The sequence below is a fragment of the Sinorhizobium sp. genome (genome assembly GCF_059070375.1).
Genome location: NZ_JCACWC010000003.1, coordinates 2873698 through 2927846, shown reverse-complemented (window position 1 = coordinate 2927846; position 54149 = coordinate 2873698). Strand labels below are relative to the sequence as shown.

Sequence of the window (54149 nt, the reverse complement as noted above, 5' to 3'; positions counted from 1 at the left end):
GCGGATCTATTACTGTGTCGTCCAGGCGGATCTTAAGAAGATGATGGCCGGCAAGCGGGCCGGTGCCGACGATTTCCTGCTGAAGCCCTTCGACCGCAAGATACTGACGAGTGTTTTCGCCGGTCAGTCCATGGCAGCCTGATACAGAGCCCGCAAGCATTCATCTGCGCGGGTCTACCCTTGATCCCTGTCTGTGCCGGAACTTCGGCCAGCCCAAGGCTTTGAGCTGAGTGGCGGCCCGGAGGGCAGCCACACTCAACCGGCTTTCTCTAAGATCTCGACCATCTTTGCCCGCCAATCCGTTTCCTGCTTTCTTTCGCGCACAGTGCGGGGCAGGCGAAGGGTAACAACAAAAAAACCCGCCCAGGCTAGGCGGGTTCGGCTGCTTTTGGGGGCAGGGGGCGGATGCGGGGTTTTCGCGGCCCGGTAATGCCGGAAATCAGGCGGTTTCCAGGTAGTCGCTGCCTTCCGGCTCGCGCAGCACATAGCCGCGGCCCCAGACGGTTTCGATGTAATTGGCGCCGCCGGCGGCATTGGCGAGCTTCTTGCGCAGCTTACAGATGAAGACGTCGATGATCTTCAGCTCCGGCTCGTCCATGCCGCCGTAAAGGTGGTTCAGGAACATTTCCTTGGTGAGCGTCGTGCCCTTGCGCAGCGAGAGCAGCTCCAGCATCTGGTATTCCTTGCCCGTCAGATGCACGCGCTGGCCGCCGACCTCCACGGTCTTGGCGTCCAGGTTGACGATCAGCTCGCCCGTCGAGATGACCGACTGGGCATGGCCCTTGGAGCGGCGCACGATCGCGTGGATACGAGCCACCAGCTCGTCCTTGTGGAAAGGCTTCGTCATATAGTCGTCGGCGCCGAAGCCGAGGCCGCGGACCTTATCCTCGATGCCCGCCATACCCGAAAGGATGAGAATCGGTGTTTTGACTTTCGACAGACGCAGCGTTCGCAGAACTTCGTAACCGGACATGTCCGGCAGGTTCAGGTCGAGGAGAATGATGTCGTAGTCGTAAAGCTTGCCGAGATCGACGCCTTCTTCACCGAGATCGGTGGTGTAGACGTTGAAACTTTCGGACTTGAGCATGAGCTCGATGCTCTGAGCCGTCGCGCTGTCGTCTTCGATCAGTAGAACCCGCATAGTCTTCCCCTTTTCCGCCGCCCAAGGTTGTCGTGGCATCCTTACGCGATACGGATCCAGTCGTTGCCTGATTTGGAGGCTGCCACCAAATGGTTAACAAATTCTGATTCACTCTGGCAAGGTGTATCGAAAATGTTAAATATTTTTAGCAGTCCCCTGATTCAAAACGTAAATCTGAAATTGCGCTCCTCATGTGATATATGAGGGAATGCCGTTAACTGACTCTACCGACTCGTAAATGCTCGAAAGTCCACATTTCATGCATCAGCATTTACGGAGCCTTAAATCATCGCACCTATGATTAACGATGCCCGTAAACGAAAGGTTACCAGCGGTAGGCATTTGTTAAGGCCGCGGTCGATTTTTGTTTCCGGCTCGGTTGGGCCGGCACAACGGGCCGCAGATCGCGACGATTCCGGGAGTCCGGGATCTGAATGTGGTCGGCTAGAAGGAGTTAGAGCGGGATGCGGGCGGAGATCTTCGTCACACCTTTCCCTTATTCCGCTCGGGAACAGTAACCGGGGTCTCGGTATCCACGGGAGTATTGCGTATGAAAGCACGTGAGAGCCTAGTCCGACTGAAGGAATTTCAGGTTCGGGAAAAGCAGCGCCAGCTCAGCCAGCTTCAGATGATGATGGCCGAGTTCGAGCGCATGACCAAGGATCTGGAGAACCAGATCGTCTTCGAGGAGAAGAAGTCGGGAATTTCCGACCCATCGCACTTCGCCTACCCCACCTTCGCCAAGGCTGCCCGCCAGCGGGCCGATAATCTCCAGGTTTCCATTCGCGAACTGAAGATGCAGCAGGATGCGGCCGAGCTCGCGCTCGAGGAGGTGCAGGCGGAATATGCGAGGGCAGCAGCGCTCGAGGAGCGGGATACGGGCGCGCGGCTGCGCGCCTGAGAGAGCAGCTACGGCACCGCGTATCTGATGAGACGCGCGGTGCCTTGGAGCGCCGTGCGTGGAAATGCACGCACAAAGAGCGCTCCAACTATTAAACCGACGCAGCGTGCTTTCGGAAAATCGATTCCGATTTTCGGGCCGATGGGTAGGACAAGGGGGTCCCTTGCACCGTCAGCCCTGGATTACATCCCGCCACTCCGGATGGCGCATGACCTGGGCGCGCATGAACGGGCAGAGCGGGATGATCTTCCAGCTGCCCTTGCGGGCCTCTTCGATCGCGTGGAGGGCCAGCGCCTGGCCGACGCCCTTGCCGCGCAAGGCGTCCGGAACGAAGGTGTGGTCCACGATTATGAGATGCGGCGACGACCTGGAATAGGTCATCTCCCCGGTGTGGCCGTCGAGCGTCGCCGTGTAGCGGCCTTTGGTATCCGTTTCTTCCTGGGCGATGTCCATCGGGCGTCCTTCGTTGCCATGCGTTGGTGGCGATACTGTAGCTGCAGCATGATGTGCTGGATGGTTTTATCGTCAAATCGGCAAAAACGAAACCGGCGGCTCGGGAGCACCCCAGCCGCCGGCTCGAATTATGGCCCTGCAGGGATTGATCAGTGGCGATATTGCTGGATGCGCGTCGTGCGCAGGCCGGCGAGACCATGGTCATTTATCGAGGATTGCCAGGAGAGGAATTCCTCTACGGTCAGCGTGTAACGCTCACATGCCTCTTCGAGGCTCAACAGGCCACCACGCACGGCGGCGACGACTTCAGCCTTCCTGCGGATGACCCAGCGCCGGGTATTGGCCGGCGGCAGGTCCGCGATCGTCAAAGGACTGCCATCGGGGCCGATGACATATTTCACGCGTGGACGCATCATTTCGGTCATGGGACTCTCTACACAAACTCAAGACCATATGGCTGTGACCTTAGCTTGCCACATTTAATAATTGCCTAAACCCTCGATAACCATTTGATCATCATTTGAGCGGCCTCGGCCACGGATGGTTCGCAAGGGCGGCTGTTCGTGAGCAAGGGAACGGCGGGCCTTCCACGACTTTTCGCCATGCAGGCCATGCAATCACCACATTTCACTTCGACTGGAGCGATAGCAGGGCGCCGGATCAAACGGGCGTCCACGTGCACGCTCCCGGAATAAACCCGGGCGTCACGCAGTTTGCGGGCGGCGCGGCTCATGCCCGCGGCGCGGGCAGGGCGGCGCTCTCAGCCCCACCAGGCCAAGACCGCCTTAGTCTCCATAGCGGCGGCAACGCCGGCAGCACGGTGACCGGAATGAAGGATTCGAACGAACCGGCCTCGCGGCGTGAGGCCGAAACGAACATGCCTTTCGAGATCGACCCCGCCTCGGTACGCACGGAGTACGAGCTCCTGCATCTGCTGCGGCGGCTGATCTCGCGCTACGGCTTCGCGCATTTCATGATTGCGCGCCTGCCTCTCGCCGACGAGCAACGCTTTTCCGAGCGTCTCGTGCTGAGCAATTGGCCCGCCGAGTTGGTGCGGCAGTATGATGCCGGCGAGACGTTCCAGACGAGCGAGCTGGTCGAGCGGCTGCGCCAGACGAAGCTGCCCGTCACCGGCGGCCCTGAACTCATGGAGCCCGCGGGCAAGGGCGCGGGCAAGGCCGCAGTTTTCCGCCTCCCGCCCCATACCGGTATGGGTCACTTCGCGGTGCTGCTGCACACGACCTATGGCGAGCCTTTTGTGGCAGTGCTTTCCGGCACGCGCGACGAGCCGGCCGGCGCCGAGCGTGCGACGCTCTATCTGGCGCTATTGCAGCTTTTCGAATGCCTCGAGCGTACCTTCGATGCCGGCAGCGGCGCCCGCGAGAAGCTCTCGAGCCGGGAGGTCGAATGTCTGCGCTGGGCGGCGGCGGGAAAGAGCAGCGACGAGATCGCCATCATTCTCGGAATATCCGCCTATACGGTGAGCAGCTATTTCAAGAGCGCGACCCGCAAGCTCGACGCCGTCAACCGCATGCAGGCGATCGCCCGGGCGATGCGGATGAAGCTGATCTGACGGATCGCGCTTGGCCGACGTTCCGCGTCCGCTCTTGCCGTGACGGGCGCAAGTTTCTATATGTCGCGGCACGAAAAAGTCTGATGCATGCCGCCCGACACCGAGCAGCGGTTTGGGTGACGATATGCACGAAGAAAATACCGCAAGGGGGTAAACCCTTCAGAAATGCCGCGCCGCCCTCATGTGCCGCCGTGCGGCCTCAAGCGTGAAACAGGGTGCCGGCACAGGAGCCGCGCCCGGATGCCGGATTGGATCCCGTGAACAGTCTCGATTTTGACCGCAAGCCCGAAGATACGCGCGTCGTCGTCGCCATGTCCGGCGGCGTCGATTCTTCCGTCGTGGCGGGGCTTCTCAAACGCGAGGGCTACGACGTTCTCGGCATCACCCTGCAGCTTTACGACCATGGCGCGGCGGTGCACAGAGCCGGCTCCTGCTGCGCCGGTCAGGATATCGACGACGCCCGGCGCGTCTGCGAGACGATCGGCATTCCCCATTATGTCCTCGATTACGAGGCGCGTTTCCGCGAGACGGTGATCAATCCCTTCGCCGAAAGCTATATCGCCGGCGAGACGCCGATCCCGTGTGTCGCCTGCAACCAGACGGTCAAGTTCGCCGACCTGCTCGCGACCGCCAAGGAACTCGGCGCCGATGCGCTCGCCACCGGCCATTATATCCGTTCGCGGCCGAGCCCGAAGCCGCGTTATGCCGGCCAGCGCGCGCTCTATCGGCCGGCCGACGCCGAGCGCGACCAGAGCTATTTCCTCTTTGCGACAACGCAGGAGCAGATCGACTATCTGCGCTTCCCGCTCGGCGGTCTTCCGAAGAGCGAGACGCGGGCGCTCGCCGAGGAGATGGGCCTTGTCGTCGCCAAGAAGGCCGACAGCCAGGACATCTGTTTCGTGCCCCAGGGCAAATACAGCGACATCGTCTCGAAGCTGAAGCCGAACGCGGCGCTTGCCGGCGAAATCGTCCATCTCGACGGTCGCGTGCTGGGCGCGCACGAGGGCATCCTGCATTACACGATCGGTCAGCGCCGCGGCATCGGTGTCGCGACCGGCGAGCCGCTCTATGTCGTCTATCTCGACGCCCGTTCGCGCCGCGTGATCGTCGGCCCGAAGGAGGCTCTGGAGACGCGCCGCGTCTACCTGCGCGACGTCAACTGGCTGGGTGACGAGGAACTGGAGGCGGCAGCCGGGCAGGGCTTCGAATGCTTTGCCAAGGTGCGCTCCACCCGCCGCCCCGCCCCGGCGATGCTCAAGAGCGATGCCGAAGGGCTCTATGTCGAGCTCGTCGAAGGCGAGGCGGGTGTCGCGCCCGGCCAGGCCTGCGCGCTCTATTCCGGCACCGGCGAGGATGCGCGCGTCTATGGCGGCGGCTTCATCCGCAGGTCCGAGCGCGAGCCGGCCGCGGAAGCGGCGCTGAAGGCGCTTTTGCAGGCGCCGGCGGCAGCGTAAAGCGGGGGATTCCGGCGTGGCGGGAAAACATCGCTTTTTCCCGAAGACATTGCTTGACACTAGCCGGAACAGCGCCTTATAAGCCGCCCGACCAGCCAAGACGGGCTTCGCTCAGAAGCTTCACGGCACCGGCGGCGGAGTAGCTCAGTAGGTTAGAGCAGAGGAATCATAATCCTTGTGTCGGGGGTTCGAATCCCTCCTCCGCTACCATCTTTATCACCGATAATTCGGAGTCGATGACCCGTTCGCGTTCGACGAGATGGTATGGCTCAACGAGGCAATCTGAGGGAATCCCCCATTCCCTGTGAAGCTTGCGGATCATATCGACAGTGAGAGCACGCCTCTTATTCAAAACCTCAGAGGCACGCGAACGGGAACCAAAAAGCTCAGCGAGATCGGTCTGTGTACGACCGAACATCTCCATGTGGGCCTTTATCAGATCGACTGGCTCTGGTGCTTCAATGGCATAGTGCTCATTCTCGTAAGCCTCAATGAGGGTCGAAAGAATATCGAAGCGGTCTGCTTCCTCGGTCCCGATTTCCGGCTCGTTGTCAAAATACTTTGAGACCTCTGCAATAGCCCATGCAAGGTCATCATCGTTCCTGATGGCGCGAATGTTGTCCATTCACTGTCTCCGGGTCTATGTCGTCGTACTCTTTATGAGTGCCAACAAACTTGATCAGCACTCTTTTGAACGGATATGCGACGTGGACGATAAGGCGATATTTGTTGCCTGAGATGTCGAATATGATGCGGTTGTCGCTCACAAAATCGACATTGGCGCCGAACATCGCCTTCACATCGGCTGGCCCCGTCCATACCGCATTGCTTACCACAGCGTGCCAGATTTTGAGGGGCGTCTCTGCTCGAGGGTGTCGTTCCCAAAACACTCTCAAAGTGGACTTCGCTATGATTTGCATGACTTCTCTTATTCCCAATTTGGGAACAAGTCAAATAAATTGTGTCGTTTAAACGAGAAGTCAAGCCATGTCGCTCGATATGCCCGCGCCTCGCAACCGCGCGATGTCTTGGGCGTCCGCATTAGCACCCTCTCCCAGTCCACCGCATTGCCAAATGCCATTCAAGGGCGGAACCAATCCGCTCCCCTGCCGTTCAGATATGAGTTTAAGCAAACTCTCAAATGAGAGCATGGAGGAGAAGTCATGAACATCGGCAGGCTTTTCGCGGCCGGGTTGATTTTGGGCGGCGCGGCGGCTGCTGTACCTTCTGCTTCGTCAGCCCAGTCATTCGACCTGTATATCGGTCCGGACGGTCCGCAGCTGCGTGATCGCAGATACGACGATGACGACTATGACTATCGTCCGTCTCGCGGCTGCAGCGAGCGTCAGGCCATCCGTCGCGCCTATCGGCTTGGAATCCGCGATCCGGATATCCGGTCGATCACGCGGCGCGAGGTTGCGGTCGACGGCGTCGGCCGGCGCGGTCGGCTTACGACCGTCTATTTCGCAAATCGGCCGGGATGTCCTCGCATAGGTTGAGCCTCTTCTGGTAGTATAGCCGAACGGCCGCCGTCATACGGTGCCGCGCGTTTCCGGACGCACGGCGCCGTTCAGCACGCTGCAACGAACGGCAGCGCTCGGGCAACGCGGCTGCATTGTCTGTATGAATGAGCCGCGACGGAACTCCCCGGCGCCGGCTTTGTTCGCAATTCCGGGAAAGTGCGCAGGCGTTTTTCGTTCGGAGTTGCGGCAACGAAAGGTTAGAGCATTGGCGGAGCGGAAATGCTCCAGATCACGATGTTTTCAGGTGTGGTTGACCCAAAAACACAACCGTGATCGATTCCAAGAAGTTGGAGCGGGATGCGGGCGGAAAATCGCACACACTTTTCCTCATCCCGCTCCGGGTCGGTCAGGAGGATCGCATGCCGGCGCCGAAAGAGATGGATTCCGCATTGACCAGTCTTCCCTTGAGAATCGGGGCCTATATCCCCGACGATCTCCTGGAGGACTGGTTCGCCCCGGGAACGGGAATGAACCCGCCCTCGGAAACGGCTTTAACCGAGGCAGCCGCATACGGGCGGCGATTCGAGTGCGAATTCAAGTATTATCCCGAGCGAAAGGAAGGGGTCTTCTGGAAATGGGTACCAGCCATCTGAACGAAGGCAATCTGGAGGCGAAGGCCATCAATGCCGTTATCGAAGAACTTCAGCGGCAGGCGGCAGAAAACCCTTCGAAGCTTCAGGTCCGCCAGGCGGGTGACAAGCTCGCGGTCAACGGAGAAATCGACGTCGACGCGGTGGTGATGGTGGTCGTGGGGTCGATGGCAGGAGGCCCTTGAGGCCCTTGAGCCGCTTTCGGCCTTTTGGCCCTATGCCCTTGTCCGAGCCGGTCCGTTTGGGCCGCGCGAGCGCGTGCCATTCGAGCCCGCGCGAGGGGAAGGGCTCACGAAGGGTTATCCTTGTCGCCCGTGGCGCTCGGCGGATTTTCGTCGATGGTTTCGATGCCGTCGGCATTGACCTTGGTGTCCTCGATCCTGGTGGAATTGGTCGAGGGGAAGCGGTCGACATAGACGTAGAAAATCGCACTGGCGATTATGATGACGGCGGCGCCGATGAGCGCCAGTCGCTCCCAGGTTCGGGTCATGACATCACCTCCGGTCGGTCATGGTCGAAACCGCAGCCGCGCGCAAAGGTTCCGGCCCCGGGAGCGTCCGCCGGACTTGACGCGACGCGGAACCATTTGTGCCCGTCCGGCGTTAGTACCAACGCAGTTGGGAGGCGCAGGATGAAACACGCAGAAATTGGAAAGCTCGACAAATCCCAGGCCAGGCATGTCTGGGATGTGGCGGAGTATTGCAGGCGCACCGGCATCCACAAGGCCGAGGAACGCCGCCTGATCAGGGTTCTCGGGCGATTTGCATCCAGCCACGAGCTTCAGATGAACATCGTGCGTCCTCAGACGCGAATGCGCTGACATCTCCGCGTTTCCATCGCCGTCTAATCGTTCGCTGTTCCGCCGAAACAGCGATACACGCAGCAGCAGCCGCAGGAGGCGCACGTGTGGGCAACTCTCACCGGTGCAGTTCTTTTTATCAGCGGGCTTCTCTACATGGCATGGGAGGCGCTCGGGCGGCGGCGGCTGAGCCAGCCGCCGCAAGGCAATCCCAAGCAGACGCTTGAGCCGCGCGGGCAAGGGCTGCGCTTTCTGAGCCCGCTGCGCAACTGGCTGGGCGTCGTGCTCATGGTTGTCGGCGGCATTCTGCTGCTCTTCGGCATGCGCTGAAACGGCGTGCCTCCCTGTTTCCGGACGAGACAACAACGGGTGATGGCGCGGCGTTCAGGCCGGGCCGATCTCGATCAGGAAAACTTCCGATGCGATGTCGGCCGAGAGCGTGAGCGTGGCCGGCTGGACGAGAACCGCCGCGTCGAGCCCGTGCAGGGTTGCGGAAACGCCTTCGGTCACGAGCGCAACGCTGCCGCGATGACAGAAGAGAACGAGATCGCGGGCGCTCGTAGCCACCGGCTGCGAGCCCTCGACATGAATCCTGCGCACGCGGTGTTTCAATGCCTGGCGGCGTGTCATCACATTGAGATCGGTGACCGGGCCATCCGCGAGGGTCGCGGATGTCGGCAGATCGGCAGGAAAGGTGAGGGGGGCGTCCGAGGCGGTCAGCAGTTTCGGTTGCCGGCCCTCGATCGCGAGCGTCATCCCGCTGCCCTCCAGGATCGACAGCGTGCGGTCGATCCCGGGAAAGATCGAGAAGGCGCCATTGGTGGCGACGGTCGCCATGCTGATGCGCCAGTCGAAATCGGCAATGGTGGCACGGTCCGGAGCGACGGCGATTTCCACCGTCTCTCCGCCGCCGTTCTTCCACGGCATATGCCTGTACTCGCTCGAGCGCAGAATTCGCATCATCGTCAGCCGAGCCATCCCATCGACGTTCCGATCCAAATGATCGGTGCCGTCACCAGTATGCTCAATACGACGCGAATATACCAGATCACCAGAAGATCGCGAAAGCTGAGCGGGATCGAGGTCGCCAGCATGCAAGGGACCGAGGCAGACAGGAACAGAACCTGGCTGACCGATACCACCGCGGCCAGGAACTTCACCTCGGGCACGGCCTCCTTGAGCAGGATAGCGGGCAGGAACATCTCGGCGAGACCGGAGGCGAGCGCCTTTGCCGCCTGCATCGGCTGGCCGAACTGCGCGAGCCAGGTGAAGGGGTAGAGCGTCAGGCCGAGAATGTCGAAGATCGGCGTGAACTTGGCGGCGAGAAGCCCGATGAGCCCGACTGCCATGATGCTCGGCAGGATCATCGCCGCCATGCGCAGTCCGTCGAAGAAGCTTTCGCGCAGCAGCGTCGGCAGGCTCTTGGCGATTGCCGCCTGCTCAAGGCCGGTCTCCACGGCGACGCTCAGGCGGCTGCGCCCCGGGGGCAACGGCTGGTCCCGATCGCCCTCGTGCGCAAGCCTGGAAAGGGGCCAGATCCGGGCGGTGATCGCAGAAACGATGAACGTGACGACGAGCGTCGTCCAGAAATAGAAATTCCAGATGTCCATGAGTCCCAGCGTCTTCGCCACGATGATCATGAACGTGGCCGACACGGTGGAAAAGCCTGTCGCGATGATCGCCGCTTCGCGCACCGTGTACTTGCCTTCGCGGAACACGCGGTCGGTGATGAGGAGCGCAAGGGAGTAGCTGCCGACGAAGGAAGCGACGGCGTCGATGGCGGACCAGCCCGGCGTACGCCAGATCGGCCGCATCACGGGCTGGACGAGCACGCCGGTGAATTCGAGAAGGCCGTAGCCGATCAGAAAGGCGAGTGCCAGAGCGCCGATGGGTACGATCAGCCCGACCGACAGCACCAGCTTGTCGAAGAGGAAGGGCAGCATGTCGGGCGCGAAGAAGATCGCAGGCCCTATGCCGGCGAGATAAAGGCCGGCAAGGACCAGTCCGAGGACGCGCAGGACCGAAAAGACGGCATCGGTCGTCGTCTTTCGCCAGGTCCCCTTCACGATGGGTCCGAAGGCGCCGTACGCCATCAGCAGCAATACGAAGCCGATCGCCACCGGCCGTGCATGGGTCGATATGGCCGTTGCCGCATGGTCGAGCAGGATCGTCGACTTGCCGGCGATTTCGACCGGCACGAAGAACAGAAATATGCCGATGAGGCTGAAAAGAATGAGCCGCAAGGCTGCGCCGCCGCGCGAGCCCCCTGCCTCGGTGGTGATGTGCGTCATGTCGTCTCCTCCCTTCCCGTTCAGAGCGGGGTTACAGGCTGGCCTTCGCCGGCGCGGCTCGCATCAACAGCCGCATCCGGTCGAAGTCTTCGTTCATCGGGCGATCGTCGCGATAGGCTGGAATCGCCGAGCGTATGCGCCCGTAAAGGGCAGCAGTGCGTTGCGCCTTGCCCGGTCCCTGCGGCTGCAGTTCATAGGCCTGAGCGGACGCAAGCAGTTCGATCGCCAGGATCCGCTCGAGATTGTCGACGATCGAGAGCGCTTTCCAGGCCGCCGGTGTCGCGTGGGTGAGCATGTCTTCCTGAAGCGCGGAGGTGATGCCGCCGTCGAGGCTGGCCGGCGCTGCGAGCCGCCGGTTCTCCGCCACGAGCGCGGCAGCCGTGTACTGCGCGATCATGAACCCCGAGCACACGCCGCTGTCGCCGGCGAGGAAGGCAGGCAAACCGCTCACCAGAGGGTTCACCAGCCGGTCGATGCGGCGCTCGGAAATTGCTGCGACCTCCGCCACCGCGACGGCGAGGCTGTCCATAGCGAGGCCGAGCGCGGCACCGACGGCATGGGCCTGCGAATGCACCTCGGGTGCGTCCGGCGCACCGGCAACGGCCGGGTTGTCGGTAACGCTTGCAAGTTCGCGATCGACGATTTCGGCTACCTGGACGAAGGCGTCGCGGGCGGCACCATGCACCTGCGGCACGGCCCTGAGACTCAGCGGATCCTGGGTGCGGGTGCCGGCCGTACCTGCTAGCATCGGGCTGTCCGCCAGCCAGTCGCGCAGGCTTTCGCCCACTGCGTTCAGGCCAGGGGATCGGCGCAGAGCCAAGGGCAATTCGGCAAAGGCATTGGCCTGGCTGCCGAGGTTTTCGTAAGTCATCGCCGCGGCTGCATCCGCCCAGGCGAAGAGCGTTTCCGTGCGTGCGAGCGCCAGCGCCGCCAGACCGGTGGCGCATGGGGTTCCGTTGACGAGGCTGAGACCTTCTTTCGCTTCGAGCCGCAACGGCGCAAGCCCCAGACGGGCGAGGGCATCGCCGCCGCTCAGTCTTTCAGTCCCGTGCATGGCCGAGCCGTGACCGATCAGTACGAGGCCGATCGCGGCGGCGTGGGTCAGATATCCAACCGAACCACGCGACGGAATGAGAGGGATGATGTCGGCGTTGAGCAGCGCCAAGAGTGTTTCGATCGTCTCGACCCGCGCGCCGGAATAGCCGTGGGCGAAGTTGGCTATCTGTGCAGCGATGACGGCCCGTGCTTCCACTCGACCGAGCGGATCTCCGACGCCGCAAGCGTGGCTCAGGATGATGTTGCGCGAAAGCGCCTGCTGGTTCTCACGGCTGATGACGACATCGCAAAGGGCGCCGACGCCGGTATTGATGCCGTAGCCACGGATGCCGCGGTCCACCAATGCGTCGACGATCCGGCGGGCATGGGCGATCCGCCGGCGCGCGGGCTCCGACAGGTCGAGGCGGGCGCCCTCGGCGATCGAAGCGATCTCGCGCCAGGTAAGCGGCCCATCGATCGAAATCATCTCACCCATGGGTCTCCGGCCTTTCGTGCCTGCGCTGGACGAACCGGGCAACATAATCGTTGGCAGGGTTGTCGAGGATGTCGCCCGGTGTGCCGACCTGAACGACCTGTCCGTCCTTCAGGATCGCGATCTCCGACCCGATGCGCAGGGCCTCGTCGAGATCATGGGTGATGAAGACGATGGTCTTTGCAAGATTCTGCTGGAGTTGCAGCAATTGGTCCTGCATGTCGCCGCGGATCAGCGGGTCGAGGGCACTGAAAGCCTCGTCCATCAGGATCACATCGGTGTCGGCGGCGAGCGCTCGTGCAAGGCCGACGCGCTGCTTCATGCCGCCCGAGAGCTGATGGGGAAATTTAGCGTCGTAGCCGGACAGGCCGACCGTTTCGATCCATTTCATGCCGATTTCGCGGGCATCGTCCTTCGACACGCCGCGCACGCGCTGTCCGTAGACGACATTCTGGAGCACGGTCCGGTGCGGCATCAGGGCAAAGCTCTGAAAGACCATGCTGACGCGCCGCATGCGAAAGGCACGCAGCGCCTTCGCACCCAGGTCGAGGATGTTGTCGCCGTCGAAAAGGACCTCGCCGCTCGTCGGTTCGATCAGCCGGTTGAGGTGGCGCACCAGCGTCGACTTGCCCGATCCGGAAAGCCCCATGATCACGAAGATCTTTCCGGCGCCGACCTTCAGGCTGACATCGTTGAGGCCCACGCTGCAGCCGGACCTCGCCAGGATATCGGCCTTATCGAGACCGTCCTTGAGCATGGCGAGCGCCTTCTTGGCGTCATGCCCGAATATCTTGTAGACGTTCCGGATCTCTATATCAGCCATTGCGGGCGTCCTCCGTCCGGGGCTTGCCAAAGCCTTGCGTGATGCGGTCGAGCACGATCGCGAGAATGACGATGCCGATGCCGGCCTCGAGGCCCTTGCCGACGTCGAGCGTCTGAATGCCGTTCAGCACCTGTTCGCCGAGGCCGCGCGCGCCGATCATCGAGGCGACGACGACCATCGACAGCGCCATCATGATCGTCTGGTTGAGGCCGGCCATGATCGTCGGCGTCGCAAGGGGCAGTTCGACGCCGAAGAGGATCTGTCGCGGACTGCCGCCGAAGGCCGTCGCAGCTTCGACGACTTCCGCGTCGACCTGGCGGATGCCGAGATCTGTCAGCCGGATCAGCGGCGGGACGGCGTAGATGATGGTCGCGAGGATAGCGGGCACCTTGCCGAGCCCGAAGAGCATCAGCGCCGGGATGAGATAGACGAAGCTCGGCATGGTCTGCATGACATCGAGCACCGGCAGAGTGATGTTGCGGACGGTGCGGCTCTTCGCGACGAGAATCCCCATGGGCACGCCGATCACTACCGAGACGATGGTCGCCATCAGCATCAGCGCGAGCGTCTGCATCGTCAGGTCCCAGAGTCCGAGGACGCCGACGGCAACCAGCAACGCGCCGACCGCCAGCGTCAGCGACCAGCGCCGCGAACTCCGCCAGGCAAGCGCCATGAAGGCGAGAATGACGAGCCACCAGGGCAGGCCGCGCAGGATCCATTCAATGAACAGAACGGCTTTCAGGATGACGGCGCTGATCGCCTTGAAAACCCAGCCGTAATTGGTGACGAGCGCCTGGATGAAATCGTTCACCGGCGCGCGGATCGAGAGATTGAGAGAGTCCGGAAACATCGGATATCGTTCCTTGTTCAGGGCGGCGGCGGGAAGCCAAGACCCTCCTGGCCCGGGGAAGCAGCCCTTTCCCTACCATCGCAACGCGCCCCGCCTGGTGGCGGGGCGCTGGCGATTTCCGGCCGGAAAGGCCGCTTTTACTTGAGACCGGCTTCGATCTTGCCGCGCGCCTCTTCCGAGACCCACTTGCTCCAGACGTCGCCCTTGGTTTTCAGGAATTCGGCGGCAGCCGCCGTGGCGTCGACCTTGTTGTCGGCCATATAGGCGAGGCTGGCGTTGACCTCCTCGAGCGGGAATGTTGCCTTTTCCAGAATCTCGACGATTTCCGGCGCTTCCGAAGCGAAGGTGCTATTCACGCCATAGGCCACGTCGACGGAAGGGAAGGCGCAGCCTTCGTCACGTTTGCCGTTGGCGCTGCTCAGTTCTTTCCAGCAGGCTTCGTTATAGGCCGGCTCTTCGAGCTGGATCAGCTTGAATTTCCCCATGATCGCGGTCGGCGACCAGTAATAGAAGAGGATCGGCTCACCCTGGAGATAAGCAGAGGTGATCGCCGCATCCAGCGCCGTTCCCGTCCCCGGCCGGAAGTTCACATAGGCCTCATCGAGCTTGTAGGCCTCGAGCTTGGCGGTGCTCACGCCCTCGCAGGTCCAACCGGAGGGGCAGTTGAGGAACCGGCCTTTGGATGGCTCCTCCGGATCGGCGAAAATCTCGGCGATCTTCGGATCGGTAAGCTGTGATACGCTTTTCAGGTCCGGCGCCTTGGCTTCGATATTGCGAGCGGGATCGCCGTGGACGACATAGTCGGGCACGAACCAGCCTTCGCTGGCACCTACGAAGGTCTTGCCGACGGCCACCACCTTCTTTTCTTCCACCGCCTTGTTCCAGACGTCCGAACGGCCGAGCCATTCCTCGGCGAAAATCTGCACGTCGTTATTGGCGGTTGCCTGTTCGAGAGTCACGGAATTGCCGGGGATCGAGTCGACCTGGCAGTCGTATCCCTTGGCAAGGATCGTCTTCATGACCTCGGTGATGAAGGCGCCGCTTTCCCAGTCGATGCCGGCGAAGGTCACGGTCTTGCCGTCGCCGCAATAGGAAGCATTGGCGCCGCTGGCAGAAGCCGCCAGCATCAGGCCGGCGGCAGCGAAGGTGAGTCTCATTGTGCTGATCGACATGCGCATTCCCCTTTTTTAATCGCGATTCGATTGCTATTTGAGCTTGTTCAGAACGCACGCGAAGGCGCGATCGATGTCTTCCTCCCGGTCATGCCGTCCGTCGCGGATCTTCCATTCGCCAGCGATCATGACGTCGCGAACCGTATCCCCGCCGAGTGCGAAGAGCCAGCGGTCGAGAATCTGGTTGCCGCTTGCCGCGGCGATATAGGGATTGGATCCGTCGAGAACGACGAGGTCGGCCATCGCGCCGGCGCGGATGCCCGGCTCTTCCATTCCGGCCGCTTGGGCGCCGCCCGCAAGCGCCGCATCGAAGATTGTCCTGCCGACAGAGGCGCCGGGCGCGGCGAGCCGGTTGCGCCTGCGGTCGCGCAGGCGCTGCCCGTATTCGAGGAGCCGAAGCTCTTCCGCGACGCTCGTCGCGACATGGCTGTCGGTTCCGACCCCGAAACGTCCGCCTGCCGCAAGAAAATCGACCGCGGGAAAAATTCCGTCGCCGAGATTGGCCTCGGTCGCGGGGCAAAGGCCGGCGACCGCTCCCGACCGGGCGAGCCGGTTCGTCTCGTCGGGCGTCATGTGCGTCGCGTGGATCGCGCACCAGCGCTCGTCCACCGGCATGTTGTCGAGAAGCCATTCGACCGGGCGCCGGCCGCTCCAGGCCAGGCAATCCTCCACTTCGCGGGGCTGCTCGGCGACATGGATGTGGATGGGGCCGGTGAGGGGAGATGATTCCAGGATCGCGCGCATTTCCTCCGGCGTCGCCGCCCGCAACGAATGGATCGCATAGCCAAGCCTCGCGCCTGTCGCATTGCAAGCGGGCGAGAGACGATCGAGCAGCGCGAGGAAGCGGTCGGGATCATTGAGGAAGGGACGCTGCCCCGCGCTCGGCGCAGCTCCGCCGAAATTGGCATGGGCATAGAAGACCGGCAGATGGGTGAGCGCGATGCCGCTCGTCTGCGCGGCCCTTAGTATCCGCAGCGACATTTCCGCCGGGTCCGCGTAAGGCGTGCCGTCGAGCTGATGGTGAAGGTAGTGGAATTCGACGACACGGCCGAAGCCGCCTTTCAGCATTTCCACATAGAGCTTGGCGGCGATTGCCTCGAGATCGTCCGGGTCGACCAGACCGACGGTGCGATACATCTCCTCGCGCCAGGTCCAGAAGCTGTCGTCGCCTGTTCCGGCCACTTCCGCAAGGCCGGCCATCGCACGCTGGAAGGCGTGGGAATGCAGGTTCGTCATCGCCGGCACGACGGGTCCGGACAGATGCTCGTCGCCGGGTGCCTTCGATTGCCCTGCTTCCACCGCGAGAATGCGTCCCGCGGGGTCGACGGAGATCGCGACGTCCTTGGACCAACCGGTCGGCAGCAGCGCCTGTTCGGCAAACAGTCGATGAGCGGACAAAGCTGTCATGAGCGCCGTTCCTGTGCGTGGTTGTATATGGAACTATAGATATTTTCTTGTGGCGCGCAAGCTGGAAATAAAGGAAAACAATCGCTGATTTGCCGGGCCGGCGGCGCCCGGCCGCAACGGAGCATCGCATGGCGGTATCGGGTCGTAAGAGCGACAGGGCGGTTTTCGACGACGGGCCGGTACCGCGCTATGAAGCGGTCAAGCAGTTCATCCGCAGCCGCATCGAAAGCGGCGATTGGCCGCCGCACCATCGCATACCGTCCGAAAACGATATCGTCGCCGATCTCGGAGTCAGCCGGATGACCGCCAATCGCGCACTTCGCGAACTGGCGAGCGAGGGTGCGATCACGCGGGTCCAGGGGGTAGGGTCCTTCGTGGCTGCCCACAAGGGCAGCACGGCCCTTCTCGAGGTGCGCAATATCGCCGACGAGATTCGCGAGCGGGGCCACAGGCATACCTCGCGGATCACGCTCCTCGAGGAGGAGCAGGCAAGCACCGGGGTCGCAGAGGCGCTCGGGCTTGCGACGAACGCGCGGGTCTTTCACTCGATCATCGTCCACGCGGAGGACGACGTTCCGATCCAGATCGAGGACCGTTTCGTCAATCCTGCGATCTGCCCCAATTACCTGGAACAGGATTTCACCAGCATGACCCCGAACGTCTATCTGACGTTGGTGGCGCCGATCACGCGGACGGAGCAGATCGTGGAAGCCGTTCTGCCGAAGCCGTGGGAATGCAAGCTCCTTTCGATCGGCCGCGGCGAACCGTGCCTGATGATCCGTCGCCGGACCTGGTCGGAAGCTGCGAATGTGACGGTCGCGTGGCTCACCTATCCGGGTACGCGCTATCGTCTTGAAGGTGTTTCGCAGTAAGAAGGACACCTTCGCAAAGACGGGAAGGAAATGATGGAAGACGAATTGCTGAAGCGCCGCACGCAGCTTGCGAGACCGGACGTGTCGATCGAAGAGGCGCAGGCGATCCTCGCCCAACATTACGGGCTTTCCGGCGATCTTACGGAACTCGGCAGCCAGCAGGACCGCAACTACCGCGTCGACACAAGCGAGGGACGTTTCGTCCTCAAGATCGCGCGTGCCGAATATGCGCGGGCCGAGATCGAAGCCCAGAATGCCGCTTTGCGGCATGTCGCCACCAGGCCCGATGCTCCCAAAGTGCCCGAAGTGATGTCCGCTTTGAGCGGCGAGGAAATCGTTGCCGCATCCGTCCGCGAGGAAACCTATCAGTTCCGGTTGCTCACCTATCTCGACGGCACGCCTCTGACGCGCCGCAGGCACCTGGCCGTGGAAACCGTGGCGGCACTTGGCGATCTTGCGGGCCGGTTGGCCGTCGCACTCAGGGATTTCGATCACCCGGGGCTCGAGCGGGAGCTGCAATGGGACCTCAGAAGGGCGGGGCCGGTCGCGCTTCACCTGCTTTCGGCCATGAGCGACATCGATCTGCGCCAGCGCATTGCCGAGGCGATGGTCGGCGCCATGCGCAGGGTTCAGCCGCTGATGCCGGAGCTCCGCCTGCAGGCGATCCATCAGGACGTCACCGACGACAATGTCGTGAGCCGCGCGAACAGGAGCGGGCACCTCATCCCCGACGGCGTCATCGATTTCGGCGATGTGCTGAAAGGATGGGTGGTCGCCGATCTTGCCGTTACCTGCGCATCGCTGCTGCATCACTCGGACGGAGACCCCTTCCATATCCTGCCGGCGGTGAAGGCGTTCCATGCCGTCTGCCCTTTGACGGATGCCGAATTGAAGGCGCTCTGGCCGTTGATCGTCGCGCGTGCCTGCGTTCTCGTGGCGAGCACGGCGCAGCAGCTCGAGGTCGATCCGGAAAATGCCTATGTCGAAGGCAATGCCGCGCATGAGCGGGAAATCTTCGACGTTGCCGTTTCCGTGCCTCTCGAACTCATGGAGCATGCGATCGGAGAGGCCGTGGAGAGGGCTCCGCAGCTTCCTCCGCCCGAGATGGGCGGTCGGCTGTTGCCCGAGCTCGACCCTTCGGAAATAGGCATCGTCGATCTTTCCTCGCTCGGCCCGCACCTTCCTGCCGATCGCTGGCATTACGAGGACACCGAAGCCCTGCTCCTGCAATCGGCGGCGCGTGCGGCCGGTGCCGCGGCGACGCGCTATGGCGAGTACCGGCTGACGGAAACGAGGCTCCTGCAGGCAAGCGCCCCCCGGACATTCGCCCTGCACGTGGATTTATGCCTGCATGGGCAGACTGCCGTGCACGCGCCTTTTGCCGGCCGGCTCCACCAGCGCGGCGGCAAGCTGATCTTCTCGGGCGAAGGTCTCCATCTCCATCTTTACGGCGTGGAGGCAGCCGACCTCGCCGAAGACGCGTTCGAGGCGGGCGCACGGATCGGCGTGGTCCCCGGCGATCCGTCGGCCCTGGGGTTCATGCGCGTCCAGCTTTGCACGACGCCGGAGGTGGACCCGCCCGCCTTCGCTGCGTCGCATCAGGCGGAGGCATGGCGCCGGCTGTGCCCGTCGCCCGCACCGATCCTGGGCTTCGATTGCGACGCGGCCTTGCCGGACGCGGCCGGGCTCCTCGAGCGCCGCCGCCGGCACTATGCCCGGCCGCAGAAGAACTATTACCGCACGCCGCCGCAGATCGAGCGCGGCTGGAAGGAGCATCTCTTCGACGTCGAAGGGCGCGCTTACCTCGATATGGTCAACAACGTCACGCTCGTCGGCCACGGGCATCCGCGCCTGTCGGCTGCGGTCGGGCGGCAATGGTCGCTGCTCAACACCAATTCGCGGTTCCACTATGCTGCCGTGACGGAGTTTTCCGAGCGGCTTGCGGCGCTCGCGCCGGAAGGTCTCGACACTGTTTTTCTCGTCAACAGCGGATCCGAGGCGAACGATCTCGCCATCCGGCTCGCCTGGGCCAATTCCGGAGCGCGCAACATGATCTCGCTGCTGGAGGCCTATCACGGCTGGACGGTCGCGAGCGACGCGGTTTCCACCTCGATCGCTGACAATCCGCAGGCGCTGGCGACGCGTCCGGACTGGGTCCATCCCGTCGTCTCGCCGAACACCTATCGAGGCCCGTTCCGCGGGGAGGGTTCGACGGGCGACTATGTCGACGCCGTGTCTCGAAAGCTCGCGGAATTGGACGAGAAAGGCGGGAAGCTCGCCGGCTTCATCTCAGAACCGGTCTACGGCAATGCCGGCGGCATTCCGTTGCCTTCCGGCTATCTGGAAGCGGTCTATGCCATGGTCCGGGAGAGGAGCGGCGTCTGCATCGCCGACGAGGTGCAGGTCGGCTACGGGCGGCTCGGTCATCATTTCTGGGGTTTCGAGCAACAGGGCGTCGTGCCCGATATCATCACCGTCGCCAAGGGCATGGGCAACGGCCATCCGCTGGGCGCGGTCATCACGCGGCGGGAGATTGCCGATGCGCTGGAGAAGGAAGGCTATTTCTTCTCTTCCGCCGGCGGCAGCCCCGTGAGTTCCGTCGTCGGGTTGACCGTCCTCGACATTCTGCACGACGACGCCCTGCAGGAAAATGCCCGCGCGGTGGGCACCCATCTCAAGAGTCGGCTCGAGGCGCTCGGGGACCGGTTTCCTCTCGTCGGCGCCGTTCACGGAATGGGGCTTTACTTGGGCGTCGAATTCGTCCGCGACCGCGAAACGCTCGAACCGGCCACCGAGGAAACCGCGGCGATCTGCGACCGCCTTCTCGATCTCGGCATCGTCATGCAGCCGACCGGAGACCATCTGAACGTCCTGAAGATCAAACCGCCGCTTTGCCTCGCCCGGGAGAGCGCCGATTTCTTCGCCGATATGCTGGCCAGGGTGCTCGAAGAGGGATGGTAGGAGAAAGGCGCCGCCGGAATTCCCTGCGGCGCCTGCTTTGATCCGCTGCATGTCGTTGTCCTTCAATCGGCTGCGATCGAAGGAAACATGCAGTAGGTCAGCGGACCGGCGGCGCGTAGATCAGGCCGCCGTGGTTCCAGAGCCTGTTGAGGCCGCGATCGATCCTGAGTGCGCTCTCCTTGCCGAGGTGACGCTCGAAGATCTCACCGTAATTGCCGACCGCAGCCACCGTCTGATAGGCCCATTTCGGATCGAGCCCGAGCGCCTTTCCGGCTTCGTTGTCGATGCCGAGGAAGCGCTTTTGTGCGGCGGTTCCGCTTTCGAGGAGCGAAGCGGCATTGTCCCGGGTGATGCCCAGCTCCTCTGCCTCGATCATCGCGAAGAGCGTCCAGCGAACGACCTTGAACCATTGATCGTCGCCCTGGCGGACGGCGGGGCCGAGCGGCTCCTTGGAAATGACCTCCGGCAGGACGACGAAGCGGTCAGGATCATTGAGCGTCAGCCGCTGCGAATAGAGCGCGGAGGCATCGGTGGAATAGACGTCGCAGCGGCCGGAATTGAAGGCCTGGATCGTCTGGTCCGCCTTTTCGAAGGCGATCACCTGATACTCGATCCTGTTGGCGCTGAAATAATCCGCCATGTTCTGTTCGGTCGTGGTGCCGGTCTCCGTGCAGACGGAGGCGCCCGAGAGCTCCTTGACGCTCTTCACGCCGATATCGCTGCGCACCATGAAGGCCTGGCCGTCATAATAGTTCACGCCGACGAAGCTCATGCCCAGATCCGTGTCGCGCGAAAGCGTCCAGGTGGTCTGGCGCGAAAGCAGGTCGACCTCGCCGGACTGGAGTGCGGTGAAGCGCTCCTTGGTCGAAAGCGGCACATACTTCACCTTCTCCGGGCTGCCGAGGGTGGCGGCCGCGACCGCGCGGCAGAAATCGATGTCGAAGCCGGACCACTCGCCCTTATCGTCCGGGGCGGAGAAGCCGAGCACGCCCTGGCTCACGCCGCAACGCAGCTCGCCGCGCTGCTTGACGACATCGAGGGTTGCGGCCTGCGCCGTCGTGCCGGCAAGAAACGCCGTCGCAAAGAGTGCCAAAATGCCGGTTTTCATCGTCCTGTTCTCCTCCGTTATAAGACGCAATCATTGAGCTCCAGGACGCGCGTCGCGCCCGGAGTGGTCTGGTTCTTCGGTAATGCCTCTACCTTGTAATTATCCGGCTCGCGCCAGCACGGCCTCGAATGTTTCCTCGAGCACGGCGATCAGGTGATCCGCGTCCCGCCTCGAAAAGATCATAGGCGGTCGCATTTTCAGGACGTTGTCATGTGGGCCCTCAGTGCCCATCAGTACGCCGCGCTGGCGGGCTCCGTTCGCGACGGCCCGGGCGATCTCCGTCGCCGGCGCCCTGGTCCTGCGGTCGCTGACGAGCTCGATGCCGAGGAACAGACCGAGGCCGCGAACGTCGCCGATGACCTCGTAGCGCTCCTGCATGGTCCGGAAGGCGGCGAGAAGATGATTGCCGATATCGAGCGCATTGCGGCGCAGGTCCTCGCCTTCGATGACGTCGAGCACGGCGAGACCGACGGCGCAGGACACCGGGTTGCCGCCGAAGGTGTTGAAATACTCCATGCCGTTGTCGAACGAGGCCGCGATCTCACGCGTCGTGACGACTGCTGCGAGTGGATGACCGTTGCCGATCGGCTTGCCCATGGTGACGATATCAGGAACGACGCCTTGCGTCTCGAAGGCCCACCAATGACTGCCGACCCGGCCGAAGCCGACCTGCACCTCGTCGGCGATGCAGACGCCGCCGGCCTCCCGAATCATGCGGTAGACCTCCTTGAGGTAGCCATCCGGCAGAAACACCTGGCCTGCGACGCTCGGAACGGATTCGGCGAGGAAGAAGCCCGGCGCTTCGCCTCGGGCGCGCATCGCCGCGATCAGCTCGGCCACGTTTTCGGCGAAGCGCCTGCCGTGTTCCTCCAGCGGCCAGGCGGCCGGCGCGTGGTAACTGTCCGGAACGGCCGCCACGTGAACATGCGGCTTCTGGCCCTTTCCGCCCTTGCGGCGGAACTTGTAGGCGCTGAGATCGATCAGCTCCTGCGTCGTACCGTGATAGGCCCAGTCCAACACGACGGCGTTTTCTTTGCCCGTGTGCGCGCGCATCAGGCGCAGGGCGAGATTGTTGGCTTCGGAGCCGCTGTTGGCGAAGGCGGCGACGGCGAGTTCCTTCGGCATCGTGGCCGTCAGCCGCTCGGCATAGGCGACGATGTTGTCGTGCAGGTAGCGCGTGTTGGTGTTGAGCGTCCCTGCCTGCCGGGCCAATGCGTCCACCACGGCCGGATGGGCGTGGCCGATGTGGCAGACATTGTTGAAGCAGTCGAGATAGGCGCGGCCGCGATCGTCGATCAGCCACACGCCTTCGCCGCGCACGAACTTGATCGGTTTCTCGTAGGAAATCGACAGGTTCGGCAGCAGCAGCTCTTTCCGTTGCCTGATGATGTCCTCGTGGGGGCGGCCGCTCCGGTCGTAGAATTCCGGCGCAATGCCGGCAAATGTGCTCGCGTCGGGGAAGAGCTCCGCCCAGACGTCGAGATAGCGCTCCTCGCCGACGCCGAGGATGTCCGTCGCTGCGAGACTTGTGTCGGTGGAGATCTGCAGATGCAGATGCGGCGCCCAGCCGCCGTTTTCTTCCGGAGCGCCCATTTCTCCGACAAGCGCTCCCGCCTCCAGCCTGTCGCCTGCCTTCAGCCGGCTGACGGCCTCATGGGCAAGATGGCCCCATAGCGTCAGGAAAGGCGGGCAGCCGTCCGGTTCATGGCGCAGAGCGATAAGGCAACCGTATCCGAGCGGATCCTTCTCGATCTCGACGCTCGCGACGGTGGCTGCAAGCGGCGTATGGACCTTGGTGCCCGCGGCCATGAAGAGGTCAAAACCCAGATGGCGCGTGCGGCGCGTCTCTTCGACCATGCGGGAGACGAACATCTCGCCCGAATAGACGGTACGGGCTTCACCCCAGGGGCCGATGCCGAGCTCGACGCCGGCCCGGCGGCATTGCTCTTCCCAGACCGACTGCGCGTCATGCGGCCGGCCGGCCGCCGAACTGACGGTCATCGGATGCGCCGGATCGCCGTAGGGGACGAGAGCGGCCGGATAGGCCGCGGCTGGACGATCGAGAAGCGGCAGGAGGCTCTTGCGATTTCCGACGATCCAGGAGGCGACGGCGCGGGCTCCGGCTACTGTCTCGAAACCGCAGGCCTTTCTCAGGATCGCCGTTGAGAAACGCGGGTTCATCGCATCGAGTTTGCGCAGCAGCGCCCAGGCCGGCCTTTCGCTGATCGCGAGATAGGGGTTGTCGGCGGTATGCGCCCGGCGTGATGCGGAGATCGTCACCGAGGTGACCAGCCGCATGGCGATCAGGTCGAAGAGGAGATCGACTTCTTCTTCGAGGAGCGGGTATTCGGCATGGTAGCCGCTGGCGATCGCAGCCGCAGCGCCGATCGGATCGGGGTGGTCGAGGCCGGCATAGGCGGCGGCGATCGCGACTTCGGCGATGACGGGCGCGTAGAGGGCGTCGCCAAAGTCGATGATGCCGGAAATGCGGTCGTGGTCGTCTTCGTCGATGAGGACGTTCCAGTCGTTTGCGTCGTTGTGGATGACGGCGGAGCGCAGCATCGGGAGCCGCGGAGCGACCCGCTCGTCGAAGCGGTCGAGAAAGCGCTGGAGAAGAGCACGATCCTGGAGATCGGCCACATATGCGAGCCGTCCGGCAGAACGTCCGGCATTGCGGATGTCCCAGTCGAGCTCGCGCAGGGCGCCCGCATGCATGAAGCCTTTGAGCGAGGCATCGAAGCGGCCGAGCACCCGGCCGAGGGAGTGAAGTGCTCCATCGCTCCGATCGGACTGTGCGAGCGGAGTTCCCGGAACCCAGGTGACCAGCCGCAATCGATGGACGATCCCGCGTCTCGTGGTCGTCGCGAGGTTCTCGCCGGACAGAGTCGGTTGCAAATGCGGAACCGGCAGGTCTCCTGCATTTTCGCCGGCGTGCTTCAGCAGCGCTGTCTGGAAGTCGCTTTCGATTTCCGGTTCGCCGCCGTTGACGATCTTCAGAATGTAGCAGCGGCCATCACCGGTATTGACCTTGAAGTTCTGGTCCCGCTCGCTGTCCAGCGGCTGAAGTGACCCGTCCAGGCCGAAGTGCTGCGCGAGGAGGGCTTGCGCTTCCTCGATCGTGAAATCCGGCGTCGTTTTCAGCATGTCGTTCATGGAGACCCCCCGCTCTTGTGACGAGAGTTGCACGCCCGTCCGGCAAGTGCATCCGGCATTTCGCCGGTTGCACCGGCACTTTGGTTATAATAACCGTCATCTTGCCGGCGCTACTCGACAGCCGCCCGGCAGTCCCTCTGGCCGGCCGCAGGAGGCAGGAAATCGACGCGACAGACCGAACGATCCTCAGCATATTGAGCCGCGAGGCGCGTATTCCCATGAAGTCGCTGGCCGGGCGTATCGGATTGTCGCGCAGTGCGACGGCCGAGCGTGTCGCGCGGCTGGAGACGGCCGGCGTCATTCGCGGCTATCGCGCCGACATCGGCCAGCTGGAAGAGGGGGAGATCGAGGCTTTCCTTCTGGTGACGCTGAAGCGGACGCCCTCGCTCGGCGTGCTCGACCGACTAGCCGGGTTTTCCTCCGTCAGACGCGTTTTCTCGGTCAGCGGCCAGCTCGATCTCATCGTGGAAGTCAAGGTCGCTTCGATCAACGCGCTGAACGAACTGCGCAACGAAGTCGCGCAACTCGACAATGTCGAGGATCTGACGACCTCGATCGTGCTGCGCCGCGATATCGAACGAAGCTGAGCAGCTACGCTCTTCCGGGCGGAAAACCGTCCGACAGTTTTTCCTGGAAGTGCTCTAACCCTCGCTCAGCATCTCAACCTCGCCCATCGTACGGCCGATGAGGCTTCGGCGGACGCGGCCGACGTCGCGCATCGGCGGCTCGCCGAAATGGCGGGCATATTCGCGGCTGAACTGGGACTGGCTCTCATACCCGACCTTGTGGCCGGCATCGCCGGCATCGAGACGCTCCTCGAGCATCAGCCGCCGGGCCTCCTGCAGACGCAGTTGCTTCTGGTACTGCAGCGGGCTCATCGCCGTGATCGCCTTGAAATGGTGATGAAGCGAGGAGACGCTCATGCTGACGCGGCTTGCGAGGTCGTCGATGCGCAAGGGGCGGGAATAATGTTCCTTCAGCCAGGACACCGCGCGGCCGATCTGGTGCGGCTGGCTCTCCGTGGTCGCCATCTGGCGGAGCCTGGCGCCGTGCGGTCCCAGCAGCAGGCGATAAAGCAGTTCCTGCTCGATCAGCGGCAGCAGCACCGCGATATCATCCGGTCTGTCGAGGAGCCGCAGCAGCCGAAGCGCCGTGTCCTCAAGATCGGGTGTGAGCTTGCTGACCGTCATGCCGCGCGGCGAACCCGGAGCTTTCGCCGCCTCCGGGCCGATTGCGTCGAGGAGCGCCGGAAGCCTCGTCGTATCGATCTGGAAGGCCATGCTGAGATAGGGCTCCTCGGGCGAGGCGAGCGATATCTGAGAGAGAACCGGCAGGTCGATGGAGGTCAAAAGGTAGTCCGAGGCGCCGTAGACGAGGGTTTCCTCACCGAGCACGACACGTTTCGCCCCTTGGACTATGATCGCCAGGCTCGGCTTGTAGGCGGCGCAATTCGGCTTCGCGGAAACGGAATGCCGGTGAACGCTCAGCCCTGGTATAATCGTCGGATGATCGCCGTCCTCTCCGGCGATCCGGGCAATGATGTCGATCATTTCCTGACGCGGCATGCGCTGTGATTCTGTCATCTTCGGTGGACTTTCCAATAGCTTAGATCCGTGCGGAGACAGGGGGTCAGATAGGTTGTCGGTGCTATTCCGCCAGCTGCCTTCGGCGATTCTCGCAGAATCGTGCAAAAGTTTTGCAGGATCGCACTAACGCAATGGCCTTGTGAGGCAGCATAGTCCGCCCTGCCGCCTGCGGTCCATAGGCCGATGGGCGCGCCACTCCCAGACATGCCACTCGCAGACATGCCACTCCCAGACATGAAGGACAGACCCATGGCCATTGCAAGAGGATATGCGGCGACGGACGCGTCGAAGCCGCTCGCACCCTTCACCTTCGAGCGTCGCGAACCGCGCGACGACGACGTGGTGATCGACATCAAATATTGCGGCGTCTGCCATTCCGATATCCACCAGGCGCGCGACGAATGGGGCAATTCGACCTTCCCCATGGTGCCGGGCCACGAAATCGTCGGCGTCGTCAGGGCGGTCGGCTCCAAGGTCACCAGGTTCAAGATCGGCGATCGGGTGGGGGTCGGCTGCTTCGTCGACTCCTGCACGACCTGCGCCAAGCGCGACCACGATCTGGAGCAGTATCTGCCGGGCCTGGTGGTGACCTACAACGGCGTCGAGGCAGATGGAACACCGACCCAAGGCGGCTATTCCGACCATATCGTCGTCAAGGAAGGCTATGTACTCTCCATCCCGGACAACCTTCCGCTCGACGCTGCCGCACCGCTGCTTTGCGCCGGGATCACGCTCTACTCGCCGCTGCGTCACTGGAAGGCCGGCCCCGGCAAGAAGGTGGCGATCGTCGGCTTGGGCGGTCTCGGCCATATGGGCGTGAAGCTCGCCCATGCGATGGGCGCGGAGGTTACGGTGCTCAGCCAGACGCTTTCGAAGAAAGAGGACGGGCTTAAGCTCGGGGCGGATCACTACTTCGCGACGAAGGATCCGGAGACATTCACAAAGCTCGCCGGCAGCTTCGACCTTATCATCTGCACGGTCGCGGCCGAAATCGACTGGAACGCCTATCTCAACCTCCTGAAGGTCGATGGCGATCTGGTGCTCGTCGGCATTCCGGAGAATCCGGTGCCGGTCCATGCCTTCTCGCTGGTGCCGGCACGGCGCAGCATTTCCGGCTCCATGATCGGTTCTATCAAGGAGACGCAGGAAATGCTCGATTTCTGCGGCGAGCACGGAATCGTTTCGGAGATCGAGACGATCCGCATGGAGCAGATCAACGAGGCCTATGAGCGGGTGGTGAGAAGCGACGTGCGCTACCGCTTCGTGATCGACATGGAATCGATCAAGGCGTGATCGATTCCGATAGGTGAGACGCGGGATGCGGGCGGAAACCGCACACTTCTTAATCCCGCTCTGGCGGGCCGCTGCCGCTACTCAAAGCAGCGGCAGCGGCCCGTCATTCTTGATCTCTTCCATCACCGCATAGGTCCGGGTCTCCTTGACGCCCGGGAGCGTCCAAAGCACCTGGCCGAGGAAGTTGCGGTAGGCGGCCATGTCCTCGAAGCGGGTCTTGACGAGATAGTCGAAGCCGCCCGCGACCATGTGGCATTCGAGCACAGCGGGCGCCTGCTTTATGGCGGCCGCGAACTGGTCGAAGACTTCCGGCGTCGTCTTGTCGAGCATCACTTCGATGAAGACCAACAGCCCGAAGCCGAGCTTGTGCGGGTCGAGACGCGCACCGAAGCCGGAGACGTAACCTTCCTTCAGCAGCCGCCTCAGGCGTTCGCTGGTCGCCGTCGGGGAAAGCCCGATCCGGTCCGCCAGCTCCAGATTGGTAATCCGCCCGTCCGCCTGCAGGATATTGAGGATTCTCCGGTCCGTCTTGTCGATCTGGTGCATGGTCGCCTCCCGCTTTCCGTGCCTCAGGCGGCAAGCCGTGTTTCGGCGAGCTTCACCCAGTAGGAAATTCCGTGCGGAATGGCTTCGTCGTTGAAGTCGTAAGCCGGGTGATGCAGTCCCGCCGTATCGCCATTGCCGATGAAGACGAAGGCGCCCGGCCGCGCCAGCAGCATGTAGGAAAAGTCCTCGCCGCCCATCATCGGGTCGAGCGCTGCGTTGACGTTGCCTTCGCCGGCGACCGTGGAGGCGACGGCGAGCGCGTGACCGGTCTCGGCGGCGTGGTTTACGGTGACGGGATAGTTGCGGCCGTACCAGACGTCGACGGTGGCGCCGTAGGCACCGGCGATGTTCTCGGCGATCTGGCGAATCCGGGCTTCGCCGGTGTCGCGCACTTCCGGCGTCAGCGCGCGCACGGTGCCGGCGAGTACGGCCTGTTCGGGGATGACGTTGTGCGCGAAGCCGGCATTGAACTTGGTGACGGAGACGACGACGGAGGCAAGCGGATCGACGGTGCGCGAGGCGATCGTCTGCAGCGCGTTGACGATCTGGGCGCCGATGGCGATGGGGTCGATCGTCTTGTGCGGCTGAGCGGCGTGGCCGCCGCGGCCCTTGACGGTGATGGTGAACTCGTCGGTCGAGGCCATGATCGGGCCGGCGCGGCTGCCGAAGTGGCCGACCGGCATCCCCGGCATGTTGTGCATGCCGTAGACCTCTTCGATCGCGAAGCGCTCCATCATGCCGTCCTTCACCATCTCGTTGCCGCCGCCGCCGCCTTCCTCCGCCGGCTGGAAGATCACCGCGACATTGCCGGCGAAGTTACGCGTTTCGGCAAGATACTTCGCCGCGCCGAGCAGCATGGCCGTATGGCCGTCATGGCCGCAGGCATGCATCTTGCCGGGGGCCGTCGAGGACCAGGACCTGCCGCTTGCTTCGGTGATCGGCAGGGCGTCCATGTCGGCCCTGAGCCCGACGGTGCGGCCCGGGCCGCGATTGCCGCGGATGAGGCCGACGACCCCGGTCCGGCCGAGGCCGGTCACGATTTCGTCAACGCCGAATTCCCTCAGTTTTTTTTCGACGAAGGCTGCCGTATTTTCCACCGCGAACAGGAGCTCCGGGTTCTGGTGCAGATGGCGCCGCCATTCGGTCACTTCGTTCTTGAGCTCGGCGGCACGGTTTAGAATCGGCATTGTTCGTTCCTGTCGTCTGTTCGTTCACTTCGGTTCGACACGCGAGTCCCGACGCTTCAGCGTCGGCTGGAGTCTCGCCGCTGGAGTGTCCGGGCGGTGGATTGGCGCGGCAGCCGATGAATGGGCTTTGCCATCTCCTTGCCATATAGGCTAAATAGCGGGACGATACGAGGCAACTCCGGAATTTCGAGGTTTGGATTGTGGCAATAGCACGATTCCCGTTGGGCGACAGATTGGGCAGGGTAGGCATGCTTGCGGGAGCTTGCGCGGTCGTCCTGGCTGCGGCGCTGCCTGCATCGGCCAATCCGCGGCTGGTGATCGACGTCGATACGCTCAAGGTCTACGAGCATCAGGACATCTTCCAGAAATGGTATCCGGCGTCGCTGACCAAGCTCATGACGGCCTATACCACGTTTCGTGCCATCCAGGCGGGGCAACTGACTTTGGAAAGCCCGGTGGTCATGACGAAGAACGCCGCTTCGGAGCCGCCGAGCAAGATGTTCTACAAGCCCGGCCAGAAGATGACGCTCGACAGCGCGTTGAAGATGATGCTGATCAAGTCGGCGAACGACATCGCCGTTGCGATCGCCGAGACGGTCGGCGGATCCGAACAAGCCTTCATCGAGAAGATGAACGCCGAGGCGCGCCGCATCGGCATGACCTCGTCGCATTTCATCAATCCCAACGGCCTGCCGGGCAAAGGGCAATATACGACGGCCCGGGACCTTGCGGTGCTCGCGCTTACGCTGAAGCGCGAATTCCCGCAATATGCGTCCTATTTCGCGCTGGAAGGCTTCACCACCGGCAAGAAGGACTATCCCAATTACAACATGCTGATAGGCCGCTTCGATGGCGCGGACGGCATGAAGACGGGGTTCATTTGCGCCTCGGGCTTCAACCAGGTCTCCTCGGCGAGCCGCGGCGGCCGCAGGGTGGTTTCGGTCGTGCTCGGCGAAGACAGCCTTGCAGCGCGTGCCGACGAGTCGGCCAGGCTCCTGCAGATGGCTTTTACCACGGTGGGCACGGGCAAGCCCTCGCTTGCGGAGATCGTGCCGTATGGCGAAACCCGCGGGGTGGTTGCCGATATCAGCAAGGAAATCTGCTCGAAGCAGGCGGCGAAGGTGCGCAGCGAGGGGCGTGACGAGGCCGGCCGGCAGAAGCTGCTTTCACCCTATATCCACGAGATCGACCGCCCGCTGAAACTTGCCTTCGCCGGCCTCATACCCGGCAGCGACGACAAGACGGCAAAAGCCGGCAGCGATGCCACGGCACAGGGCGATGCGGTCGAGATCGCCAATGTGCCGATTCCGGTCCCGCGCCCGAGCTTCTGAACGGAGTCTTTTCATGAACGGTCCAATGCCGGTGGTGCCGGTCTCGATCCTCACCGGCTTTCTCGGCGCGGGCAAGACGACCCTTCTGAACCGGGTGCTCAAGGATCCGGCGCTTGCCGACACGGCCGTTATCATCAACGAATTAGGCGATGTCTCCATCGACCACCTCCTGGTCGAGGCGTCGAGTGACGGCGTCATCGAGCTTTCCGACGGCTGCCTGTGCTGCACCGTGCGCGGCGAGCTCGTCGATACGCTGGCCGATCTCATGGACCGGATGCAGACCGGCCGCATCAAGCCGCTGAAGCGCGTCGTCATCGAGACCACCGGTCTTGCCGATCCGGCACCGGTGCTTCAATCCGTCCTCGGCAATCCCGTGATCGCCCAGAATTTCCGGCTGGACGGAGTCGTCACCGTCGTCGATGCGGTCAATGGCGAGCAGACGATCGCCAATCATGTGGAAGCCATGAAGCAGATCGCAGTGGCCGACCGGCTGGTGATCAGCAAGAGCGGGCTCGCCAAAGATGATGGGATCGGCAGGCTCGAGGCGCAGCTCAGGGATCTCAACCCGCGCGCGCCGATCATCGACGGCGACACGGAAAAGGCGGGCCGGGCCGACCTCTTCGCCTGCGGTCTTTACGACGCCTCGACCAAGGTCGCCGATGTCGGGCGCTGGCTTCAGGACGAGGCCCATGCGGACGACCACCGCCACCACCACCATGACCACCACCACGAAGATGGCCACGGCCATGGGAACGACCATCACGACGTCAATCGTCATGGTTCGGACATCCGCTCATTCAGCATCGTGCATGACCGGCCGATCGAACCGATGGCGCTAGAGATGTTCATCGACCTCCTGCGCTCGGCCCATGGAGAAAAGCTGCTGCGCATGAAGGCGATCGTTTCCGTCGCGGACAACCCGGAGAGGCCGGTGGTGCTGCACGGCGTGCAGACGGTCTTTCACGCGCCGGAACGGCTTGCCGCCTGGCCCGACCCGGCCGATCGCCGGACGCGAATGGTGCTGATCACCAAAGGCCTCGAGGAAGCATTCGTGCGCGACCTCTTCGACGCCTTCACCGGCAAGCCGCGCGTCGACCGACCGGATGCGCAGGCGCTCGCGGACAACCCCCTGGCGGTGCCGGGGATGAAGTTCTGACGGCTCCGGCCGGATTTTCTTCATCAGCACCCGCTCGCCGGTGGGCTTGAGAAAGGAATGGGTCTTGGCCAGTTCGACCGTATTCATCAGTAACCGTAGCCAGGCGGTGCGGCTGCCAAAGGCCGTCGCCTTTCCCGAGAGTGTGCATCAGGTCGATATTCTCAAGATCGGCCGCAGCCGCGTGATCGTACCCCAGGGCAAAAGATGGGACGATCTGTTCCCCAGCGGGCCGCGCCTCAGCGAGGATTTCATGAGCGAGCGTAAGCAGCCGGTGGCGGAAACGCGCGGATCGCGCGCAGCGAAGGGCTGATTGTCGTGACCAACAATATACGCGAGATCGTCCGCATGCCGGGTGTAAGGGTCGAGAACTGGCTGTGACACATCCGAAGGCGCGATGCGCCGCCAATTTAGTTAGCACCGCTTGCGAATGACGAAACGATGTCCGTCTGCGAGCGGCTCAGCCTGCTCCAGCCGGTGCCCGTCCTCGTTGCAGAAATGCGGGATGTCTATCACGGCCAGCGGGTCGGTCGTTTCGATCTCGATGAGCGCGCCGGGCGGCAGGTTTTCCATTCGCTTGCGCGTCTTCAAAACGGGAAGGGGACATTTCAGACCCCTCAGATCGTAGCGTAGTCTCGCTTCCTCGGGCATCAATTGCCCCAGAGTTTCCAGAACGGGCGCTTCTTCGGCTGCTCGGCGGGCTGCTGTTCTGGTGCTTGCGCTTGCGCATTCCCGGTGGGAGCGGCGGCCACCTGAGCATTGTCCTGCGCCGGCGGTGCTGCCTGTTGCCCGCCGGCGGCGGCTTGCGGCTGGCCCGGTGCGGGCTGTTGAGCGGTTGGCTGGCCTGCGGCCTGCTGCGCGGGAGTCCCGGCGGCGGGTGCGGCTGGCGCGCCCGCCGGCTCGTTGCGAGAGAACAGGCCCCAGAGCGACTTCCTCGCGGGCTCGGCTTGCACCGCTGCCTGCTCCACGGGGCGCTCGAGCGGGTTGGCCTGCGGCACCGGCGGGCCCTTGCCTTCGCGGGCCGCCTTTTCCAGCGCTTCCTTCTGGATCAAGGTTGCCCGCTTGGCTTCCTCGGCCTCTTTCTGTTCGGCAAGCTTTTTTTCGAGATCGCTTACCTTGAGCAGCTTGCCCGCATCGAGCGAGGTGCCGGTCGGCGCATAGGCAAGCTCGCGGCCCTTGCGCTGATCGGCGACCACCGCCTTGCGTTCGGCCTCGGTCGGCTCGTACCAGACCATGCCCTCTAATTTCTTCAAGGCCTTCTCGTAGTCGCGCCGATAGTCCTTGTCGTAGCTCGCCATCGCCATCTGCAGCGCCGGCGGCGTCGTCATCGCAGGGCACTGGCCGGCCGCATTGAACTGCCCCTCAGCCTGCTGATTGAAGACGTATTTCCTCTCGCAGACATTCACTGCCGGCGGGCGCTTGGTCACTTCGAACTGGTCGTAGCCGGCCTTCAGCATCTTCCAGAATTCGATGTTCGGATTGTCGCGGTGGCGCGCCATGTTTTCCGCCGTCATGCGGAAGGGAAAGGCTTGAAGCTGCACGCTTTCCTGGCCGCCCTTGAACGCGTCGCGCGCGAGCGCGAAGATCTCGATGATCTGCTCGTTCGTCATCGAATAGCAGCCGGCCGAAGAGCAGGCACCGTGGATCATCAGATGGGTGCCGGTGCGGCCGTTAGCCTTGTCATATGTGTTCGGATAGCCCGTATTGATCGCCAGGTAGTAGCTCGAATTCGGGTTCATCTGGTGCGGATAGAGCGGGTAAAATCCCTCCGGCGCCTGCCGGTCTCCCTCCTTCATCTTAGGCCCGAGCTTGCCCGACCATGCGCAGATCTTGTAGCTCTTCAGAAGCTGGAACCGGTTCGCCGTGTTCGCCTTCCAGACTTCGAGCGTCCCTTCTTCCTTGAAGATGCGCAACAGGATCGGGGACGTCTTCTGCATGCCCAGCTCGCGCATCTTGCTGACCATCTTGCCCGAAAGCTGATACTCGGTCTTGTTCTTGACGGACGACAGGTTGACCGAATCGAGCGTCTCGTTGGTGCAGCCCGCAAGAGCGGCTGTGACAGCGGCGGTGAGGACAAGGTTCCTGAAACGCATCGGCAAAAGCCCGTTCTAGCCACATTCTATCCGTGCACGCCTGTTCCACGAAGGGCAGGCGTCAACGAATCAGTACGTCATTATTCTTCACGAAATCTTAACCGTGCAGGCGCCCCCTGCGAATGGCCACCTCTCATGACCTGATGAATATGGCCAAGATTTGGCCACAGTCCGATTTCCGGTTGCCGATCGCCGGGAATAATCGCAATGGTTCGGATTGGAACGGCTCGGACGGAGCCGTAATCAGAGGTTACGGCCGATATTCAGATATTTCTGCCGCCGGTCGGCCCGCAATTCGTCGCCATTGCGTGCGGAAAGCTCCTTGAGAGCGTCGCCGATCACGGTTTCCGTGCGGCTGATGACCGCGTCCGGGTCGCGGTGGGCTCCACCGACAGGCTCCGGGATTATTCCGTCGATGACGCCGAGCGACTTCAGGTCTTCGGCGGTGATCTTCATGTTGCTGGCGGCTTCCTTGGCGCGCGTCGAGTCGCGCCAGAGGATCGAGGCCGCACCTTCCGGGGAGATCACGCTGTAGATCGCGTGCTCCAGCATGTAGACGCGGTTGCCGGTCGCAATCGCGATCGCGCCGCCCGAGCCGCCTTCGCCGATCACCACGGTGACGATCGGCACCTTGACGTTGAGGCACATTTCGGTCGAGCGGGCGATCGCCTCGGCCTGGCCCCGCTCCTCGGCGTTGACGCCCGGATAGGCGCCTGCCGTGTCGACCAGCGTTATCAGCGGCAGGCCGAAACGGTCGGCCATCTCCATTATGCGCGTCGCCTTGCGATAGCCCTCGGGGCGGGGGCTGCCGAAATTGTGCTTGATGCGCGACTTGGTGTCGTTGCCCTTCTCCTGTCCGATGACGGCGACCGGCGTGCCGTGAAAGCGGGCAAGCCCCGCCTGGATCGCGTCGTCATTGGCGAAATTCCGGTCGCCGGCAAGCGGCGTAAACTCGGTGAAGAGGCGCGAGGCATAGTCCAGGAAATGCGGACGCGAGGGGTGGCGAGCGACCTGGGTCTTCTGCCAGGGGGACAATTTGGAATAGATCTCGACCATCGCATCGCGGACGCGCCCTTCCAATCGGGCGATCTCGTCTGATGTGTTAACGCTCTCGTCTTCGCTGGCGAGCTTCTTCAGTTCGAGAATCTTGCCTTCGAGATCAGAGATGGGTTTTTCGAAGTCGAGATAATTGTGCATCAGACGCGTTTCCGATCGTTTTTCGACAAGGGCCGCCCTGCCAAGTCATTCCATCAGGCGGACCTAATCCTGTTTTTTCGCCTGTTTGGCAAGGGGGTGATGGTTCTGCACGAGGTCGTGAAGCCGTTCTTCCAGCACATGCGTATAGATTTGTGTCGTGGAAATGTCTGAATGGCCGAGCAGTTCCTGCACGGCGCGAAGGTCGGCGCCGTTGGCGAGCAGATGACTGGCGAAGGCATGGCGCAGCACGTGCGGCGAAATCGCCGCCACCCGGATGCCTGCCCGCGCCGCGAGGCTCTTGAGGTCGCGGGCAAAGACCTGCCGCGGCAGATGGCCGGTCTTGCCATTGGAGGGGAACAGCCAGGGGCTGTCCGCACCGTCTTCCTGCAGTTGTTCGCCATAGGCGCGCATGGCGCGGATCGCCGCCTGCGACAGCGGTACGAGCCTTTCCTTGTTACCCTTGCCGCGAATTATGAGAAAACGCCCGTTCTGCGCAAGCACGCTTGCCGGAAGCGAAACGAGTTCGCTGACGCGCATGCCTGTCGCATAAAGGAGCTCGATCAGCGCGTGCATGCGCAAATTCGCCATCGCATCGCCCTTGCCGGACTTCGCCTCCGCTTCCGCCTGACCGATCAGCCGGGTGACGTGTTCGATGCTCAGCGTCTTGGGGAGTGTGCGGGCTTTCTTCGGCGCGTCGAGGATGCCCGTCGGGTCGTCCGTGCGCAGCCCCTCAGCATAGAGGAACTTGTAAAATTGCCGGAGCGCCGAGAGCCGCCGCGCTTGCGATGACGATTTGAAGCCCTGGCCTGCGAGATGGGAGAGATAGCTTCTGAGATCGTCGGCCGAGGCGTCGGTGAGCCCGGTGCCGCGCGAGCGCAGGAAGGAACGCGCGTCCTCGAGGTCGCGCTCGTAGGATTGCAGCGTGTTTACCGCCGCTCCACGCTCGGCGCTCATCATTTCCAGAAAGGATTCGACGTAGGCTGCGGACATATCCGTCATTGCGGCTTGTTGACCCGTTCCGAGGGAATGCGCACCGTCACGTCCCGCTCAACCGGGTCGACGAAAGTGACGAGCGCCACCATCGCGCCATAGACCATGCCGGCCCCGACGGCGCAGATGAACAGGAAGCGGAAGAGGGTGGGCATTCAAGTCTCCTCTGCATGGCGCCGGAAAGGAACGGTACGGCATCGGATCATGCCGTCTGTTCGAAGCGTTACCACGATCGCTGCAGTCGAGCAGGGCGTTTCGCTGGCGCGGATGCGTGATCTATATGAACGGGCACGCCCTGAAGTTCAAGAAGCCTGCGCGACACCAAGCGACGGCTTGACGCTCCCCCCCGTTTTGTCGATACCGGAGAGGAATGGGGAATTTGAAGCGCAATGAACGATGTGACCGAACCGGTTTCCGCGACGCTGGCCGAAAGGGCGAAGCGCACTCTCGGTAAGCGTAATCTCGTTTTCATCGGCCTGATGGGGGCGGGTAAATCGGCAATCGGTCGGCTGACCGCCCAGGCGCTTGGCGTTCCTTTCGTCGATTCCGACCACGAGATCGAGCGGGTCTCGCGCATGACGGTCAGCGATCTCTTCGCGACCTACGGCGAGGAAGAGTTCCGGGCGCTGGAAGCGCGCGTGCTGAAGCGCCTGCTCAGGTCCGGCCCGCGGGTGGTGTCGACCGGCGGCGGCGCCTATATCAATGAGCGCTCGCGGCGGCATATCAAGAAGGGCGGCCTCACCATATGGCTCAACGCCGACCTGGACGTGCTATGGGAGCGGGTGAACAAGCGCGACACGCGGCCGCTTCTGAAGACCGAGAATCCGAAGCAGACGCTCGAGAACCTGATGCGCGCGCGCTATCCGATCTATGCCGAGGCGGACCTGACCGTTCTCTCGCGTGATGTGAAAAAGGAAGCGATGGTCGAGGAGGTTCTCGCCGCCATCGCCGATCATCAGAAAGCCTGAAGCCATGACCAGCCATGTGATGCCAACCGCCGAGCGCAAGGTCCGCGTCGATCTCGCAGAGCGTTCCTACGATATTCTCATCGGCCCCGGTCTGATCGCCGCGGCAGGCCGGGAGGTCGCTTCCCGGCTCAAGGGCCGGAAGATGGCGGTCATCACCGACGAGAACGTCGCGCCCCGCTACCTCGAACCGCTTATGGCGAGTCTCGGGGAAAGCGGCATCGAGGCTGTCTCCCTGATCCTGCCGGCAGGCGAGAAGACCAAGAGCTTCGAACACCTGATCCCGGTTTGCGAGGCCATCCTCGGCGCCAGAATCGAGCGCAACGACGCGGTGATCGCGCTCGGCGGCGGCGTGATCGGCGATCTTACCGGCTTTGCCGCCGGTATCGTCCGCCGCGGTTCGCGCTTCATCCAGATTCCGACATCGCTGCTGGCGCAGGTCGATTCCTCGGTCGGGGGGAAGACAGGGATCAATTCGCCGCACGGCAAGAACCTGATCGGCGTCTTCCATCAGCCGGACCTCGTCCTCGCCGATACCGCCGCGCTCGACACGCTGAGCCCGCGCGAGTTCCGCGCAGGCTATGCCGAGGTCGCGAAATACGGCCTGATCGACAAGCCGGAATTCTTCGAATGGCTCGAGAAAAACTGGCAGGCGGTGTTTGCAGGCGGACCGGCCCGGATCGAGGCGATTGCCGTCAGCTGCCAGGCAAAAGCTGACGTCGTTGCCGCGGACGAGCGCGAAAACGGACGTCGCGCGCTCCTCAATCTCGGCCATACCTTCGGCCATGCGCTGGAGGCCGCCACCGATTACGACAGCAAGCGGCTGGTGCATGGGGAGGGCGTTGCGATCGGCATGGTTCTGGCGCATGAGTTCTCAGCCCGGATGAATCTCGCGAGCCCTGACGATGCGCGGCGCGTGGAGGCCCATCTGAAAACCGTCGGCCTGCCGACGAGCCTGGCCGACATTCCCGGGGCATTGCCGCCGGCCGATCGGCTGATGGAGGCGATCGCCCAGGACAAGAAGGTGAAGGGAGGCAAGCTCACCTTCATCCTTACGAGGGGCATCGGCCAGTCCTTCGTGGCGGACGACGTGCCCTCCTCGGAGGTGTTGAGCTTTCTTACGGAAAAGCACCCGCGATGACCGATGTGCTACTGGGCTTTCTGACGGAATATTGGCTGTCGCTGCTTTCCGTTATTTCCCTTCTCGTTATTTCCGCCTTTTTCTCCGGCTCGGAGACGGCGCTGACCGCGGCCTCGCGCTCGCGGATGCATACGCTGGAGAACAACGGCGATGAGCGGGCCGGCATGGTCACCCGGCTGATCGAGCGCCGCGACCGTCTGATCGGGACGCTGCTCATCGGCAACAACCTCGTCAACATTCTGGCCTCGTCGCTGACGACGAGCCTGCTGATCGGCCTCTTCGGCGATTCGGGCGTGGCGATCGCCACCGTCGCCATGACGGTACTGCTCGTCATCTTTTCCGAGGTCCTGCCGAAGAGCTGGGCGATCGCGTCGCCGGACCGGTTTGCGCTGGCGGTTGCGCCTTGGGTCCGCCCCTTCGTTGTCGTCGTGGGTCCGGTATCGTCCCTCGTCAACGCAATCGTCCGGCGCATCCTGCACCTCTTCGGCATCAATCTTTCTTCCGACTTGCCGATGCTCACCGCGCATGAGGAACTGCGCGGCGCGGTCAATCTGCTCCACCGCGAAGGGTCGGTCATCAAGGCGGACCGCGACCGGCTCGGCGGGGTGCTCGATCTCGGCGAACTCGAAGTTTCCGACGTCATGATCCACCGGACAGGCATGCGGGCGATCAATGCCGATGACCCGCCCCAGACCTGTGTGCGCGAGATCCTCGAAAGTCCGTTTACACGCCTGCCGTTGTGGCGCGGCTCGGCCGACAACATCATCGGCGTCGTCCATTCCAAGGACCTGCTCCGGGCGCTCGCCGAGCCGAATGTGGAGCCCGAGACGCTCGATATCGTCAAGATTGCGCAGAAGCCCTGGTTCGTTCCGGATTCGACCAATCTCAAAGACCAGCTCAATGCCTTCCTGCGCCGCAAGCTGCATCTTGCCATCGTGGTCGACGAATACGGCCAGGTGCAGGGGCTCGTCACGCTGGAGGATATTCTCGAAGAGATCGTCGGCGACATTGCCGACGAGCACGACATCGACATCCAGGGCGTACGTCAGGAAGCCGACGGTTCGATCGTCGTCGATGGTTCCGTGCCGATCCGCGACCTCAACCGGGCGCTGGACTGGTCGTTGCCGGACGAGGAGGCGACGACAGTTGCCGGCCTCGTGATCCATGAATCGAAGAGCATTCCGGAGGAACGGCAGGCTTTCACGTTCTATGGGAAGCGTTTCACCGTGATGAAGCGCGTGAAGAACCGGATCACCAAGCTGCGCATCCGCGCGGCCGAGGACGAGGGGCAGGTGGGTTAGGGCACTTCAAAGAGACGTGCGCAACGGCGGCTCAGCGACGCACCCTCTGCCTTTTGCACTTCACCACCGCGTCGGTTCCCCCGGCGCTGCGGGTTCCACCGCCAAAGCATGGAGGCCGGCATCGAGCTCCGGCTTCAGCAGATCGTTTATTGCGCGATGGCGCGCCACACGGCTCATGCCGGTAAAGGCGCTCGAAACGATGCGGACGCGCATATGCGTTTCGCCGCCGCCGTCGAATTCCGGCTGGTGACCGGCATGCTGATCGCTCTCATTGATCACCATCAGCCGCTCGGGATGGAAGGCTTCCACGAGCTTCTCTTCGATGCGGCGTTGCAGCGACATATTTTCAGTCCCATTTCCCTGTTTTGCTGCGGGGGCTGGAGCCAGGCGGCAGCATCATCCGCGCAATGCAAAATGCCCGCACAAAGCCAGCAACATTCCGTTTTGTCAATTCTTGTTGTGGCCCTCTGCAAACCCCATAATGTGCGTCATGAAGCTCGATTCAAAATACTTCGACCGCATCCGAACGCGCCCCCGGGGTCAAGCGCGCGTGGAGCCGTCCGCGCCGGTGTGCCAATGGGATGGCTGCGACAAGACGGCGGTCCATCGGGCTCCCGTCGGGCGCAATGCCGAGGGCGAGTATTTCATGTTCTGCTTCGAGCATGTGAAGGAGTACAACAAGGGCTACAATTATTTTTCCGGCCTCTCCGACACCGAGATCGCCCGCTACCAGAAGGAAGCGGTGACCGGCCATCGTCCGACCTGGACGGTCGGCGTCAACAAGAGCGCCCGCAACGGCCCGACACAGTCGCAGACGCGTTCCGGCTCCGCCGGCGCACAGGCGCGCATGCGAGATCCTTTCGGATTTTTCAACGAAGCGCGCGCCCGACAGGCACGGCACGAGCCGCGCCTGCGCAAGCTGAAGACGCTCGAGGCGAAGGCCTTCGAGACGCTGGGCCTTGCGGCCTCGGCGACGACCGCCGACATCAAGGCGGCATACAAGGAGCTCGTCAAGAAGCACCACCCCGACGCAAATGGCGGAGACAGGGGATCGGAAGACCGCTTCCGGGCGGTTATTCAAGCCTACCAATTGTTAAAACAGGCTGGTTTCTGCTAACAACCCGGATTATGACAGAAGCACTATCTGCAGGCGAATGCGCGGGTGCCGGCGGGCGTCCGCTCTGGAGTTATGATGAGCAAGATTGACCTCGACATTTCCAACCTCCCCGACACGACGGTCTCTGTCCGGGAGGCTTTCGGCATCGACACGGATTTGCGCGTTCCGGCCTATTCGAAGGGCGATGCCTATGTGCCCGAAATCGACCCGGACTACCTCTTCGATCGCGAGACGACGCTCGCCATTCTCGCCGGCTTCGCCCACAACCGGCGCGTGATGGTTTCCGGTTATCACGGCACCGGCAAGTCGACCCATATCGAGCAGGTCGCGGCGCGGCTCAACTGGCCATGCGTGCGCGTCAACCTCGACAGCCATGTCAGCCGCATCGATCTCGTCGGCAAGGACGCGATCGTCGTCAAGGACGGGCTTCAGGTGACCGAGTTCAAGGACGGCATTCTGCCCTGGGCCTATCAGCACAATGTCGCGCTCGTCTTCGACGAATATGATGCCGGCCGGCCGGACGTCATGTTCGTGATCCAGCGCGTGCTGGAGTCCTCCGGCCGCCTGACGCTGCTCGACCAGAGCCGCGTCATCCGCCCGCACCCGGCCTTCCGATTGTTTGCGACGGCAAACACCGTCGGTCTCGGCGACACGACCGGCCTCTATCACGGTACGCAGCAGATCAACCAGGCCCAGATGGACCGCTGGTCGATCGTGACGGCGCTCAATTATCTGCCGCACGACAAGGAAGTCGATATCGTTTCCGCCAAGGTCAAGGGTTTCGTCGCCGACAAGGGCCGCGAAACGGTCTCCAAGATGGTCCGCGTCGCCGACCTGACCCGTGCCGCCTTTATCAACGGCGACCTGTCGACCGTCATGAGCCCGCGTACAGTCATCACCTGGGCCGAGAACGCCTATATCTTCGGCGACATCGCCTTTGCGTTTCGCGTGACTTTCCTCAACAAGTGCGACGAGCTGGAGCGGGCGCTGGTCGCCGAGCATTATCAGCGCGCCTTCGGCGTCGAACTCAAGGAGAGCGCTGCCAACATCGTGCTGGAAGCGACCGCCTGAAAATCGATGTGCTCGCATAACGGCCGATCCGGTTGAAGAAGGAATTGTCGTGAGTTCGAATTCCAAGGCGAAACCGACTACGAGGGAAAACGCCGCCGAACCGTTCAAGCGGGCGCTTTCCGGCTGCATCCGGTCGATCGCCGGCGATGCAGAGCTGGAGGTCGCTTTCGCCAACGAGCGGCCCGGAATGACAGCCGAACGCATCCGGCTGCCGGAGCTTTCCAAGCGCCCGACCCGCCAGGAGCTGGCGGTGGCGCGCGGCCTCGGCGATTCCATGGCGCTGCGCAAGGCCTGCCACGATGCTCGGGTCCATGCGACGATGTCGCCGCAAGGCGCGGACGCGCGGGCGATCTTCGATGCGGTCGAGCAGGCGCGCGTCGAGGCGATCGGCGCACTCAGGATGCCGGGCGTGGCGGGCAACCTCTCCTCCATGCTCGAGGAGAAATACAGCAAGGCGAATTTCGCTGCCATCGACGTTCAAGCGGACGCGCCGCTCGAAGAGGCGGTGGCACTGCTCGTGCGCGAGAAATTGACCGGGGAGAAGCCGCCGGAGTCGGCTGGTCAGGTCCTCGACCTCTGGCGCGACTTCATCGAGCAGAAGGCCGGTCCCGACATGCGCAATCTGGCGGGTACGATCAACGACCAGCAGGCTTTCGCCCGCGTCGTGCGCGACATGCTGTCCTCGATGGATGTTGCCGAGAAATACGGCGAGGACGATAACGAGCCGGACGAGCAGGAGAGCGAGACCGACGAGGACCAGCCGCGCAGCCAGGAGCAGGACGAAAACGCCAGCGACGAGGAAGAAGGCTCCGACGCCGCGCCCGCCGACGAAAACCAGTCTGCCGAGGAGCAGATGGAAGAAGGCGAGATGGACGGCGCGGAAATTTCCGACGACGATCTCCAGGACGAGAGCGACGAGGACAGCGAAACGCCCGGCGAGGTGAAGCGGCCGAACCATCCCTTCGCGGATTTCAACGAGAAGGTCGATTATTCCGTCTATACCCGGGAGTTCGACGAAACCATCGCCTCCGAGGAGCTCTGCGACGAGGCGGAACTCGATCGGTTGCGCGCCTTTCTCGACAAGCAGCTCGCCCATCTCCAGGGCGCGGTCGGACGCCTCGCAAACCGCCTGCAGCGCCGCCTGATGGCACAGCAGAACCGCTCCTGGGAGTTCGATCTCGAAGAGGGCTATCTCGACTCCGCCCGCCTGCAGCGCATCATCATCGATCCGATGCAGCCGCTCTCCTTCAAACGCGAGAAGGACACGAACTTCCGCGACACGGTCGTCACGCTCCTGATCGACAATTCCGGTTCGATGCGCGGCCGCCCGATCACCGTCGCCGCGACCTGCGCCGATATTCTTGCGCGCACGCTGGAGCGCTGCGGCGTGAAGGTCGAAATCCTGGGTTTCACGACCAAGGCGTGGAAGGGCGGACAATCGCGCGAGAAATGGCTTGCCGGCGGCAAGCCTCAATCGCCGGGCCGCCTCAACGACCTGCGTCACATCATCTACAAGTCCGCCGACGCGCCCTGGCGTCGCGCGCGCCGCAATCTCGGCCTGATGATGCGCGAGGGACTGCTCAAGGAAAACATCGACGGCGAGGCGCTGATGTGGGCGCATGATCGTCTTCTGGCGCGGTCCGAGCAGCGACGCATCCTGATGATGATCTCGGACGGAGCGCCGGTCGACGATTCCACCCTTTCGGTCAACCCCGGAAATTACCTCGAGCGGCATCTGCGCGCCGTTATCGAGCAGATCGAGACGCGCTCGCCGGTCGAACTGCTTGCGATCGGCATCGGCCATGACGTCACACGCTACTATCGCCGCGCCGTGACCATCGTCGATGCGGACGAACTGGCAGGGGCGATGACGGATCAGCTTGCGGCGCTCTTCGAGGACGAGAGCATGCGCCGCCGCCCGGGCGGAGCACGTCGCGCCGGTTAACGGATTTCCGGCCGCGGCCACCCGTAAGGTCATTCTTCAGATGTTCTGCCGAAACTTTGCCGTGCTTTTCCTGCTGATTTCGGCTGCTGTCGCGCGCGCGGAGCCGGCGCGCGAGATCGTTCCGGTCAAGAGCCGGCAGATATCCCAGTTCAAGGTCGGCTCCGGTCAAAGGGTCTTCGGCGCGCTCGAGTTCATGGGCGGCATCGAGATGACGTCGGCCAACCCGTTGTTCGGTGCACTGTCGGCCATCCGGTTTCTGCCGGACGGCCAGTCCTTCGTCGCGGTGATGGACACCGGCCATTGGGTCGAGGGGGCCGTCATCCGCGACGATGCCGGCGGGCTCGAGGGGCTCACCGATCTCAAGGTCACGCCGATGACCGACGCGACGGGCGAAGCTCAGCTCGAGAAATGGCGGGTCGATTCCGAAGGGCTGGCGCTACGCGAAGGTCAGGCGATCGTCAGCTTCGAGCAGTCGCCGCGCATCGAAATCTATCCTTATCCCGGCTTCGCCGAGGCGCGTCCCCTGAGGCAGATGACCCTGCCGTTCTCCGTCGAAGAGCTGCGCAGCAATGGCGGCATCGAGACGATCGCGATTGCGCCGAAGAACGGCCCGCTTCGCGGCGCGGCCGTGGTCGTCTCCGAGCGCAGCGTCGACAAGGCGGACAATCTTTTTGCCGGGATATTGGAGGGGCCGATGAGGGGCGCCTTCACGGTCGTGCGCGCGGATCCCTATTCGGTAACCGACGGCGCCTTTCTGCCGGATGGCGACCTGCTTCTCCTCGAGCGGCGATTCAATTTCGCCTCTGGTCTCGGCATGCGTGTTCGCCGTATCGCCGCGGGGGACATCCGACCTGGCGCAGTGGTCGACGGCGACGTCATGCTCGAAGCGGACATGAGCTATCAGATCGACAATATGGAGGCGCTCGACGTAATCTCGCGGCCTGACGGCGAGATCCGGGTGATCCTGGTCTCGGATGACAACCACTCGATCCTCGAGCGAAACCTGATGCTCGAGTTCCGGCTGATCAAGTGACACGGGGCCGAATGCCCCGCCGCGCCAATGCTTTGAACCGCGCACTTCCGCATGTGGAAGCGCTCTGAGGGTTTCAGGCCGTTGCTTTTACCGCCGGCATGGGTTTGACGACGCTCATCAGCGCGCCATAGGGAAGCAGCAGGACGATACCGCAGAGGATCTTGACCGCGAGATCGCCGAGCGCCCAGGAAATCCAGCGCGGGGCGTCGACGCTGAGCAGGCCGAGAACGGGCGCGGTTTCCAGCGCAAAGCCGTCATTGGCACCCAAGAACACGAAGAACGGGGCGAAGGCGAAAGAGAAGAACATCGCCGTATCGAGGGCCGAACCGATCAGCGAGCCCGCGAGCGGCGCCTGCCACCAGGTCTGGCGCCTGAGCCGGTTGAAGACCGAGATATCCAGAAGCTGGCCGACCAGAAAGGCTGAACCGGAGGCGATCGCGATGCGCGGCGTCGCGGCGAGAACGGAGAGCATGACGGCGACCGCAAAGCCGGCAACGACGACGCGGCGCGCGATTCGCGGCCCGAACTGGCGATTGGTCAGGTCTGTGACGAGGAAGGCGAAGGGATAGCTGAAGGCGCCCCAGGTCAGGAGGTCGCCCAGTTGCATCCCGGCGATCGAACCGGGGAGCGGATACTGGACGAGGAAGTTCGACGCCACGACCACGAAGGTCATCAGCGGCACATAAAGGTAGAACGTACGGTTGATCAGCATTTTTTTATCCTGGGTTATGCCACCAGTTGACGGATGCGCAGGCAGATGCTTGCGCGGCGATGGACGACACGAGAAAAAGGCTTGCCGGGTAAACCCGCAAGCCTCTTCAAGATATCGGCAGAAGTACCGGCGCTATCAGGCGGCTTCGGCAGCCTTCTTGACGATCTGACGACGCAGCAGGCGGGCGCGCATGCTGAGCTCATTCTCGTCGGCCTTCAGCAGGAAGGCGTCGAGACCGCCGCGGTGTTCGACCGAGCGGAGAGCCGCAGCGGAAACGCGCAGGCGGAAGCGCTGGCCGAGAGCATCGGAAATCAGCGTGACGTTGCACAGGTTCGGCAGGAACTTGCGCTTGGTCTTGTTGTTGGCATGGCTGACATTGTTGCCCGACTGGACGCCCTTGCCGGTCAATTCGCAACTACGGGACATGGTACACCTATTCTCTTATCGCCGCCGGACAATGCGGTAGCGGGCCCAGAGCCCAGGCCGCGTTCCTGTTGGCCATTATTGGAAAGTCGCGGTTCTATAGTCACAGGTGGCCCGCCAGTCAAGTCAAACCTTTGCATTCCCGAGCGATCGGGGCGATTTCGCCTGTTCCGCACTCATAAGCACGGCCGTTCCGGCGCGCAAGACGCATTCCAAGAGAGCGGCCGATGCGCTATCTTTTCCATGAGGACTGCGCCAGATTTCGAGCGGGCGCATTTATGCCGCAAACCGCCTGCATTCCGGGGGATTGCGACATAAATGGGCCGGCTGTCTTCGGATCGGCAAGTCGCTGAAACACTGTGAACCGCTGCATGGAGTTTTGAGCCGGTCCGGTATCAGGGCCATGCAGCAGAGAATGGGGCTTTCGGGCATGAAGTTGTGCATTGGTTTTCGCGCGCCGGCACTCCTGGCCGCCATGATGTTTTCCACAGCCCCGCTTGCTGCGGAAGTCTCGCATCAGACGGACTACAGCATCGCGCTCGCCGGCCTGCCTTTGGCGCGCGCATCGTTCCACACCGAGGTCGAAAAGAATCGCTACACGATTTCGGGAACCCTGAATTCCGCGGGCCTCGTGGATATCATCAGCCGCACCACGGGGCAGACGCGTGTCTCCGGAGTTATCGACCGCGACCATCTCCGGGCAAGCGAATATTCCATGTCCTACCGCAGCGGCCGGAAGGGCCGGGCCATCAATGTGAGCTTCCGAAACGGCAATGTCGTGCGCGCGAGCATGGTTCCGAAGCGTAATCCACTGCCGAAGAACTGGGTGCCGGTCACGAGCCGGGACATGCGCAATGTGCTGGACCCGCTTTCCGGTCTGCTCATTCCGGCAAAAGCCCGAGTCTGCCCCAACACGCTGCCGATCTTCGACGGGGAATCCCGGCTCGACATAAGACTGTCTCCGAAGGGAACGCGAAACTTCAAAACCAGGGGATTCGAGGGCGAAGTGATCGTCTGCGGCATCCGCTTCGTACCGAAGGCGGGGTACCGGAAGGGCCGCGAGGACGTCGAATATCTGCGCCGCCTGGGAACGATGGAGATCTGGTACGCGAGGGCGAACGGCGTGGACGTCTATGCTCCGGTCTATGCCCGCATACCGACGAAGATCGGAGCGGTCACGGTTTCGGCGACGCGCTTCGGCGATTGAGTCCGCCGTCGGGCTTCCCAGGGCTCTTCCTGACGGGGCCCCGAGAATCGCACTCCCTCTTTCCGGAATCACCTAAGCGCGATAGATCAGTGCGATTCGGTGGGGTGCTGGCCGCGTCCGCCGAAGTCTACATGTTTGATCAGCAGGGCCGCGGAGGGGGGAATGAAGTTCAAGGCAACGCTGATCGGTTTCACCGCGATCCTCATGTGGTCGCTGCTGGCGCTCTTTACTGCCGCATCCGGCAAGATGCCGCCGTTCCAACTCTCCGCCGTCTGCTTTCTCATAGGCAGTCTGCCCGGCATCACCGTCCTGGCGTCGAAGCCCGAGCGCCTCGCACTTCTGAAGCAGCCGGCAAGGGTGTGGATCATCGGCATTGCCGGTCTCTTCGGCTACCACTTTCTTTATTTCACGGCGCTTCGCAATGCGCCGGCCGTGGAGGCGGGGCTCATCGCCTATCTCTGGCCGCTCTTCATCGTTGTCGGCTCGGCGCTGCTGCCGGGCGAGAAGCTTCGCTGGCACCATGTTGCAGGCGCCCTTGCGGGGCTCGTCGGAACGATCCTGATCGTTGCGCGCAACGGCATCGCCTTCGATGACGCCTATGCACTCGGTTACGGCGCAGCATTCCTCTGCGCCTTTACCTGGTCCGGCTATTCGCTGATCACGCGCCGCTTCGACGCGGTATCCACAGATGTCGTGACCGGTTTCTGCCTTGCGACGTCCGCTCTGTCCTTCCTCTGCCATCTCGGACTCGAAACGACGGTCTGGCCTGAAACCACCTTCGAGTGGCTCGCCGTGGCGGGGCTCGGCCTGCTGCCGGTCGGTGCCGCCTTCTATGCCTGGGACTACGGCGTGAAGAACGGTGACATCCAGTTCCTAGGCGTTGCGAGCTATGCGGCGCCGGTGCTTTCGACCCTGATCCTCATTCTGTTCGGCTTTGCCGAGCCGTCCTGGCGGATCGTGGCTGCCTGCCTGCTGGTGACGGGCGGCGCCGTGCTTGCGGCAAAGGATATGATCTTCCGAAAGGGCAGGGCCACGCTGCCTGCGGAGTAGAACTCACTCCTCGGCCGGCCGCCAATCGGGGTGCGCCATTTCGAAGGCGGCGAAGTCGAAGCCGGGTGCGACGGTGCAACCGACGAGCGTCCACTCCCCAAGCGAAGTGGCGGATTGCCACCAGCCGGCGGGAACGACCTGTTGCGGCCTTTCTCCGCCGAGCAGGTCGGGACCGAGCCGGGTCTGCGAAGCGGGCCTGCCCGGCTCGGCGATGCTGAGCTCGAGCGGCGCGCCGGCGTAGTAGTGCCAGACCTCGACGGCATCGTGGACCCGGTGCCAATGCGACCGGTCGCCCCGTTCGAGAAGGTAGTAGATGGCCGTCGAGTGGCCACGCGCGCCACCATTGGCGTCGCGGAACGTCTCCCCGTACCAGCCGCCTTCCGGGTGCCGGGCGAGACCCAGCGTTTCAATGATAGCCGCCGCCGTCATGTCCCGAGCTGCCATTTAAAAATTGTCCTTACGCTTTCGTATTTCCGCGAAGACGGCGGCATCGCTCGCCTTTTCCATGCCGAGCAGCGCGCGGATCTTCGGATCGCCGGCGCGCAGGAACGGGTTTGTCCGCTTTTCGAGGCCCATCGTCGTCGGCGCGGTGAAGCCGCCATCTGAGCGGGTCTCCTCGATCTCGGCCGCACGCTCCTTCAAAGCCGTATTTTCCGGATCGACCGTGACGGCGAAATGGGCGTTGGCAAGGGTGTATTCATGGCCGAAATAGATGGCCGTGTCGTCGGGAAGCGCCATCAGCCGGCTCAGCGATTGCCACATCGTTTCGGCCGTTCCCTCGAAGAGACGGCCGCATCCGAGCGCGAAAAGCGTATCGGCGGCGAAAAGCAGCCTGTCCTCGGGCAAATGGTAGCAGACGTGGCCGGAGGTGTGCCCCGGCGTTTCGATGACATCGACCGGATGGCCGGCGAAGTCGAAGCGTTCGCCATGTCCCACGGATCTGTCTATGCCGGGGATCTTCGACGCTTCGTTCTTCGGCCCGATGATGGTGAGGCCGAAGCGTTCCTTCAGGCTGGCATTCGCAGCCACATGATCACCGTGGTGATGCGTGGTGAGGATATGCGTCAATTGCCATCCGCGCCGTTCGAGCGCGTCGAGGATCGGCCGCTCCTCCGGTGCATCGATCGATGCCGTAGAGCCGCTAAGCCGGTCGTGGAGGAGTACACCGTAATTGTCGGTGCGGCAGAGAAAGAGATCGAGTTCGAGCGCGGCCATGTTTCGGTCCTCCGATCGGTGTGGGGCATCGGAAAGCGGCGATCCCGCCCGGTTCGAATGTAGCGAGGCTCGCCTTGAAGTCTACCGCCTGGAGTCTAACATGTTGCCCATGCACACCGATATCGTCGATCTCCGCCAATTCTATCACTCCGAGCTCGGCCGCATGGCGGAACAGTCGGTCAGCTCAGCCCTTGCTTCCATCTGGGCACGCCTGCCCGAGGAAAGGCTCCTTGGGCTCGGCTATGCGGTGCCCTATCTCGAGCGCTTCCGTGCCGATACGGAGCGGACCTTCGCCTTCATGCCGGCCGGGCAGGGTGCGGTGAACTGGCCGGTCGCAGACCTGTCCTCGACGGCACTGGTCTTCGATGAGGAATTGCCGCTGCCCGATGCCTCGATCGATCGCGTATTGATGGTCCATTCCCTGGAATTTGCCGAAAGCCCGCGCGAAACGATGAAGGAGATCTGGCGCGTGCTGGCGCCCGGCGGACGTCTGATCATCGTGGTACCGAATCGCCGCGGCGTCTGGGCACAGATGGAGCACACGCCCTTCGGCTCGGGGCGCCCCTATTCCCGCGGCCAGCTGACGGCGCTCTTGCGCGAGACCAACTTCACGCCCGGCGCCACGACGGAGGCGCTCTTCTTTCCGCCCTCGAAGCGCAAGCTTGCACTTCGGCTGCGCCACGGTCTGGAACGGTTCGGCCGATCGCTCTGGCCGGTCTTTTCGGGGGTGATCATCGTCGAGGCGCAGAAGCGGCTTTATCAGGGCCTGCCGGTGGCCGCACGCGCCTCGCGCCGCGTCTTCGTCCCGGTGCTGGCTCCGCGGGGCGTGCCCAGCACGCGCAGTCGGGCAACGAAAGCGCCGTAGGTCGCAGTCTGCTGCCCGTCACCCCTTTGCCTCCTGCCGCACCGGCCGTCACGTCGCACTCGACAAATATCACCGTCCCCGGTATTGGCTGGACCGCATTCTTCCCGTGAAAGCTGGTCCGATGAATCTTGCCCTGAAAAGCCCTGCGCCGCGTTCCGGCATCCTGGACATCGCCGCCTATGTGCCGGGCAAGGAACATGCGCCCGGCGTCGCCAAGGTTCACAAGCTGTCGTCGAACGAAACGCCGCTCGGCGCGAGCCCGCGCGCGATCGAGGCTTTCCAGAAGGCGGCTTTCAATCTCGAACGCTACCCGGACGGTCAGGCGAATGCGCTCAAGGAAGCGATCGCGGCGGTTCACGGGCTCAACCCCGCCAACATCCTTTGCGGCAACGGGTCGGACGAACTGCTCGGTCTTCTCTGCCATACCTATCTCGGCCCCGGCGACGAGGGGATCGTCACCGAACACGGATTTCTCGTCTACAGGATCCAGATCACCGCGTCGGGCGGGATACCCGTCACGGTCAAGGAGAGAGACGAGCGCGTCGATGTCGATGCGATACTCGCGGCCGTGACCGAGCGGACGAAGATCGTCTTCATCGCCAATCCGGCAAATCCGACCGGCACCTATATCCCCGTCGAGGAGGTCCGGCGTCTGCATGCGGGCCTGCCCGCCGGCGTCCTGCTGGTGCTCGATGCGGCCTATGCGGAATATGTACGGCGCAACGACTACGAGGCGGGACTGGAGCTCGTTTCGTCCAACCGCAACGTGGTGATGACCCGAACCTTCTCGAAGATCTACGGCCTTGCCGGTCTGCGCATCGGCTGGATGTACGCGCCGCGCGACGTGGTGGAGGCATTGGACCGCGTCCGTGGTCCCTTCAATCTCAACGCGCCCGCGATCGCCGCCGGCGCCGCGGCGATCCGCGATCAGGCCTTCGTTGCCGCGGCGGCTGACCACAATCACACCTGGCTGGCAAAGGTCGGTCAGGCGCTGACGGACATCGGCCTGCGCGTCACCCCCTCGGTCACCAATTTCGTGCTGATCCACTTCCCTGAGGAGGCGGGCATGTCGGCCAGCGACGCGGATGCCTATCTGACGAGCCGCGGCTTCATCCTGCGCGCCGTCGGCGCCTACGGTTTCCCCAACGCGCTGAGAATGACGATCGGCTCGGAAGAAGCGAATGAGGGCGTCGTCGCGGCACTGACTGAATTCATGGGACGGAAATGATGGCTCAGCAGTTCGAAACCATCGCCCTCATCGGCATCGGCCTGATCGGGTCGTCCATCGCCCGGGACATTCGCGAGAAGCAGCTCGCCGGTACGATCGTGGTCACGACGCGCAGCGAAGCGACGCTGAAGCGCGCCGGCGAGCTGGGCCTCGGCGACCGCTACACGCTTTCGGCGGCCGAGGCTGTCGAGGGCGCGGATCTCGTCATCGTGTCGGTGCCTGTGGGGGCATCCGGCGCAGTCGCCGCCGAGATCGCAGGCCATCTGAAACCGGGTGCGATCGTCACCGATGTCGGTTCGACCAAAGGATCGGTCATCGCGCAGATGGCGCCGCACCTGTCCAAGGACGTCCATTTCGTGCCCGGTCACCCGATCGCGGGTACCGAGCATTCCGGCCCGGATGCCGGCTTTGCGGGCCTCTTCCGCGGGCGCTGGTGCATTCTGACGCCGCCGGCCGGCACGGACGAAGACGCGGTCGCCAGGCTCAGGCTGTTCTGGGAAACGCTCGGCTCGATGGTCGACGAGATGGATCCGGAACATCACGACAAGGTGCTGGCGATCGTTTCGCATCTCCCGCATATCATCGCCTACAACATTGTCGGCACCGCGGACGACCTGGAAACGGTGACCGAGTCCGAAGTGATCAAATACTCGGCCTCGGGGTTCCGTGACTTCACCCGTCTTGCCGCTTCGGACCCGACCATGTGGCGCGACGTCTGCCTGCACAACAAGGACGCGATCCTGGAAATGCTCGCCCGCTTCTCCGAGGATCTCGCCTCCCTGCAACGCGCGATCCGTTGGGGCGACGGCGACAAGCTCTTTGATCTCTTCACCCGCACGCGGGCGATACGCCGCTCGATCGTTCAGGCCGGTCAGGACACCGCCATGCCCGATTTCGGCCGGCACGCGATGGATCAGAAGTAGGCTGCGGGAAGCCGGCTGCGAAGACCGTCGCTCACAGAGCCGGCAGCATACCGATCGGAACGAAGGCGAGGAAGGCGGTCCCGTCGCGGACGTTCAGTTTGACCGTCGCTTCGTTCTTGCCGCCGGCAAGCGCCTTCAACATGTTGGCGACGTTGTCGATCAGGTCGGTTTCGTCCGGAGCGATCTTCACGAAGTTTTCCCGCCAGGCGTCGATATTCACAAGCGTGAGAGAGAATTCCCCCGAAATCAGCCCCTGATCATTCACCGAAAAGGGCCCGGTGAGTTTTGCGCTCATTCCGGAGCCCGCATCGAGTGTCAATTGCCGCAACTCGCCTCTGGTGCCGCGGAGCATATGGGGCGGCAAAGCGCCCGCCTGAAGCCATTCTGCCTTGTCCGTAACGGTCAGGTCCATTGCGACATCGGCCGGTGCGGCAAGACTGGGTCCCTGGTCCGGACGCAGGTCGAGCTTTTCGATGCTGAGTGCCGCGTCCAGGTTACCGTCGTTCTGGCGCAGATGGAGCTCGCCATGGCTGGCGCCGAAGCCGAGGCCTTCGCCCGTCAGGGGGGAGCGCGCGGTGCCGGTCAGGTTGTCATAGGCCACCGAGGTCCGGTCGATGCCGGAGAGCGTCGCGGCGACACTTGCGCGGAGCAGCGTCCAGTCGGCGGAAATGGTGACGCCGGGAGAAACACGGATTTCGGCGGGGCCGTCGAGCTCGAGGACCGCACGCCCGGGCTGATAGACCTGCGCCGCCGTTCGCAGGGCACCGAAGGACGCGGAGGCGCCGCGGCGCGTATCGTCGAGGCGAACCTTGTCGCAGAACAGACCGAGGCGGAAGGGAAAGCCACGCACCTCCATCTCGGCGCATTCGCCGCTGAAGCCGATCGCCTGCCCCTTCGTCAGATAGGCGGTCAGCCGCTTTTGGATCTGGTCGGCGGCGAGAAACCAACCGGCGGAATAAAGGCCGATCACGAACACGATACCTGCTGCCAGCCACAAGAACTTCCTGCCGGTAGGCGATGACTTGGCGACGGCGGTCACAGTCATGTTGTCGGGTACTCCACACTAAATCACGACGGTTTCAGGTCGGGTCGACCAGAAACTCATCTCGCTCTTGCCGCCGGGAGCCGCCTTTCGGGTGGCCGACTCCCATGCGGCGAATTAACCTTCATCCGCAATCGCGACACGGGCTATCGGCGCGACCAGTTCGATTGCAAGAGAATTGCTGCACAATTTTGTCCTTCGACCGATACGGTCCCAGGAATTATGCAGTAAAAATTTCGGTACGCCGCAGGAGCGTCGAACACTGATTCGGTGGACTGATTCGGTGGCCGGCCGGCGGCATGATTGAATGGCAGCGGATATGGACGAATTTTGGGTCTTTGGCTACGGGTCGTTGATGTGGAATCCGGGCTTTCGCTTCGAGGAGAAGCTGACGGCGCGCGCTTTCGGCTACCGCCGATCCCTCTGCGTGCGCTCCTGGGTTCACCGCGGGACCGAACGGCACCCCGGCCTGGTGCTCGGGCTCGACTATGGCGGCTCCTGCATCGGGACGGCATTCCGCGTGGCGCCTGCGCAAAAGGCGGAGGTGATCGACTACTTGCGCGAACGCGAGCTGGTCACGCACGTCTACAAGGAAAGGATCATGCCGGTGCAACTTTCCAGCGGACACCGCGTGCCCGCGCTGACCTATGTGATCGACCGCTGCCATGTCCAGTATGCCGGTGCGCTGAGCGCGGAGGAGGCGGCCGCGACGGTTGCCGTCGCCGCCGGCAAGTCCGGGCCGAACAGCGAATACGTTCTCAACACGCTCGAACATCTTCGCGAAATGGGTATCCGCGACCATTGGCTGGAGGAAGTTGCCGCGAAGTTGAGGGCCGGCGGAGCTGCGTCGGTCCGGGCCTGAAGGGGAGGCTACCGTGCCCCGAGTTCGCGCAGCCGCTGTTCGGCGGTGGGCGGCAACGGCAGGTGCGGATTGGC

59 protein-coding genes, 1 tRNA gene and 1 pseudogene (2 of these 61 only partly in view) are annotated in these 54149 nt (G+C 63.1%); 31 read left to right on the top strand and 30 right to left on the bottom strand.

Going from position 1 to position 54149, the window contains the following annotated elements; all coding sequences use genetic code 11:
• Nucleotides 1–142: the 3' end of a response regulator gene (locus AC5J09_RS26175; RefSeq protein WP_010970151.1), read on the top strand. 227 nt of this gene lie to the left of the window's left edge; the window shows 142 of its 369 coding nt (coding positions 228–369); its start codon lies off the left edge, out of view; it ends in the stop codon at nt 140–142.
• 297 nt (nt 143–439) lie between these two features.
• On the opposite strand, the gene ctrA is transcribed toward AC5J09_RS26175, so the two are convergent.
• Complete coding sequence (gene ctrA, locus AC5J09_RS26170) at nt 440–1141, bottom strand: response regulator transcription factor CtrA (protein ID WP_003527557.1); 702 nt, start codon at nt 1139–1141, stop codon at nt 440–442.
• Between the two features lie 550 nt (nt 1142–1691).
• On the opposite strand from ctrA, the gene AC5J09_RS26165 reads away from it, so the two are divergent.
• A complete protein-coding gene (locus tag AC5J09_RS26165; RefSeq protein WP_003527555.1) occupies nt 1692–2042 on the top strand; it encodes a hypothetical protein in 351 nt (116 codons plus the stop codon).
• Between the two features lie 171 nt (nt 2043–2213).
• On the opposite strand, the gene AC5J09_RS26160 is transcribed toward AC5J09_RS26165, so the two are convergent.
• Entirely contained in the window at nt 2214–2495 is a 282-nt protein-coding gene (locus AC5J09_RS26160; RefSeq protein WP_018096866.1) for a GNAT family N-acetyltransferase, read from the bottom strand.
• 149 nt (nt 2496–2644) lie between these two features.
• Entirely contained in the window at nt 2645–2920 is a 276-nt protein-coding gene (sciP, locus tag AC5J09_RS26155; protein WP_003527546.1) for a CtrA inhibitor SciP, read from the bottom strand.
• Nucleotides 2921–3324: 404 nt separating this feature from the next.
• On the opposite strand from sciP, the gene AC5J09_RS26150 reads away from it, so the two are divergent.
• The 3 genes from AC5J09_RS26150 to AC5J09_RS26140 all read left to right on the top strand — a co-directional run bounded on the left by AC5J09_RS26150 (nt 3325) and on the right by AC5J09_RS26140 (nt 5732).
• Nucleotides 3325–4068, top strand: a complete 744-nt coding sequence (locus AC5J09_RS26150; RefSeq protein ID WP_411921793.1) for a helix-turn-helix transcriptional regulator — start codon at nt 3325–3327, stop codon at nt 4066–4068.
• 257 nt (nt 4069–4325) lie between these two features.
• Entirely contained in the window at nt 4326–5522 is a 1197-nt protein-coding gene (gene mnmA, locus AC5J09_RS26145; protein ID WP_494298881.1) for a tRNA 2-thiouridine(34) synthase MnmA, read from the top strand.
• A gap of 133 nt (nt 5523–5655) precedes the next feature.
• Nucleotides 5656–5732, top strand: a tRNA-Met gene (locus AC5J09_RS26140).
• On the opposite strand, the gene AC5J09_RS26135 is transcribed toward AC5J09_RS26140, so the two are convergent.
• Both AC5J09_RS26135 and AC5J09_RS26130 read right to left on the bottom strand, forming a co-directional pair.
• The gene (locus AC5J09_RS26135; RefSeq protein WP_275598086.1) at nt 5689–6147 is read right to left on the bottom strand and encodes a helix-turn-helix domain-containing protein; all 459 of its coding nucleotides are present in this window, start codon (nt 6145–6147) and stop codon (nt 5689–5691) included. The genes AC5J09_RS26140 and AC5J09_RS26135 overlap by 44 nt on opposite strands.
• On the bottom strand, nt 6116–6442 hold the full coding sequence (locus AC5J09_RS26130; RefSeq protein WP_494298880.1) for a type II toxin-antitoxin system HigB family toxin: 327 nt from the start codon (nt 6440–6442) through the stop codon (nt 6116–6118). Before AC5J09_RS26130 ends, AC5J09_RS26135 begins: the two co-directional genes overlap by 32 nt.
• A 243-nt stretch (nt 6443–6685) precedes the next feature.
• Between AC5J09_RS26130 and AC5J09_RS26125 the strand changes: the two genes are divergently transcribed.
• The 3 genes from AC5J09_RS26125 to AC5J09_RS26115 all read left to right on the top strand — a co-directional run bounded on the left by AC5J09_RS26125 (nt 6686) and on the right by AC5J09_RS26115 (nt 7820).
• On the top strand, nt 6686–7021 hold the full coding sequence (locus AC5J09_RS26125; RefSeq protein ID WP_100674148.1) for a hypothetical protein: 336 nt from the start codon (nt 6686–6688) through the stop codon (nt 7019–7021).
• Nucleotides 7022–7404: 383 nt separating this feature from the next.
• Nucleotides 7405–7638: a hypothetical protein gene (locus tag AC5J09_RS26120; RefSeq protein ID WP_100674216.1), complete on the top strand. Its 234-nt coding sequence runs from the start codon at nt 7405–7407 to the stop codon at nt 7636–7638.
• Nucleotides 7620–7820 (top strand): hypothetical protein, encoded by a 201-nt coding sequence (locus AC5J09_RS26115; protein ID WP_018096871.1) that lies wholly within the window; start codon nt 7620–7622, stop codon nt 7818–7820. Before AC5J09_RS26120 ends, AC5J09_RS26115 begins: the two co-directional genes overlap by 19 nt.
• Nucleotides 7821–7924: 104 nt before the next feature.
• On the opposite strand, the gene AC5J09_RS26110 is transcribed toward AC5J09_RS26115, so the two are convergent.
• On the bottom strand, nt 7925–8125 hold the full coding sequence (locus AC5J09_RS26110; protein WP_018096872.1) for a hypothetical protein: 201 nt from the start codon (nt 8123–8125) through the stop codon (nt 7925–7927).
• Nucleotides 8126–8266: 141 nt separating this feature from the next.
• On the opposite strand from AC5J09_RS26110, the gene AC5J09_RS26105 reads away from it, so the two are divergent.
• Both AC5J09_RS26105 and AC5J09_RS26100 read left to right on the top strand, forming a co-directional pair.
• Complete coding sequence (locus AC5J09_RS26105) at nt 8267–8455, top strand: hypothetical protein (protein WP_018096873.1); 189 nt, start codon at nt 8267–8269, stop codon at nt 8453–8455.
• Nucleotides 8456–8539: 84 nt separating this feature from the next.
• Nucleotides 8540–8764 carry a membrane protein gene (locus AC5J09_RS26100; RefSeq protein WP_018096874.1) on the top strand — a complete coding sequence of 75 codons (225 nt, stop codon included), beginning with the start codon at nt 8540–8542 and terminating at the stop codon, nt 8762–8764.
• Nucleotides 8765–8818: 54 nt separating this feature from the next.
• Here the strand turns inward: AC5J09_RS26100 and AC5J09_RS26095 are convergent, their stop codons facing one another.
• The 7 genes from AC5J09_RS26095 to hutF form a co-directional block, all read right to left on the bottom strand.
• On the bottom strand, nt 8819–9412 hold the full coding sequence (locus tag AC5J09_RS26095) for a HutD/Ves family protein (protein ID WP_494298879.1): 594 nt from the start codon (nt 9410–9412) through the stop codon (nt 8819–8821).
• Entirely contained in the window at nt 9400–10725 is a 1326-nt protein-coding gene (locus tag AC5J09_RS26090) for a YjiH family protein (RefSeq protein ID WP_275597391.1), read from the bottom strand. Before AC5J09_RS26090 ends, AC5J09_RS26095 begins: the two co-directional genes overlap by 13 nt.
• 31 nt (nt 10726–10756) lie before the next feature.
• Nucleotides 10757–12256, bottom strand: coding sequence for an HAL/PAL/TAL family ammonia-lyase (locus AC5J09_RS26085; protein ID WP_494298878.1), 1500 nt, complete (start codon nt 12254–12256; stop codon nt 10757–10759).
• Nucleotides 12249–13076 (bottom strand): quaternary amine ABC transporter ATP-binding protein, encoded by an 828-nt coding sequence (locus tag AC5J09_RS26080; RefSeq protein ID WP_494298877.1) that lies wholly within the window; start codon nt 13074–13076, stop codon nt 12249–12251. Before AC5J09_RS26080 ends, AC5J09_RS26085 begins: the two co-directional genes overlap by 8 nt.
• Nucleotides 13069–13926, bottom strand: a complete 858-nt coding sequence (locus AC5J09_RS26075; protein ID WP_018096879.1) for an ABC transporter permease — start codon at nt 13924–13926, stop codon at nt 13069–13071. Before AC5J09_RS26075 ends, AC5J09_RS26080 begins: the two co-directional genes overlap by 8 nt.
• A 137-nt stretch (nt 13927–14063) precedes the next feature.
• Nucleotides 14064–15098: an ABC transporter substrate-binding protein gene (locus AC5J09_RS26070; protein ID WP_018096880.1), complete on the bottom strand. Its 1035-nt coding sequence runs from the start codon at nt 15096–15098 to the stop codon at nt 14064–14066.
• Nucleotides 15099–15131: 33 nt separating this feature from the next.
• The gene (hutF, locus tag AC5J09_RS26065) at nt 15132–16505 is read right to left on the bottom strand and encodes a formimidoylglutamate deiminase (RefSeq protein ID WP_494298876.1); all 1374 of its coding nucleotides are present in this window, start codon (nt 16503–16505) and stop codon (nt 15132–15134) included.
• A gap of 128 nt (nt 16506–16633) precedes the next feature.
• Here hutF and hutC point away from each other — a divergent pair, with 128 nt between their 5' ends.
• Both hutC and AC5J09_RS26055 read left to right on the top strand, forming a co-directional pair.
• Nucleotides 16634–17377 carry a histidine utilization transcriptional repressor HutC gene (gene hutC, locus AC5J09_RS26060; RefSeq protein ID WP_018096882.1) on the top strand — a complete coding sequence of 248 codons (744 nt, stop codon included), beginning with the start codon at nt 16634–16636 and terminating at the stop codon, nt 17375–17377.
• Nucleotides 17378–17407: 30 nt separating this feature from the next.
• A complete protein-coding gene (locus AC5J09_RS26055; RefSeq protein ID WP_494298875.1) occupies nt 17408–20338 on the top strand; it encodes an aminotransferase in 2931 nt (976 codons plus the stop codon).
• A gap of 97 nt (nt 20339–20435) precedes the next feature.
• On the opposite strand, the gene AC5J09_RS26050 is transcribed toward AC5J09_RS26055, so the two are convergent.
• The gene (locus tag AC5J09_RS26050) at nt 20436–21446 is read right to left on the bottom strand and encodes an amino acid ABC transporter substrate-binding protein (protein WP_275597395.1); all 1011 of its coding nucleotides are present in this window, start codon (nt 21444–21446) and stop codon (nt 20436–20438) included.
• Nucleotides 21447–21545: 99 nt separating this feature from the next.
• Nucleotides 21546–24599: an aminotransferase class III-fold pyridoxal phosphate-dependent enzyme gene (locus AC5J09_RS26045; protein ID WP_494298874.1), complete on the bottom strand. Its 3054-nt coding sequence runs from the start codon at nt 24597–24599 to the stop codon at nt 21546–21548.
• Between the two features lie 101 nt (nt 24600–24700).
• On the opposite strand from AC5J09_RS26045, the gene AC5J09_RS26040 reads away from it, so the two are divergent.
• Nucleotides 24701–25186 carry an Lrp/AsnC family transcriptional regulator gene (locus tag AC5J09_RS26040; RefSeq protein WP_411921865.1) on the top strand — a complete coding sequence of 162 codons (486 nt, stop codon included), beginning with the start codon at nt 24701–24703 and terminating at the stop codon, nt 25184–25186.
• A gap of 54 nt (nt 25187–25240) precedes the next feature.
• Here AC5J09_RS26040 and AC5J09_RS26035 read toward each other — a convergent pair whose 3' ends face one another.
• Nucleotides 25241–26182, bottom strand: coding sequence for an AraC family transcriptional regulator (locus tag AC5J09_RS26035; protein WP_411921821.1), 942 nt, complete (start codon nt 26180–26182; stop codon nt 25241–25243).
• A 252-nt stretch (nt 26183–26434) separates the two neighbouring features.
• On the opposite strand from AC5J09_RS26035, the gene AC5J09_RS26030 reads away from it, so the two are divergent.
• Nucleotides 26435–27478, top strand: a complete 1044-nt coding sequence (locus AC5J09_RS26030) for an NAD(P)-dependent alcohol dehydrogenase (protein ID WP_494298873.1) — start codon at nt 26435–26437, stop codon at nt 27476–27478.
• Nucleotides 27479–27559: 81 nt separating this feature from the next.
• Here the strand turns inward: AC5J09_RS26030 and AC5J09_RS26025 are convergent, their stop codons facing one another.
• On the bottom strand, nt 27560–28024 hold the full coding sequence (locus AC5J09_RS26025) for an Lrp/AsnC ligand binding domain-containing protein (protein WP_010970133.1): 465 nt from the start codon (nt 28022–28024) through the stop codon (nt 27560–27562).
• Between the two features lie 23 nt (nt 28025–28047).
• Entirely contained in the window at nt 28048–29211 is a 1164-nt protein-coding gene (locus AC5J09_RS26020) for a M20 aminoacylase family protein (protein ID WP_494298872.1), read from the bottom strand.
• Nucleotides 29212–29459: 248 nt separating this feature from the next.
• Between AC5J09_RS26020 and AC5J09_RS26015 the strand changes: the two genes are divergently transcribed.
• The 4 genes and pseudogenes from AC5J09_RS26015 to AC5J09_RS26000 all read left to right on the top strand — a co-directional run.
• Entirely contained in the window at nt 29460–30542 is a 1083-nt protein-coding gene (locus AC5J09_RS26015; RefSeq protein WP_494298871.1) for a D-alanyl-D-alanine carboxypeptidase family protein, read from the top strand.
• 13 nt (nt 30543–30555) lie between these two features.
• Entirely contained in the window at nt 30556–31698 is a 1143-nt protein-coding gene (locus tag AC5J09_RS26010; RefSeq protein WP_494298870.1) for a CobW family GTP-binding protein, read from the top strand.
• A gap of 64 nt (nt 31699–31762) precedes the next feature.
• Entirely contained in the window at nt 31763–32008 is a 246-nt protein-coding gene (vapB, locus tag AC5J09_RS26005) for a type II toxin-antitoxin system VapB family antitoxin (RefSeq protein ID WP_494298869.1), read from the top strand.
• Nucleotides 31990–32076: pseudogene (locus AC5J09_RS26000) on the top strand (VapC toxin family PIN domain ribonuclease); the annotation flags it as partial. The gene vapB and the pseudogene AC5J09_RS26000, both read left to right, overlap by 19 nt.
• 33 nt (nt 32077–32109) lie before the next feature.
• Here AC5J09_RS26000 and AC5J09_RS25995 read toward each other — a convergent pair.
• The 5 genes from AC5J09_RS25995 to AC5J09_RS25975 all read right to left on the bottom strand — a co-directional run bounded on the left by AC5J09_RS25995 (nt 32110) and on the right by AC5J09_RS25975 (nt 36130).
• Nucleotides 32110–32346, bottom strand: a complete 237-nt coding sequence (locus tag AC5J09_RS25995) for a sulfurtransferase TusA family protein (protein ID WP_494298868.1) — start codon at nt 32344–32346, stop codon at nt 32110–32112.
• Nucleotides 32346–33788: a L,D-transpeptidase family protein gene (locus tag AC5J09_RS25990; RefSeq protein WP_494298867.1), complete on the bottom strand. Its 1443-nt coding sequence runs from the start codon at nt 33786–33788 to the stop codon at nt 32346–32348. Before AC5J09_RS25990 ends, AC5J09_RS25995 begins: the two co-directional genes overlap by 1 nt.
• Before the next feature lie 243 nt (nt 33789–34031).
• Nucleotides 34032–34985, bottom strand: coding sequence for an acetyl-CoA carboxylase carboxyltransferase subunit alpha (locus AC5J09_RS25985; protein ID WP_003527479.1), 954 nt, complete (start codon nt 34983–34985; stop codon nt 34032–34034).
• A 63-nt stretch (nt 34986–35048) separates the two neighbouring features.
• Entirely contained in the window at nt 35049–35984 is a 936-nt protein-coding gene (xerD, locus tag AC5J09_RS25980; RefSeq protein ID WP_379938019.1) for a site-specific tyrosine recombinase XerD, read from the bottom strand.
• Nucleotides 35981–36130, bottom strand: a complete 150-nt coding sequence (locus AC5J09_RS25975) for a hypothetical protein (protein WP_018096896.1) — start codon at nt 36128–36130, stop codon at nt 35981–35983. Before AC5J09_RS25975 ends, xerD begins: the two co-directional genes overlap by 4 nt.
• Nucleotides 36131–36364: 234 nt before the next feature.
• Between AC5J09_RS25975 and AC5J09_RS25970 the strand changes: the two genes are divergently transcribed.
• The 3 genes from AC5J09_RS25970 to AC5J09_RS25960 are packed head-to-tail and all read left to right on the top strand — an operon-like array spanning nt 36365 to nt 39382.
• Complete coding sequence (locus tag AC5J09_RS25970) at nt 36365–36943, top strand: shikimate kinase (RefSeq protein WP_275597403.1); 579 nt, start codon at nt 36365–36367, stop codon at nt 36941–36943.
• Nucleotides 36944–36947: 4 nt separating this feature from the next.
• The gene (gene aroB, locus AC5J09_RS25965) at nt 36948–38081 is read left to right on the top strand and encodes a 3-dehydroquinate synthase (RefSeq protein ID WP_494298866.1); all 1134 of its coding nucleotides are present in this window, start codon (nt 36948–36950) and stop codon (nt 38079–38081) included.
• A complete protein-coding gene (locus AC5J09_RS25960) occupies nt 38078–39382 on the top strand; it encodes an HlyC/CorC family transporter (RefSeq protein WP_100674168.1) in 1305 nt (434 codons plus the stop codon). Before aroB ends, AC5J09_RS25960 begins: the two co-directional genes overlap by 4 nt.
• Before the next feature lie 60 nt (nt 39383–39442).
• Here the strand turns inward: AC5J09_RS25960 and AC5J09_RS25955 are convergent, their stop codons facing one another.
• Nucleotides 39443–39724, bottom strand: coding sequence for a BolA family protein (locus AC5J09_RS25955; protein WP_494298865.1), 282 nt, complete (start codon nt 39722–39724; stop codon nt 39443–39445).
• Between the two features lie 139 nt (nt 39725–39863).
• On the opposite strand from AC5J09_RS25955, the gene AC5J09_RS25950 reads away from it, so the two are divergent.
• The 4 genes from AC5J09_RS25950 (at nt 39864) to AC5J09_RS25935 (ending at nt 44548) form a co-directional block, all read left to right on the top strand.
• Nucleotides 39864–40499, top strand: coding sequence for a J domain-containing protein (locus AC5J09_RS25950; protein ID WP_100674170.1), 636 nt, complete (start codon nt 39864–39866; stop codon nt 40497–40499).
• 75 nt (nt 40500–40574) lie between these two features.
• A complete protein-coding gene (cobS, locus tag AC5J09_RS25945) occupies nt 40575–41570 on the top strand; it encodes a cobaltochelatase subunit CobS (RefSeq protein ID WP_003527456.1) in 996 nt (331 codons plus the stop codon).
• A gap of 49 nt (nt 41571–41619) precedes the next feature.
• Nucleotides 41620–43515 carry a cobaltochelatase subunit CobT gene (gene cobT / locus AC5J09_RS25940; RefSeq protein WP_018096901.1) on the top strand — a complete coding sequence of 632 codons (1896 nt, stop codon included), beginning with the start codon at nt 41620–41622 and terminating at the stop codon, nt 43513–43515.
• A 40-nt stretch (nt 43516–43555) separates the two neighbouring features.
• The gene (locus AC5J09_RS25935; RefSeq protein WP_494298864.1) at nt 43556–44548 is read left to right on the top strand and encodes an esterase-like activity of phytase family protein; all 993 of its coding nucleotides are present in this window, start codon (nt 43556–43558) and stop codon (nt 44546–44548) included.
• Between the two features lie 73 nt (nt 44549–44621).
• Here AC5J09_RS25935 and AC5J09_RS25930 read toward each other — a convergent pair whose 3' ends face one another.
• Both AC5J09_RS25930 and rpmB read right to left on the bottom strand, forming a co-directional pair.
• Entirely contained in the window at nt 44622–45260 is a 639-nt protein-coding gene (locus AC5J09_RS25930; RefSeq protein WP_494298863.1) for a VUT family protein, read from the bottom strand.
• A gap of 135 nt (nt 45261–45395) precedes the next feature.
• A complete protein-coding gene (gene rpmB / locus AC5J09_RS25925; protein WP_003527451.1) occupies nt 45396–45686 on the bottom strand; it encodes a 50S ribosomal protein L28 in 291 nt (96 codons plus the stop codon).
• 412 nt (nt 45687–46098) lie between these two features.
• Between rpmB and AC5J09_RS25920 the strand changes: the two genes are divergently transcribed.
• Both AC5J09_RS25920 and yddG read left to right on the top strand, forming a co-directional pair.
• Nucleotides 46099–46890 carry a DUF3108 domain-containing protein gene (locus tag AC5J09_RS25920; protein ID WP_198516874.1) on the top strand — a complete coding sequence of 264 codons (792 nt, stop codon included), beginning with the start codon at nt 46099–46101 and terminating at the stop codon, nt 46888–46890.
• Between the two features lie 162 nt (nt 46891–47052).
• A complete protein-coding gene (gene yddG, locus AC5J09_RS25915; protein WP_494298862.1) occupies nt 47053–47940 on the top strand; it encodes an aromatic amino acid exporter YddG in 888 nt (295 codons plus the stop codon).
• Between the two features lie 3 nt (nt 47941–47943).
• On the opposite strand, the gene AC5J09_RS25910 is transcribed toward yddG, so the two are convergent.
• Both AC5J09_RS25910 and gloB read right to left on the bottom strand, forming a co-directional pair.
• Nucleotides 47944–48384 (bottom strand): cupin domain-containing protein, encoded by a 441-nt coding sequence (locus tag AC5J09_RS25910; RefSeq protein WP_494298861.1) that lies wholly within the window; start codon nt 48382–48384, stop codon nt 47944–47946.
• Nucleotides 48385–49155, bottom strand: a complete 771-nt coding sequence (gloB, locus tag AC5J09_RS25905; RefSeq protein WP_324762265.1) for a hydroxyacylglutathione hydrolase — start codon at nt 49153–49155, stop codon at nt 48385–48387. It lies immediately after the preceding gene.
• Between the two features lie 100 nt (nt 49156–49255).
• On the opposite strand from gloB, the gene AC5J09_RS25900 reads away from it, so the two are divergent.
• The 3 genes from AC5J09_RS25900 to AC5J09_RS25890 all read left to right on the top strand — a co-directional run bounded on the left by AC5J09_RS25900 (nt 49256) and on the right by AC5J09_RS25890 (nt 52171).
• Nucleotides 49256–50020, top strand: a complete 765-nt coding sequence (locus AC5J09_RS25900) for a class I SAM-dependent methyltransferase (protein ID WP_010970111.1) — start codon at nt 49256–49258, stop codon at nt 50018–50020.
• A gap of 121 nt (nt 50021–50141) precedes the next feature.
• On the top strand, nt 50142–51248 hold the full coding sequence (gene hisC, locus AC5J09_RS25895; protein ID WP_494298860.1) for a histidinol-phosphate transaminase: 1107 nt from the start codon (nt 50142–50144) through the stop codon (nt 51246–51248).
• Complete coding sequence (locus AC5J09_RS25890; protein WP_494298859.1) at nt 51245–52171, top strand: prephenate/arogenate dehydrogenase family protein; 927 nt, start codon at nt 51245–51247, stop codon at nt 52169–52171. Before hisC ends, AC5J09_RS25890 begins: the two co-directional genes overlap by 4 nt.
• 31 nt (nt 52172–52202) lie before the next feature.
• On the opposite strand, the gene AC5J09_RS25885 is transcribed toward AC5J09_RS25890, so the two are convergent.
• A complete protein-coding gene (locus AC5J09_RS25885) occupies nt 52203–53216 on the bottom strand; it encodes a DUF2125 domain-containing protein (RefSeq protein ID WP_494298858.1) in 1014 nt (337 codons plus the stop codon).
• Between the two features lie 304 nt (nt 53217–53520).
• On the opposite strand from AC5J09_RS25885, the gene AC5J09_RS25880 reads away from it, so the two are divergent.
• The gene (locus tag AC5J09_RS25880; RefSeq protein ID WP_494298857.1) at nt 53521–54075 is read left to right on the top strand and encodes a gamma-glutamylcyclotransferase; all 555 of its coding nucleotides are present in this window, start codon (nt 53521–53523) and stop codon (nt 54073–54075) included.
• A gap of 8 nt (nt 54076–54083) precedes the next feature.
• Here AC5J09_RS25880 and AC5J09_RS25875 read toward each other — a convergent pair whose 3' ends face one another.
• On the bottom strand, nt 54084–54149 hold the final stretch of the coding sequence (locus tag AC5J09_RS25875; RefSeq protein WP_494298856.1) for a lysophospholipid acyltransferase family protein. 717 nt of this gene lie beyond the right edge of the window; only the last 66 of its 783 coding nucleotides appear in the window; the start codon falls outside the window, past its right edge; its stop codon occupies nt 54084–54086.

Bases quoted from the DNA above. Each gene is read 5' to 3' on its own strand.
- ctrA (WP_003527557.1), bottom strand. From the start codon at position 1,141: ATGCGGGTTCTACTGATCGAAGACGACAGCGCGACGGCTCAGAGCATC.
- AC5J09_RS26165 (WP_003527555.1), top strand. From the start codon at position 1,692: ATGAAAGCACGTGAGAGCCTAGTCCGACTGAAGGAATTTCAGGTTCGG.
- AC5J09_RS26160 (WP_018096866.1), bottom strand. From the start codon at position 2,495: ATGGACATCGCCCAGGAAGAAACGGATACCAAAGGCCGCTACACGGCG.
- sciP (WP_003527546.1), bottom strand. From the start codon at position 2,920: ATGACCGAAATGATGCGTCCACGCGTGAAATATGTCATCGGCCCCGAT.
- AC5J09_RS26150 (WP_411921793.1), top strand. From the start codon at position 3,325: ATGAAGGATTCGAACGAACCGGCCTCGCGGCGTGAGGCCGAAACGAAC.
- AC5J09_RS26135 (WP_275598086.1), bottom strand. From the start codon at position 6,147: ATGGACAACATTCGCGCCATCAGGAACGATGATGACCTTGCATGGGCT.
- AC5J09_RS26130 (WP_494298880.1), bottom strand. From the start codon at position 6,442: ATGCAAATCATAGCGAAGTCCACTTTGAGAGTGTTTTGGGAACGACAC.
- AC5J09_RS26125 (WP_100674148.1), top strand. From the start codon at position 6,686: ATGAACATCGGCAGGCTTTTCGCGGCCGGGTTGATTTTGGGCGGCGCG.
- AC5J09_RS26120 (WP_100674216.1), top strand. From the start codon at position 7,405: ATGCCGGCGCCGAAAGAGATGGATTCCGCATTGACCAGTCTTCCCTTG.
- AC5J09_RS26115 (WP_018096871.1), top strand. From the start codon at position 7,620: ATGGGTACCAGCCATCTGAACGAAGGCAATCTGGAGGCGAAGGCCATC.
- AC5J09_RS26110 (WP_018096872.1), bottom strand. From the start codon at position 8,125: ATGACCCGAACCTGGGAGCGACTGGCGCTCATCGGCGCCGCCGTCATC.
- AC5J09_RS26105 (WP_018096873.1), top strand. From the start codon at position 8,267: ATGAAACACGCAGAAATTGGAAAGCTCGACAAATCCCAGGCCAGGCAT.
- AC5J09_RS26095 (WP_494298879.1), bottom strand. From the start codon at position 9,412: ATGGCTCGGCTGACGATGATGCGAATTCTGCGCTCGAGCGAGTACAGG.
- AC5J09_RS26090 (WP_275597391.1), bottom strand. From the start codon at position 10,725: ATGACGCACATCACCACCGAGGCAGGGGGCTCGCGCGGCGGCGCAGCC.
- AC5J09_RS26085 (WP_494298878.1), bottom strand. From the start codon at position 12,256: ATGGGTGAGATGATTTCGATCGATGGGCCGCTTACCTGGCGCGAGATC.
- AC5J09_RS26080 (WP_494298877.1), bottom strand. From the start codon at position 13,076: ATGGCTGATATAGAGATCCGGAACGTCTACAAGATATTCGGGCATGAC.
- AC5J09_RS26075 (WP_018096879.1), bottom strand. From the start codon at position 13,926: ATGTTTCCGGACTCTCTCAATCTCTCGATCCGCGCGCCGGTGAACGAT.
- AC5J09_RS26070 (WP_018096880.1), bottom strand. From the start codon at position 15,098: ATGTCGATCAGCACAATGAGACTCACCTTCGCTGCCGCCGGCCTGATG.
- hutF (WP_494298876.1), bottom strand. From the start codon at position 16,505: ATGACAGCTTTGTCCGCTCATCGACTGTTTGCCGAACAGGCGCTGCTG.
- hutC (WP_018096882.1), top strand. From the start codon at position 16,634: ATGGCGGTATCGGGTCGTAAGAGCGACAGGGCGGTTTTCGACGACGGG.
- AC5J09_RS26055 (WP_494298875.1), top strand. From the start codon at position 17,408: ATGATGGAAGACGAATTGCTGAAGCGCCGCACGCAGCTTGCGAGACCG.
- AC5J09_RS26050 (WP_275597395.1), bottom strand. From the start codon at position 21,446: ATGAAAACCGGCATTTTGGCACTCTTTGCGACGGCGTTTCTTGCCGGC.
- AC5J09_RS26045 (WP_494298874.1), bottom strand. From the start codon at position 24,599: ATGAACGACATGCTGAAAACGACGCCGGATTTCACGATCGAGGAAGCG.
- AC5J09_RS26035 (WP_411921821.1), bottom strand. From the start codon at position 26,182: ATGACAGAATCACAGCGCATGCCGCGTCAGGAAATGATCGACATCATT.
- AC5J09_RS26030 (WP_494298873.1), top strand. From the start codon at position 26,435: ATGGCCATTGCAAGAGGATATGCGGCGACGGACGCGTCGAAGCCGCTC.
- AC5J09_RS26025 (WP_010970133.1), bottom strand. From the start codon at position 28,024: ATGCACCAGATCGACAAGACGGACCGGAGAATCCTCAATATCCTGCAG.
- AC5J09_RS26020 (WP_494298872.1), bottom strand. From the start codon at position 29,211: ATGCCGATTCTAAACCGTGCCGCCGAGCTCAAGAACGAAGTGACCGAA.
- AC5J09_RS26015 (WP_494298871.1), top strand. From the start codon at position 29,460: ATGCTTGCGGGAGCTTGCGCGGTCGTCCTGGCTGCGGCGCTGCCTGCA.
- AC5J09_RS26010 (WP_494298870.1), top strand. From the start codon at position 30,556: ATGAACGGTCCAATGCCGGTGGTGCCGGTCTCGATCCTCACCGGCTTT.
- AC5J09_RS25995 (WP_494298868.1), bottom strand. From the start codon at position 32,346: ATGCCCGAGGAAGCGAGACTACGCTACGATCTGAGGGGTCTGAAATGT.
- AC5J09_RS25990 (WP_494298867.1), bottom strand. From the start codon at position 33,788: ATGCGTTTCAGGAACCTTGTCCTCACCGCCGCTGTCACAGCCGCTCTT.
- AC5J09_RS25985 (WP_003527479.1), bottom strand. From the start codon at position 34,985: ATGCACAATTATCTCGACTTCGAAAAACCCATCTCTGATCTCGAAGGC.
- xerD (WP_379938019.1), bottom strand. From the start codon at position 35,984: ATGACGGATATGTCCGCAGCCTACGTCGAATCCTTTCTGGAAATGATG.
- AC5J09_RS25975 (WP_018096896.1), bottom strand. From the start codon at position 36,130: ATGCCCACCCTCTTCCGCTTCCTGTTCATCTGCGCCGTCGGGGCCGGC.
- AC5J09_RS25970 (WP_275597403.1), top strand. From the start codon at position 36,365: ATGAACGATGTGACCGAACCGGTTTCCGCGACGCTGGCCGAAAGGGCG.
- aroB (WP_494298866.1), top strand. From the start codon at position 36,948: ATGACCAGCCATGTGATGCCAACCGCCGAGCGCAAGGTCCGCGTCGAT.
- AC5J09_RS25960 (WP_100674168.1), top strand. From the start codon at position 38,078: ATGACCGATGTGCTACTGGGCTTTCTGACGGAATATTGGCTGTCGCTG.
- AC5J09_RS25955 (WP_494298865.1), bottom strand. From the start codon at position 39,724: ATGTCGCTGCAACGCCGCATCGAAGAGAAGCTCGTGGAAGCCTTCCAT.
- AC5J09_RS25950 (WP_100674170.1), top strand. From the start codon at position 39,864: ATGTGCGTCATGAAGCTCGATTCAAAATACTTCGACCGCATCCGAACG.
- cobS (WP_003527456.1), top strand. From the start codon at position 40,575: ATGAGCAAGATTGACCTCGACATTTCCAACCTCCCCGACACGACGGTC.
- AC5J09_RS25935 (WP_494298864.1), top strand. From the start codon at position 43,556: ATGTTCTGCCGAAACTTTGCCGTGCTTTTCCTGCTGATTTCGGCTGCT.
- AC5J09_RS25930 (WP_494298863.1), bottom strand. From the start codon at position 45,260: ATGCTGATCAACCGTACGTTCTACCTTTATGTGCCGCTGATGACCTTC.
- rpmB (WP_003527451.1), bottom strand. From the start codon at position 45,686: ATGTCCCGTAGTTGCGAATTGACCGGCAAGGGCGTCCAGTCGGGCAAC.
- AC5J09_RS25920 (WP_198516874.1), top strand. From the start codon at position 46,099: ATGGGGCTTTCGGGCATGAAGTTGTGCATTGGTTTTCGCGCGCCGGCA.
- yddG (WP_494298862.1), top strand. From the start codon at position 47,053: ATGAAGTTCAAGGCAACGCTGATCGGTTTCACCGCGATCCTCATGTGG.
- AC5J09_RS25910 (WP_494298861.1), bottom strand. From the start codon at position 48,384: ATGGCAGCTCGGGACATGACGGCGGCGGCTATCATTGAAACGCTGGGT.
- gloB (WP_324762265.1), bottom strand. From the start codon at position 49,155: ATGGCCGCGCTCGAACTCGATCTCTTTCTCTGCCGCACCGACAATTAC.
- AC5J09_RS25900 (WP_010970111.1), top strand. From the start codon at position 49,256: ATGTTGCCCATGCACACCGATATCGTCGATCTCCGCCAATTCTATCAC.
- hisC (WP_494298860.1), top strand. From the start codon at position 50,142: ATGAATCTTGCCCTGAAAAGCCCTGCGCCGCGTTCCGGCATCCTGGAC.
- AC5J09_RS25890 (WP_494298859.1), top strand. From the start codon at position 51,245: ATGATGGCTCAGCAGTTCGAAACCATCGCCCTCATCGGCATCGGCCTG.
- AC5J09_RS25885 (WP_494298858.1), bottom strand. From the start codon at position 53,216: ATGACTGTGACCGCCGTCGCCAAGTCATCGCCTACCGGCAGGAAGTTC.
- AC5J09_RS25880 (WP_494298857.1), top strand. From the start codon at position 53,521: ATGGCAGCGGATATGGACGAATTTTGGGTCTTTGGCTACGGGTCGTTG.